Here is a 57671-nt window from a genome sequence, read left to right on the forward strand (position 1 = left end):
GTTACCTTTTCCCAGTTCAGCGCAGGAGATACATCTTGTTTCGCAATCAGCACGAATGGGGATCTTTACGCCTGGGGATGGAACGGGTACGGACGGCTAGGAGATGGCAGCAATGCTGAAGACAGAAGGACGCCCACTCTCATATCCCCGCCCGACGGGGCATCGGCAGGATTCACCTGGGCTCGAGTCATGGTAAGAGACGATCACGTCCTGGCCATTGGCTCGGACGGCAATCTCTACTCCTGGGGGCTTAACGAATACGGCCAACTAGGGATCAAAGATATAAACACCGACGGTTCGTACATCAGTAGACCGCACATTGTCGATCAATCAACTTCCTCAACTGCCCAAAAATTCACTTGGACTCAGATCAATGCAGGATGGAGAGAATCATCTGCATTAGGATCGGATGGAAACCTGTACACCTGGGGATGGAACAACGGCGGACAGCTAGGCGATCCAACCGTTCCTATAGGCACGGATAATAGCCAGGCAATGAGGCTGACACCAAGCTTGGCTGCTTTCCCGCTTTCGCCAGATGTTACTGCGGTCAAATTCGACCGAACACTGGGCCGCGATCTCAAAAGAGCAGGTACAAACTGGCAGGTGGCGACGCCAGCTCATAGGAAAGGTCAAATAAAAGCGGCCATTACCTGGAATCTCTATGGTCCGCAACCCGATGAGATCCTGGATTACACCTATGACCCGCCCATTTATGTCGTCACTTTCGACAAGGCCGACGGCAGCCAGCCCACCAGTCAGTCAGTCATCGAGGACCAGACGGCTTCCAGACCGGATCAAGACCCGACCCGACCGGGCTTTTTATTCGACGGCTGGTTCAACGGCGATGTAGCCTACGACTTTTCTTCCCCCGTCAAGGGTCCCACGAAACTGACAGCCCACTGGACGGCCGGCGCCGGGCAATGGACCATATCCCCCAACCAGGGCCCCGACAGCGGTCAGACCAAGGTGACCCTGGTTCCACCTGCAGCGCGAGGCATTAGGTTCAGTCAGGTCAGCGCCGGCGATGATCATTCATTGGCTCTGGGGTCGGATGGAAACGTCTATTCTTGGGGTGCCAACAAATACGGGCAGTTGGGCGATGGGACCGCAACGGACCGCTTGACCCCGGTTCAGATTCCCAAACCGACAGGCGTGAACCGATTCACACAGGTCAGCGCAGGAACAGGTTTCTCCTTGGCCTTGGATGGTCAGGGCCACGTCTGGGCTTGGGGACTCAACAGCTCCGGACAGCTGGGCAGCAATGCCGTTGCCACCAATGGCTCATCTGCATACAGCTCCAGCCCGATTCGTGTGCAAGCCCCGAGCGGGATGACGGCAACAAACTTCACTCTCACTGGCATCAGTGCAGGAATCACTCATGTCCTCGCCGTAGACGGGCAGGGCAGAGCCTGGGGCTGGGGGTCCAATGAGTTCGGCAAACTGGGCGTTCCTTCAAGCACTGTGGCGACGACAGGGATTACCACCAGACCCGTCCAGGTCGCAACCCCGCAAGGCGAAACGACGGGATTCCACTATGCACAGGTCAGTGCGGGCGGCTCACATTCCCTGGCGACTGACACCCAAGGCCGTGCCTGGGGCTGGGGATCGAACCAGAACGGTGCCCTGGGTAATACGAGTGATGTGGCGCTTAATGGCTACACCACCACACCTGTTCAAGCCAAGCCGGGCACCAATCCATCAGGCGGTTTCAATCCTGCGCAGATCATTGCAGGCAGCGGCCACTCCTTAGCCCTTGATGATCTGGGACGCATATGGTCCTGGGGCGGGAACAGCAATGGGGAGCTCGGCCTGGGCGACACCACCACGAGGACTGCTCCGTCCATGGTAGCCATGCCTGCAAATGTCAGCACGTTCACTCAGTTGACAGGCAGCAGGGTCAGCGGTAATTCACTGGCACTGGACCAGAACGGAAACATCTGGGGTTGGGGTCAAAACTCATCAGGCATGTTGGGGACCGGAGGCACAGGCAGTCTGAACAGGCCAACCAAGATGAGCAATCCATCAGGCATTGACCACTTCGTCAAGGTTTGCGCCGGCACTGGGCACACCTTGGCCGTAGCCTCCGACGGCAGCACATTGGGGTGGGGAGACAACAGCCAAGGAAGGCTGGGGAACAATGCGACAGAGACGGTCTATTCGCCTGTCAGCGTGCTCTTCCCCTTCAGGCTCGGCACCCCGTCCACAGTGCAATTCGGAGGCGTCAGCGGAACCAGCCTAAGCTCCACAGGTCAACAGGACGGCGCCTGGACCGTGCTGACGCCAAACCATCAGGCCGGTGACACGACTGTCAGCATCGTCTGGACTCTCAACGGGGCTCCACAACCCAACGATGAAACCAATACCTTCCGTTTCATCCATTATGGCGTCCTCCCTCTGACCGGAGAGGCAGGCATCTTAGCCACCATCATGGTCGGCTCACTAGCCACAGTCGGTGGCCTGGCAGCCAGACGGCAACGTCTTGAAACGCAAAGCATGCAAGGCGGAAAAGCAGCCGCTCGGCACAAGCACTGACGGTCACGTACGAGCAGGGCCCCGCCACCTATGTAGTGGCGGGGCCCTGTTGTGGTCTCTGTGCCTGATTTGCTCTATACACACCCTCAAACAGTCAGATCAATCTGACAACAGCGTGACTATTACCGGCACAGCTGAGCAATAATCCAGACGTATGCTGCTTGTGGATGGCTTGTGTTTGCCGAATCCTGCTAAAGCACAGCCTGAAGCACGAAGTCCAGAATGAAGAGAGCCGAAACCCCCCAGATGATGGGGTGGACCTCCTTGCCCTTGCGCTTGCAGACCATGGTCAGGCTGTAGGTGATGAAGCCGGCGGCCACACCGTAGGAGATCGAGTAGGCAAAGCCCATGAAGATAGCCGTGAAGAAGGCCGGAATGGCCTCAGACAGCTCGCCCCACTCAATCTCGGCGAAGGAGCTCATCATCATGCAGCCCACAATGACCAAAACAGGCGCAGTGGCCGCCGAGGGCACAGCGGAGATCAACGGAGCGAAGACGGCGCTAAGCGCGAAGCATATGGCGATGACCACCGAGGTCAGACCAGTCCGGCCACCAGCTGCGATGCCCGCTGCGGATTCCACATAAGTAGTGGTGTTGGAAGTGCCGAAGAGCGCTCCGATGGAGGTTGCCGTAGCGTCGGCGAACAGGGCCTTGTCCATCTTGGAACTGAAGCCGCGGCCGTTCTCCAGAGCCTGCTCATCCTCGGCGGAGAAGATGCCTGAACGCCGGCCGGTGCCCACAAAGGTGCCGATGGTGTCGAAGGTGTCCGACAGGGAGAAGGCGAAGATGGTCACCAGAACCACTGGCAGCTTGGCCGGATCGGAGAAGAGGGCAGGGAACCCATCCTGAGTGAAAATGGCCAGGAAAGTCTGCGGAAGCTGCGACCAGGCCTGGCCCAGATCGACCGACTTGGCCATGTTGGTGACCCCCATGGGGATACCCAGCAACGTAACCACGATGATGGCTATGACGAAGGCTCCCTTGTTGATGAAAGCCAAGTGGCCCTTGAACTTGAAGATCAAGAGGAAGATGGTCAGTAACAGACCGATGACGAAGAGGATGACACCGGGGGTGTTGAAGGTTGTCAGCCCAGGGTTGGCACCAGCCGCCGAGGTCTTGTCGGGAGCGAACTTGATGATGCCCACATTGAGCAGACCCACATAGGCGATGAAGACGCCGATGCCGCCGCCGATGGCATGCTGGAGCAGGGGCGGAATTGCCTGAATGATCATCTTGCGCAGCTTGGTGGCTGTGACCAGGATGTTGATCAGGCCGCACAGGAAGACCATGCACATGGTCTGTTGCCAGGTGAAGCCCAATCCCTTGACCACGGTGAAGGTGAAGAAGGCATTCAGCCCGACTCCTGGCGCCACGCCGTAGGGCACGTTGGCCACCAGCCCCATGATCAGGGTACCGATGATCGCAGCAATCAAAGTGGCGAGAAAGACGGCACCCCAGGGCATGCCCGCCGTGGAAAGCACCGAGGGATTGACCACGATGATGTAGGCCATGGCGAAGAAGGTGGTGATGCCTGCTACCACTTCCGTAGAGACTGTGGTATTATTATCCGAAAGCCGAAATAGCTTATGCATATTCGATTCCTTATTGTCTTATTTGGCGATGAGACAAGAGAAGAATATCACGAGCTCTCGGCTTTTTCTGTTACAAGTTCCCCTATTGAGCTCCAATACCGCTGCAGAACTTTCCGCTCACCTATAATCGGCATACCGGCACGGCCCTGAAGCCGTCCCACATGGGGATGAGTTCAAGGACAGGGCGTTTTCGAGGAGGGGTACATGGCCAGGAACAATCATTGGGACCAGGACGATCAGAAGCAGTATCAGCACGTCCATGACAGCGAAGTCGAGCGTGGACAGGATGAACGCGCTGCTGAGCGTATTGCAGCAGCCACAGTAAACAAGCAGCGCACCCGCGAGGGCCGCACCCTGCGCCAGGAGCAGGAGCGCAACGACCAGGACAAAGACAGTAAGAAGGACTGAATCCTCAGAGGCTGCCGAGCAGCAGGTGCGTCAAAACCATGAGCACGGCGCCAATCAGCGCAGTCAGGGCCAGGGTAAATCCCGCCAGACGGGCGTTGCCGAGAACCTTGTCGGTGAACATGGTGGCGAAAACCGCCGTCGGAGCCAGGCAGCACAGGGCAACCGCCTGACGGACCAGAGGCCCGAAGGGCAGCAGATACCAGGCTGCTGCGGCGAACAGGATGCCGAAAGGCAGTCGCCAGGCCAGAATCTGCAGTACGGCCTTGACATCATCATGACCGCCGGGCAACTCCATGAGCATGCCGACCATAAGCATGGAGCAGAAGGCATTGGCCACTGAAAAGGGTCTGGTTATCTGTGCTGACCATCCGGGCAGTGAGGCCCCGGTCAGCATGAAGACCACCATGACCATGTAGGTGTCGAAGGAGGGCGAGCTCAGAAAGCCCTTGGTTATGGAGATGGCTGTGGCCTTGCGATGGAGTTTGCGGGCATCGGGGTCATCCAACCTGACCGGCTCCCCCGCGTCAGGATCCAAGGACTGGCCCGGTCGAATATGCAGGAGCCCCTGGGTCATGACATTGGTTCCTGCGGAGACCATGACCGAGTTGCCGATGTCGAACATGGCTGCGGGCACCAGGGCCGCCGTGCCAAGCAGCGACTGGAGCATGGGGAAGCAAAAACATCCGATGTTGAAACCCGATCCGTTGAGCATAAGAAAAGCCCGCTGAGCCGTGGGACGATGCCTGCTGGTCAGGAAAATTGCCAGGGGCGGAATCAGCGAGGCCACAAAAGCAAAGGCCGAGACCAAAAGCATGCTGGGATCGTGGGGGTTGGTGGCGAAGGAATAAATTATGGCTCCGGGCAGTACCAGGTCGAACACAATGGTCTGCAGTACCCGGTAGTCCAAGGGACGGAAGAGGCCAAGGCGCTTGAACAGGTAACCCACCAGGATGATGCCCAAGAGGGTGGCCGGTTCCAGCAGTACTCCCATGCCGTCACTCCTTCCGCGGATACCGGAACCATGATACCTGACGGACGGGTGCGCAGACCGGTTCCGTCTCAGCCGAAGCGGCCGGAGATGTAGCGCTCAGTGTCCTGCTCATGCGGATTGGAGAAGATGGTGGTGGTGTCGTCCATCTCCACCAGGTGGCCAGGCTGACCCACGGCCTTGAGATTGAAGAACGCTGTATAGTCCGATACCCTGGCGGCCTGCTGCATGTTATGGGTGACGATGACGATGGTGTAGTCCCGCTTAAGCTCGTTGATCAGATCCTCCACAGCCAGGGTGGAAATGGGGTCCAGCGCCGAGCAGGGTTCGTCCATGAGCAGGACCTGGGGGTGCACGGCCACGGCACGGGCAATGCAGAGCCGCTGCTGCTGACCGCCTGAGAGCCCAATGCCCGGCTTGTCCAAGCGATCCTTGACCTCATTCCAAAGGTTGGCTCCGCGCAGGGCCCACTCCACCAGATCGTCGGCGTCCGACTTGGCGATATGCTTCTTGTTCAGTCGTATGCCAGCCAGGACGTTCTCCCGGATGGACATGGTCGGGAAGGGGTTGGCCCTCTGGAAGACCATGCCCACGTCCCGTCGCACCTCGACCGGATCCACATCCGGCCCGTAAAGGTCACGCCCCTCCAAGAGCACCTGCCCGCTCACATGCGCCCCCGGAGTGATCTCGTGCATGCGATCCAGGGTGCGTAGGACCGTGGACTTGCCACAACCGGAAGGGCCGATGAAGGCGGTGACCTTGTTGGCCTGGATGCGCATGTTCACGTCCTGGACGGCCAGGAAGTCGCCGTAGTAGACGTTGAGGTGGTTGATGTCTATGCGTTGGCCCATGTTCCGGCCTCCGTTTCTCTCATGGCGGCGATCAACGGGTCCGCCCAACTGCAAAGATGCGCGAGACCAGCCGTCCCAGCAGGTTGAGCAGCAGGACGATAAGGATCAGCACCAGGGCCGCAGCCCAGGCCCGCTGCATGTGGATGTCTGTCAGGCACCCCGGGTCAGCACCTGGCCCGCAGACGGCCAGCCCTTGGGAATACTCGTTGTAGACGAAGACCGGCAGGGTGGTCATCCTCCCCGAGAAGAGGTTGGGGTTGGTCGTTGCGATGAAGCCCGAGGCTATCAGCAGGGGTGCCGTCTCCCCGATCACCCGTGCCACAGCCAGGATGGTGCCCGAGACGATGCCAGGCAGGGCCGTGCGCAGAACGATGCTGGTGATGGTCCGTTGCTTGGTCACCCCCAGGGCATAGGCCGCCTCTCGTAGGTCGTTGGGAACCACGGCCAACATATCCTCGGAGGTCTTGACCACCGTGGGCAGCATGAGCAGGGAGAGGGCCACCGAACCGGCCAGACCGTTGACGGTGCCCGGTCCGACCACCAAGGCGAACATGGAGAATGCGAAGAGGCCGGCCACGATGGAGGGGATCCCGCTCATAACGTCCACCATGAGACTGATGGCCTTGGCCAGGCGGCCTCCATGGGCGTACTCGACCAGGTAGACCGCGCACATGACACCCAACGGAATGGATATGACCATGGATCCAAAGGTGATCTCCAGGGTTCCGATTACCGCATGCAGGATGCCGCCGTAGCCTCCGGTCGGTGTGGGGTTGCCCCCTACCACTCCGCTCATGTTGTGAGTGAGGAAGTCCGGTGTCAGCCGCTGCACCCCCTTGGACAGGCTGACCCAGAGCACCGAGACCAGCGGGATCAGGGCGACCAGGAAGGAGAGCCCGATCAGGACGGTCATCAGCAGGTCCTTGCGCTTGCGCGCCCGGATGGAAGATCTGGTTGGTCTGAAGCGATCGAAATCGATAACTGGACCGCGATCAGTTCGGCTTGCCATCATGCACCCGCCTTTGCTGTGATCCTGCGCGCCAGATAGTTGACAATAAAAGTGATGATGAAGAGGACCAGACCGGTGGCCACCAGGAGGGCCACGCCCTGGGAGTCCGCCTCGGGGAACTGGGCGGCGATGTTGGCGGCGATTGTTTGGCTTTTTGAAGCCTGCAGCAACCGCAGGGAGTAGCTGAAGCCTGGCGAGAGGATCATCAGCACCGCCATGGTCTCGCCCAGGGCGCGCCCCAGCCCCAGCATGGAGGCCGAGATAATGCCCGAGCGGCCGAAGGGCAGAACCGCAAGCCGAATCATCTCCCACTTGGTGGCGCCCAGAGCCAAGGCGGCCTCCTGCTGCAATCGAGGGGCCTGGATCAGGATGTCACGGGTGACCGAGGTGATGATTGGCAGAATCATGACCGCCAACACCAGGGCCACCGTGGCCACGGATCGGGCCGGGGCTGCAACGGGTCCGGAAAAGAGCGGAATCCAGCCCAAATGAACAGACAGCCAGCGCCAGAAGCCGGTGATGTTGGGAACCAGGACCAGAGCCCCCCAGAGGCCGTAGATCACCGAGGGCACGGCAGCCAGCAGGTCGATTACCGTGCTGAGCAGCGTGGACAGGCGGGCGGGGGCATAGTAGCCAATGAAGAGGGCGATGCCCAGGGATACGGGGAAGGCCAAGAGCAGGGCCAGGCCGGCAATCAGAATGGTGCCGAAAACCAGCGGTCCCACGTAGCCCAGGAAGTTGCTCGCCCGTCCGCCGCTCAGGGAGAGGATGGCCTGGGTTCGGGAATCCGGGTCCCCGGTGAAAGCCGGAAAGGCCCGCAGGATCAGAAAGAGGGTGACCGCAGCCAGGGCCAACAAGATCAGAATGCCCGCACCAGTGGCGCAGGCCTTGAAGATCCGATCCACCCGCTTGGCCTTGTTCAGAGTGGCGGTCTGGTCCGATTTGTCACTCATGACTTCCCTCCGATGGTCTCCACCGAAGCCATGGCCTGGCTACGCAGCCCCTCCCCCAACTCGGCGCTGCCCGCGTTGGCTGCAGCCATGCGTTGGCCCTGCTCGCTCAGCAGATAGGTCAGCCAGGCCTTGGCGAACCGGGCCTTGGATCCGTCCCGATCATCTCGGTAGGCGGTGCAGACCACGTCGTAGGAGACCAGGACGATGGGATAGGTGTGCTCCCGGCTGGTGCGGTGATCCACAGTCAGAACCACCCGGCCAGGCTGACTGGCCTGTGGATCCCGCTGGGCCGCATCCAGCAGGTTGGCCACGTTCTTGGCTGTAGGCGGCTGCCAGGTCTTCCCCACCTGGACGGCCACGGTGCCCAGCCCAGTGGTCTGGGCCGCGTCCGCATAGCCGAAGGTGCCCGTCGCCTGGTTCATGGTCATGACCACTCCGGCAGTGCCCTTGGCGCCCTGCCCCAGGTCATTGGGCCAATTTTCGCCCACTGGATAAGGCCAGGCGGATCCGGCCGTGTCGTGCAGATAGGAGAGGAAACTTTTCGTGGTGCCCGACTTGTCCGAACGATGAATCACGGTGATGTCCAGGTCGGGCAGATCGGCTTCCGGATTGAGGGCTGCGATGCGCGAATCCCGCCAGTTGGTGACCTTTCCGGAGAAGATCATGGCGATCAGAGCCGGGTCCATCCGCAGATGGCCGCTTGAACCCTTGGGCCACAGATCAGGCAGATTGTAGGCCACAGCAATCGGAGTGGCATAGACAGGCAAGTCAAAGGCTGTACCGGAACCGCAGACTTTGCGCGAGCGCTCAAGCTGGTCGGCGGTCAGCGGCGCATCGGTGCCGGCCCAGATGGTCGAACCAGACAGGAAAGCATTGACTCCAGCACCAGAACCTGCCGGATCATAGGAGATTCGCGCCCCTGGATGCTGCTTGCGAAAACCGGCTATCCAGGCCTCGTCGGCGCTCTGCTGGGAGGATGCGCCAGATCCGGCGAACTCGCCCTGGAATAGGGCCTGATCTGCAGTATTGCCTGTTCCGCCGCCATCGGCGGGGACATTGTCTCCGCAGGCCGCCAGGGAAATCATCATTGCCAGGGACATGAGGAGGGCCGTGAATCTTCCACGACCATGACCATGTGCGTGCATGCTACCTACCTTGACCGCCGTTTCATTTCAAACGTCCGTCCTTATCAGCCCGTGTTGGACCTTCCCGTATTCACATTAGCGAAGCCCGCCTCACACAGCATACTGGAAACGCTGACCGCCGGACAAGCTCCTCACATCCGCGTCAGCCATGTGGAAAAACCCGATCACAATCCACAGCCGGGTATATTATAAGGTCATTGTCAGACGCTTAGCTCTCTTGTTCTTTTCTTAGTGTCACCGGTATCGGTATGCCCTGATTTGCTTTCTAGGACGGCACCGCAGGGAGTGGTATGCGCAGCGAAAACCGAACTCAGAGGAAGTGGTGGTTGCATGAGGAAGCAGGAGCTCGCCAAGCAAGGGCGGACCCTCAGCAAGGATGGAGCCTTCGTCAACGGAAAGCTCACCCATGAAGCCTTCCTGTCGCTGGCCATCCTGACCGTCATCACTTTCCTGGGCAACTTCACCCAGCTACAGCTGGCTTCGGCCCTGCCCACCATAGTGGACGAGTTCCACATCACCCTGACCACCGGCCAGTGGCTGACCTCGGTATTCCAGCTGGTCATGGGCGTCATGGTGCCGCTGACCGGCTTTCTGACCAAGCGTTTCTCCACCAGGCAGATCGTCATCACCTCCATGGCCGTCTTCACCCTGGGTTCTCTGTTGAGCTGGCAGTCGCAGACCTTCGCCCTGGTCCTGCTGGGCCGCATCCTCGAGGCCATAGGCACGGGAACCATGTGGCCCGTCCTGCAAATCACCGTCTTCTCCATATACCCTCTTGCCAAGCGCGGCATGGCCATGGGCACCGTAGGTCTGGCCATGAGTGTGGCCCCGGCCATCGGCCCCACCCTGGGCGGCTGGCAGACCGACGCCAACGGCTGGCGTTCCATCTTCCTGACGCTGAGCATCTGCGGGGCTGTGGCGCTGCTCCTGTCCATCTTCGGCCTGCGCAACTTCGGCCAACGCGACACCAGTGTCAAGGCGGACTTCTTTTCGGTGGCCCTGTCCATCTTCGGGTTCGGCGGGCTCATGTTCGGCTTCACCAACATCGAGAACTTCCCCATCACCTCCATCATGACCTGGCCATTCATGCTGGTCGGACTGATCGGGATCATCTGGTTCGTTCTTCGCCAGCTTCACCATGACAAGCCCCTGCTGGACCTGCATGTGCTGCGGATCAGGAACTTCACTGTGGGCACCATCATCGCCTCCATGTCCTTCTTCGCCTTCAGCTCGGTCACCGTCATCCTGCCCATGTACATCCAGACGGATCGCGGCTTCTCGGCCACCATGAGCGGCCTGGTCATGCTGCCAGGAGCCATCGGCACCGCCATCGCCCAGTTCTTCGGAGGCAGGCTGCTGGACCGCTGGGGAGCCCGTCCTGTAGCCATGACCGGCTGCTCGGTCCTGCTGCTGGGCACCATCGCCATGAGCATGATCGGTGCCAACACCTGGATCGGCCTGGTCTCCATCTGTCAGTTCATCCGCCAGATCGGCATGGGCTTCACACTGATGCCCTTGACCACCTGGTCCCTGAACAACCTGGCTCCCAAGGATGTTTCCGCCGGTTCTGCCGTCACCAACACGGCCCGGCAGATCGCCGGCGCTGTCGGCGCACCCATCCTGGTCATCCTCATGGAGTCCATCACCGCCCTGCGCCACAACGCCTTGGGCGGAGGCCACTCCACCCAGATCGCAGCTAACATCTTCGGCGTGCAGTGGGCCCTGCGCATTTCGGCACTGATCTGCCTGGGCATGGTCCTGCTGGTCTACTTCGGCGTTCGCGGAAACGGCGCTGGCTCCGGCCGCCAGATGACCCGCATGCTTCTGCGCCACATGCACATCATCCACACCGACGCGCCTGCCGTCACCGCCTCCACTGCAGACTCCAAGACCCAGGACTGATGATCACCGGAGAGTCTTTCTCCGGTACCTGCTGGATTTGACCGGATTCATCGCAAGGTGCAGGATCGACAGACCGGTAAATACAAGACATCAATTGAAGGATGTCAGTTGTCAGTCAACGCTTTCGACGGAAGCGTCGATCTCCTGTAGGCTCGCAATCAGCGATCCTGTGGAAGGGGCTGGCCTGGGCAGGTATGCAGAACGGCCAGCATGGCCTGCTTTTCCGAACTGGTGACGCTCAGGGAGTACTTGTCCTTGACTCCTATCTGACGGGCCACATAGGAGCACTGATAGTCCTTGTTCTCGGGCAGCCAGTAGTCAGCCGAGGCACTCCCCTTGGCCTGGTTGGCGGGGCCGTCCACGGCGAGAAGATTGTAGGGGTCGTTGCCAAAGCGGTAGCGACGGGCCGTGTCCCACTCGCTGGCTCCTGACCGCCAGGCATTCTCCAGGGCGACCACATGGTCAATCTGTACGGCCGAGCTGGTCTTGGGGCCTCTGACGAATTCGATGGTCCGTCCGGTATATGGGTCCTGCAGACGGCCACTGGCCACCTTGCACCCGCCGGGGGTAGTGGTTCGCAGGTCGGTCAGGTCACGGGTCAGCACATCCTCGCGCACATTGCAGCCGTTGCCGTCCTCATCGGTCTCTTTGAAGCCGAAAGCATCGCGCCGGTACTGGCGGCCGGGGCGTGCGTGATCATCCACCGTCAGATTCTGCAGGGTCTGAGCCGCATCGCCGGTCGCCGTGTATCGGCCGGTCAGCCGTCCGACTCCACCATTGACCCTTGGCAATATCAGGCCGATGGTGATGCCCAGGACCACAGCCACTACCAGAAGGATCAGCACCCGTTCCGTGAGCGATTCGCGACGGAAGCGGGCCGGGGCGGGATTCCTCCATGCCGAACCATACCGGCTGCGGCCGCGATACCGATATCTTCTGCGTCTCGGACCGGTCATCTACCGCCGATACCTCCTATGTCGACTGCATGCATGAATCATCCATCATAGCGGTCAGGCGTAGGCATAGGTCATCGGATCGTGTCCTGCGCGCACCGGGGAGTCCATGGCATCGATGGCGGCATGCTCCTCAGCGGTCAGTGTGAAACCGAACAGGTCCAGGTTCTCCGCCTGCCTTTCCCGGTGGACAGACTTGGGGATGATGATGGTCCCGTTTTCAATGTGCCAGCGCAACACTACCTGGGCCGGCGTTACCCTGTGGGCCTGGGCGATTTGCTCCAGCCTTCCGCCACCGGCTGTCAGGTCTGCGCCACGTGCCAATGGCGAGTATGCCTCGACGGCTATGCCATGCTCCTTGCAGAAAGCTGTCACCGTGCGCTGCTGCCAGCTGGGGTGCAGCTCTATCTGATCCACTACAGGGTATTCCCCCGTCTCCCGGTGCAGCCGTTCCAGATGTTCTGGCAGGAAGTTGCAGACCCCAAGGGTTTTCACCACCCCCTCATCGCGCAACCGATGGAATGCTCGCCAAACCTGGTCGGCCCGCCAATCGAATGGAGTGGGCCAATGGATCATATACATGTCTACATAGTCAGTGCCCAGCAGGGCCAACTGGCGGTCGAAGGCCCGCAGAACGCTGTCATACCCCTGCTCGGAGTCACGCAGTTTGGTGGTCAGCCAAAGGTTGGCACGCTTAGAACCATCCTGGCAACCGAAGGCCTTGAGGCCACGGCCCACACCTCCTTCATTACGGTAGCCCGCCGCCGTATCGATGTGGCGATAACCCAGTTCCAGGGCAGAACGCACTACTCCAGCGGTTTGATCATCGTCGATCCTGAGCACACCCAGGCCAACCTGCGGAATGCGATTGCCGTCAGACAATAAGATGTCAGGAACTGCTGTCATGGTCCACACCTTCCCAGGATGCAGCCCAGCAGTCTGCCGGGCCATACTCGCTCCATTCTAGAGCCAGACAAAAGCCCGGTTACCACAGAACAGGCGCATGTGGTCAAACCCGCTCCCTTGTGCACGGGCTTAGAATTCGCTGATGCCGAAGAAGTACAACACGTGGGTATCGAACCAGCGGTAGCCAAGATCGAATACGGGCAGCAAGCTGATCCTCATCATCATGCCGACCGTGCCCCAGGCGAAGAAGAGGCCGAGTACAGCCAACAGCCACATAAGGGCGCTGCAGATTCGCCGCGTTCTGATCAACCGGCGGCGTCGAGTGGCTTCTGACCGGGTCTCCTGGTCATGGCTGACCATGATTGTGGCCAGCGGCTCGCCCATAGTCCCCGGTCCTGTCGCCCGAGACTCCAGATGCTCCATCTGCTCCAGTTCGTGACGGCAGTTGCGCCGGCGACGTGAGAGCAGGTACCAGCCCACTAGACAGATCAAAAACAGGGCCAGAAGCACCCAGACCATGTAAATGGGCGCCCCCTCAGGCTGGGTGGGTGGCACGTCATCGCCGATATAGTGCCCACGCACAATCAGGCGGTGGGAGTTGACTCCATAGGGATAGCAGGTCAGCAGGGTCACATAGTTGGAATTCTGGATTGGCTGCAGTGCGCTGACATCGGTAGGCAAGATGACCTTAATCTGGTCCACCTTGTAGCTCATATGCCGTTTGAGTACTCGAATCTGAAAGACATCACCCTTGCGCAGCTGGGTCAGATTGTCAAAAAGCATGTAGCCGACTTCGCCTGTGTGCCCGGTGATGACGGAGTGAATAGTCCGGTTGTCTGTAGGCACGTGGGTTGTGGCGATATGCCCTGTGCCGTCCTTGAGTACCTCATCGCTGGTACCGTGCCGGACGGGCAGCTTGACATGGATCTTGGGGATCTCCACATAGGCCATCATGCCCTTGCCATCTACATTGAGAATTTTGTAGTAGCGCCCCAGTGGTTCCTGGACTTCCTTGTACTTGAAGGGGTCCCTCAGTGTGGGCTTGCCCAATTCCTCATCGTACTTCTTGGCATCTCGCCACATGGCTCTGCGCTGTGCAGGCGAGAGTGCATCCACGATCTGATCGTAGTTGTCCACTGCGGCGGAATCCTTGGAATAGTTCACGTAGGCTGACAACAGCGGATAGAGGAAAATTGCCAGGCCTATCAGGAAGGCCAAGGTCTCTAGGAGCCCGAACCCTCGTCCCGACTTGCTGGCCTTGCCACCGTTCTTGGCCTGCTTGGATGCAGTCGCAGCTGCCTGACCAGCTTTGCCTTGTTGACTTTTATCCTGGAAATGATTTCCTGAAACTACAATTATCGGAGCTGACGTTGTAGCTTGGCCTGGAACAGACACTGAAGCTTCTATTGAATCTGAATCATCCGATTCTGAGCCTCCGCGATCCTTAGGTGTAGCCGAAGGCGGATAAGAAGGTGGTACATCGGAACTAGGAGCATAGGCAGGCGGCATTTCCTCTTGCTCAGTAGCCTTTTCCGACGAGGATGGCCCAGCAGTCATGTACGCATACGCAACATCATCGTTGCCGGTGGCTTGAGATGGTGTCATAGTAGCTGGGTCAGTGTCCTGGTCCATCTATAGCCCTCCTTGTGCTCCGCTTCAAATAGTCCAGTTATACGTCTTGGCATACAAAGGCCGGCGGCACCTGTACGATGCCGCCGGCCTTAATACACCTTCACAGATGCCTTTGACGCCAGTTGATGGCATCACACCGACATGGCTATGAGTATGCCTAGCGCTCATCTCTGTTCCAGGATCGCGCGACTACCGCCAAGTAGAGACCCATCATGACCAGAATCGTAAGCAAAATGACAGGCGCTACCATGGATACACCAGTAGCTGCAAGCTTTCCTGATCCTGGTCGCACGACTGGCACGACCTGAGACACATCCTGAGGCACGTCTTGAGGTACATCCACAAGCTTGGGACTTATAGTCACATCATAAAGCGGATGGACCTCACCCTGCTCACGGTAGAGCGGCAACTGCACGACCACAGGATCGGCTTTCACCTTTGCATTGTTGGGTGTGGCTACCATAGTGACCAGCCAGTATGAGGCGTTGAAGTAGTCGCCATCAAAAACAGCCGGACTTCCGCCTGTCAGGCTGGGTGCCTCTAAATCGAGGTGAGCTCCTGTAAGCCAAACACCTTGTGATTTGGCTTCTGATGAGTTGGTTATAGTGCCTTCTTGATCAGAGACACCATAGTATTCAGCGGGTTGCGTCTTGTCCTTGAAAGCATCTGGGTTGGCTGCCACCTCATTACTGATGGCCGCTTGTGCCTTATCAGCGCCAGGATTATGGTCTAATGCCTCCACCCGGCTCTTCAGAGTACCTGCATCCAATCTTAGGGCACGAAAGACGTACCCAGCCCCAGCCGATACAGGAGAACTCGGTAGGATGTCTTTCTGATCTCCTTGACCTGAAGGTCCTCTCTTGAGTTGCACCGTCAGGGTCGGGTTGACCGTCGCCGCCTCTGCCGCCGGCGTCATATCGAAAACGGAAAGGCCTAAGCAGGCCAAGACCGCAATCAGACAGGGCAAGACCCGGTGGGTGAGGCATTTCGGCAAGGCAATTCCCTTCATAAACCTTCCCTTCCAAGGCCGCCTTTCGACGACGTGGTTGCGTCGGATTCGCTAATCCAAATGAAACCGAACCAGTGTCCCGACATGTGCGAACCGAAGAATATCTCAACGATCCGTATGAAAATGGCGGACGATCCACGGAGGAACCGTCCGCCATCGGGTCACCTCACATGATTCTTGATGTGACCGTGATCATCAGGCCCGGGCGGCGTTATTGCGCCGATTGCGGGCATAGAGAGCACCACCCATGATCAGTGCGCCGACAACAAGCAGCAGCAGGATGCCACGACCACCGGTTAGAGGCAAGGCCAATGGTGAATCGCTGTCAGTTGTCTTATAGTGAGCCAAATACCTGACGACAGCATCGTGGTTGAATACCATCTTGTTGCCTTCCGGCATTTCACCCACAGGAGCTTCGAACTTACCAAAGTTCAACTGCTGATAATCTGGCGTAAGAGTTGCATTACGACCATACTTCTCAACAATCTGAGCCTCAGTTAAACCTGTATCCCCATAAGTAATCTTTTCGAAGGGGATACCAGGATTGCGCCAATCCGTCGGAGTCTTGGTCTCAACCAACATCCAGTTTACACTCTGTACAGTCTTATCAGCTGCTCTTCCTGCCCCAGTTCCAAAGATGGGCAGGGCCGCAAAGGATACCAGACCTTTCTTATTAGCCGTAGCCTTGTAAACCTGGACACCTGCTGGAGCGTCACCTTCAGCATAGAACTTACCATCCGAAGCCAGATACTTGTCGATAGAATCAGCGTTCTGAACCAGACGATACTCAGTGCCCGGCAATGCTGCATAATTGGTCTTCTTATTCTGAACAGAACCAAAAGCGATTACAGCATTAGTCACATTTGTATGATCTTGTTCAGGATCCTTCGGCGTACCATCGCTGTTCGTGTTCTCGCTGTAGTCTGATGCGGCATCGTTAACCACACCACCGGTACCTGTGGAATCACCGTTGCCAGTCACCAATGCATCATAGGTGACCTCCAGCTCCATAACCGATGTTCCGATACCCTGAGCTTTCGCAGCACCGGAAGCGGTAAAGAAGTCAAAATACCAGTAAGTCACGTCACTCGTGGGAGCATCCGCAAACATCTTCTGTGTAGGATCGTTCAGACGAGCGGGATTCTCATTAGTAGCAGTGACATTCTTAGTGAAATCATCACCAACGGCTAAATCCACCGCCTTTCCGGCACTAGGCCGAATAACAGCCTTGACGGTGTTTGGATCACCCTTCAGCGAGCTTGACATACGATCGGCGAGCCGTACATCCTTGCCCTCACCCTTCAGCTCCGAGACGTCGAGCTTACCATCATTCTTCTTGGGAGTGGCATCTTTGTAGAGCTTCTGAGACAGCTTGTAAGTAATCGTATCACCGGCAACCGCCGTTGTTTGAGTCTTAACGTTGCCGTCAGCGCCCTTTATGCTTTGCACAGTCTTAGCGAAAGATTGCGTATTGACATTCTTTGGATACAGGTGAAGGTGGTAGATAAAACCACGAGTCTGGTTTGAATCCGATCCATTAGTTGCATAGGGCAGACCAAAGAAAGAGTTTGCAGCAGTCTTGTACTTGTTCTGATCAATCCCATGCTTGTTATTGGTATCGAAAGCTGGTGAATTAGCGGTATTCTCGATCAGAACATAGTAATGGTTGGGACCTGCCGGGAAAGCTGCTTCCGTCGCAGTCGGCTTCCCGTTCTCATCGCTTTGGTACCACGTACTAATGACACCATGACCATCGGTGATACCGGCAAAATTCTTGCTGGAATCGGTGTACTTGGCATCCCAAGTGTTTGGGTCGTTTGCATCGATATCAGCTAGGTTCTTACCTGATTTCGGCACAACCTCTTTAACATTAAACAGGATGCCCTGGGCAGGAGTGAGATCATGGTTGCCGTTCAACGTGTCGGCATCTTTAGCTGAGCCGGTGGGCGCATACCCATCAGCCAGAGACAGATACTTGGTGACCGTTAACTGAGGCACCTTGGTAGCGTCCAGGGCACCGGGCACAAAGTTATCTTCACTAGTGAATCCATAGTTTTCATCGGCAGAAGCCTGGGTGGCTGGCAAAACGACCATGCCCGCCAGGAGCGTCGCTCCGGCAACCGCCAAGCCTAAAAGCTTAGGGAGCCTTATCCCTTCATTATCTCGTTGCATGTGCATGCACGCATTCCCTTCTTTGTTAATAGGCACAGGATGGCCAGGCACATCTTCGCCTCCCCAACCGATCACTTCCCCGACTCAGGGGGGTGGGCAATATGTCAACTTTGGGACATGCCACTGTTCCCATTGCCTAATCATCACTGTACCGACAAAGTAGGGACAACGCAAACCGACAAGCCGAACATGCAAAAGCCCCGCCACTTATACAGTGGCAGGGCCTTGTTATCTTTCCTGGAACAGGCGATCAGTGCCTGTTATCCAGCCGATGGTAGAGTTCGGCTGCACGCAGGTCGGCCTCGAAACGCCGAGGTTCGGTGTTCTCGTCTATGACGGCCAGTTCCACGCCAGCCATGCGGGCGAAGTCCTCCCAGGCCTCACGACCCACGGTGGTGGTCATGCAGGTATGGTGGGCCGCGCCGGCGCGCAACCAGCATTCAGCCGAGACCTTGAGCGATGGCCGGGGCTTCCAGAGAGCGCGTGCCACAGGCAGCTTGGCCAGGGACCCGCCGGGCTCGACCACATCCACCACATTCATGACCAGGCGGAAACGCTCGCGTACATCCGCCAGGGAGACGACCACAGCATCACTGCAGGGGGTGGCCGTGAAGACCAGACGCACCGGGTCCTCCCTGTCGCCGATGGACAGGGGGTGGATCTCCAGGCGGGGCCGTCCCTCGGTCAGCAGCGTGGGCGAGACCTCCAGCATGTGGGCGCCCATGATCTCCTCATGGCCTGGCACGAAGTTGTAGGAGTAGTCCTCCATGAGCGAGCAGCCGCCCTTGAGCCCATAGCCCATGACGTTGCCGATCCGGATCAGAACCGAGGTCTTCCAGTCACCCTCTGCCGAGAATCCGTACCCGTCAGCCATCAGCCGCTGGGCTCCCACGCCGGGCAGCTGACGCAGGCCTCCCAGATCCTGGAAGTTGTCAACGGCGGCAGTGGCGCCCACCTCTTCCATCATGGCCCGCATGCCGAGCTCCTCGCGGGCGGCCACCACAAGGGAGTCGTACCGGGAGTCCAGAAGTTCGGGAGCCACCTCATAGCTGCGCTTGTAGTCCTCTATCAGATCCTTGACCTGGTCGTCGGTGACGGCGTTCACATGGTCCACCAGTTCGTTGACCGGCCAGGTGTTGACGGAGACGCCGAAGACCCTCTCGGCCTCGGTCTTGTCGCCCTCGGTGACGGCGACGTCGCGCATGTTGTCGCCCCAGCGGCAGACCTTCATGTTGTTGGCGGCATCCCAACCGGCGCAGGCGCGCGCCCAGACGCCGATCTTGTCGGCAACCTCGGGGTCGGCGTAGTGGCCGACCACGATCTTGCGCGGGATTCCCAGCCTGGTCAGGATGTAGCCGAACTCACGGTCGCCATGGGCCGACTGGTTCAGGTTCATGAAGTCCATGTCGATGGTGTCCCAGGGGATCTCCACATGATGCTGGGTGTTCAGTTGCAGGAGAGGCTTGCGCAGCTTCTCCAGACCCCTGATCCACATCTTGGCCGGACTGAAGGTGTGCATCCAGGCCACCACGCCGATGCAGGCCGGGTTCGACGAGGCATCGACCATGAAGTTCAGGATGGAATCCGAATCCTTCAGCGTGGGCTTCAAGACCAGCTTGACCGGGATCCTACCCGAGTCGTTGAGCGACTGGGCGATGTCCGCCGCCTGGACGCCCACCTGGCGCAGGGTCTCCTCGCCGTAGAGGTCCTGCGAACCAACGGCGAACCAAAGCTCCTTGCCCTCGAAGGGATTTTTCATGCTCATACTTGCTCCTTTGCTTATGCTTTACGGCTCAGTGCTGGCCGTAGACGTGCTGGTACCGGTCGTTGAGCTTGGCTATATCGGCCGGATCAATGGGCTTGGGCGTACCAATCTGCTCAGCCGCCCAGACCGTGTGGGCCACCTCCTCGGTCATGGCCGCCGCCTTGACGGCAGCCTCGGCATCGGCCCCCACGGTGAAGGGCCCATGGTTGCGCATGAGCACGGCCGGGCAGCCCGGATGATCCTTTAAGGTATCGACCACGCCCTTGCCGATGGCCTCGGAGCCAATCAGCTCGAAGGGACCCACCGGCACGGGCCCGCCAAACTCGTCGCCCATCATGGTCAGCACGCAGGGAATGTCCCTGCCGGTGGCCGCCCAGGCGGTGGCATAGGTGGAGTGGGTGTGGACCACGCCATAGACCTCGGGCATGTGCCGGTAGATATAAGCGTGGGATAGTGTGTCCGAAGAGGGAGCCTCAGTACCATCCACCACATTGCCATCCAGATCGGTGACCACCATGGATCCCGGGGTCAGATGCTCATAGCGCACCCCCGAGGGCTTGATGACCATCAGATCAGCGGAGCGCAAACGCTGCGAGACGTTGCCCGCCGTCCAAACCACCAGATTCCACCTGGTCAGCTGCGCATGCAGGGTGGCCACCTGCTCGCGCACCAGTTTCACCTCATCGCGCACCTCGGGCGAATAATCAGCCAAGGACACCATCAGCAACTCCTTTTCCCGGCCCGATCACGCTGATCCGGCCGCTTGACGTTTTCAGCTCTCGTCCTCATCCCTGCAGGGGGATGGTCTTCACAGCCGCCTGCTCGATGGGCAGACCCTTGGTGAAGCGGTCGAAGAAGGTTCTGAAGCCCTTCACGTCGGCCGGGTCCGGCTGTTCTGTTGTAGACTGAACGCCCGCGAATACATTGGCATCCAGATAGTCGGCCAGGGTCTGGTCGGCATGACCCAGGTAGTCGGCCAGCACGGCCATCCCCCAGGCACCTCCTTCCACAGCGGTGGACATGACCTTGATGGGGGCATTGAAGGCGGCGGCCAGGATCCGCTGGGCCACCTTGGGGGTGGCGAAGATGCCGCCGTGGCCGACCATGGTATCCACCTGGACATGCTCCTGGCGGGTCATCACATCCATGCCGATAGTGACCGGCGAGAAGGCCGAGAAGAGCTGGGCGCGCATGAAGTTGGCCAGGGTCATCCGTCCCTCGGGGCCACGGGCGAAGACGGGCCGGCCCTCCTCCAGGCCAGCCAGGAACTCCCCGGAATAGAAGCAGTAGTTGATCAGCCCGCCTGCATCCTTGTCTCCAAGGAGCGCTTGGTTGAACAGGGTGGCGTAGAGCGCATCACCCTTGAGATCCAGACCGGCGGCCTTGGCGAAGTCCCCGAACAGCCCCACCCAGGCGTTCAGATCCGAGGTGAAGTTGTTGGCATGGCTCATGCCGGCCGGATCCCCAGCCGGTGTGGTGACCGGATCCACCTCGGGGTGGAAGTCACGCAGGGGATGCTCCAGAACCACCATGGCGAAGATGGACGTGCCTGCAGACACGTTGCCGGTGCGGGGACGAACCGCGTTGGTCGCCACCATGCCGGTTCCCGCGTCGCCCTCGGGCGGGGCCATGGGCACGCCCGGCTGCAGCCGACCACTGGGATCGAGCAGGGCGGCACCTTCTGCGGTCAGTGCCCCCGCATCGCTGCCGGCGGTCAATGGCTCGGGCAGCAGGTCGTGGATGTCCCAGGGCTGGGCCTGGACCCGGGGCAACCGGGAGAAGATGTCCAGCAGGCCCTGGTCGAACTCCTTGCGGGAGGAGTCGATGGGGAACATGCCCGAGGCATCGCCGATGCCGATGACCTTGCGGCCGGAAAGCCTCCAGTGCATGTAGCCTGCCAGGGTGGTGATGTAGGCCACCTTGCGCACATGCTCTTCGTCGTTCAGGATGGCCTGGTAGAGGTGGGCGATGGACCAGCGCTCGGGAATATTGATCTTGAAGACCCGCGAAAGCTCCTCGTGTGCCTGGCGGGTGTTGGTGTTGCGCCAGGTGCGGAAGGGCACCAGCAGCTGGCCATCCTTGTCGAAGGCCAGGTAGCCGTGCATCATGGCCGAGACCCCCATGGCGCCGATTTTGGTCAGCGTCACCCCGTACCGGCGACGGACGTCCTCGGCCATGGCCGCATAGGCCGCCTGCAGACCCTGGTGGATCTGGTCCATGGAGTAGGTCCAGAGGCCGTCCTCCAGCCGGTTCTCCCACTCGACGTCCCCGGTGGCCAGCGTCCGGTAGTCATGGTCGATCAGTACTGCCTTGATGCGGGTGGAGCCGAATTCGATGCCCAGACTGGTCGTGCCCTCCTTTAGTTCGCTTACGATGACGCCTTGTTCGCCAACAACCATGTCCGCTCCTTTGCCTGATATGTTAACGCTCACATAGTCTGGTTACGATTGTAACTGAGACCCGAGCATCAGGCAAGCCCGCGGGATGCGGGCCGACGGTGGTCAGAGGCGCTTGACTGCGTAGCCCAGGGACCGACGCTGAATCACATCCGCCTGGATCAGCCCCACACCGTGATGGGTGACCGGGAATTCCACCGGCTGCCCCTGGTGAAGAAGGGCCAGGACCTGCCGCATGGTAGCCACCCCCAGATCCTCAAAGCGGGGACGAACCGTGGCCAGCGGCGGAAACATGTTGTCTACCGTGGGAACGTCGTCGAAGCCCACCAGACTGATGTCACCGGGAATGCGGATGCCGTGCTCCTGCAGGGACCGGGCCACACCCACGGCCTGGTTGTCGTTGGCCGTGACCACGGCTGAGGGCAGGGAGGTGCCGCTCATCCCCCGCTGATCAATCAGGTGGTTCATCAGCGTGTAGGACTCCCCAGCCTCCCAGCTGCGGGCGTGGACCACAGCCGTTCGTATGCGGCAGCGGGCGCAGGCCACCTTCCAGGAAGCCAGTCGGGTGGCGGCGTCCCGCCATTGCGCAGGACCGGCCATATAGAGCACCCGTCTATGGCCCCGGGAGACCAGCAGCCGGGCCAGCCGCTGCACTGCACCCCACTGATCGATTCCGGTCAGGGCAATCCGGCCATCGCCACGGCGGCGGCTCAGGGCCTCTTCGACGCTGGTGATGCCATGCGTCGAGGTGACGATGACCCGGGGCTGGCTCACCTCAACCTGGCAGGCAGCCCGGAACATGGTGTCGGTGGGCGTCAGAAAGATGAAGGCATCCACATTCTGCTCCAAGAAGGTGCCGCAGAGCTCCTGGAATCCGGCAAGCGTGCAGGCTGACTCGTCCACCATCATGACCGACATGAACAGACCATGGGAACGGGCCACGGTCTCGATGGCCGTAATCGATGAGACAGGACCGAAGAGACTGACACCGCCAGCCACCAGCCCAATGGTCCGGCTGCGGCTGGATGCCAGGGCCCGCGCAGAGTTGCTGGGTCGATAACCCAGCTTCCTGATGGCCTGCTGGACCTTGATTCGGGTAGCGGGAGAAACGTCCTTGGAATTGTTGATGACCCTGGACACAGTCTGATGGGAGACCCCGGCCAGCCGGGCAACCTCGAACATGGAGGGGCGCTTGGAGCGTGACCTGCCCCCGTTGCCTGCGGGCATGTGACCTTCTTCCGATAGCCGTGTCGACCGTTCCGATATTAGCCCCTGCAGGGACCGGACGAGGGCAAATGCCAGCTGACCCGGTGCAGACGGCTGGGCCCCAGACGGCGAATGGCCTCCAGGTGTGCAGGTGACCCATAGCCCTTGTTGTGCTCCCACTGGTATGGGGCCAGGGCGGGATCGGAGGCGGCCAGGCGGACCATAAGCCGGTCACGGGTGACCTTTGCGATGACCGCTGCGCAGGCCACACTGGCACAGTGGGCATCGCCCTTGACCTGGGTGGACACCTTGGGCAGAACCGGAAGGTCGGGGGCGTCAAAACTGTCGGCTGCCGGGGTGATGTAGTCATTGGGGCCGTCAAGGATGGCAGCCAGGCGGCGGCCAGGCCCCAGGTTCATCCCATGCTCCAAATCGGCCAGCGCACGCAGGGCGGCAATGCCCAGGGCATGGACGATGCCCCACTGATCGATCTCATGATTGGAGCAGGCTCCCACCGCCCAGCCGGCAGCCCAGTCCTCCAGGTCACGATACATGGCCAGCCGACGCGCGGGGGTCAGCATCTTGGAATCCGCCACCCCGTCAGGGACTTTCAAATGGGGCAGGTCGGCCGACCTGACCGCCACCACGCCGACCATGGCCGGCCCCGCCAAGGCTCCCCTGCCGACCTCGTCCAGGCCCAGCACATACTCAGCTCCCTGGTCAGCCAAGGCAACCTCGGTGGCCAGGGTCGGCAGAATCCGTCTCACAGCCGGTTCAGTCCTGCGTCGGCTCGGGCACGGAGTCGAAGACCTTGTGCTGGTTGTTGAGCAGCTTCCAGCTGCCCACCGGGTAATAGGTCAGCAGTGCGGTGCCCTTGATGTTGTCCATGGGGACCAGGCCATTGTGACCGTCGTCCTTGTGCAGGCGGGAATCCGCGGAGTTGGAACGGTTGTCGCCCATGACGAAGACGTACCCAGGATCCACCTTGACCTTGAAGGCAAAGGAGCTGGGCTCCACTCCTGGGCGCAGGTAGGAGCTCTCGTCCAGGGCGACGCCGTTGACGGTGACCGGGGCGCCATGACCCTTGCAGGCCACCGTGTCGCCGGGCATGCCAATCAGGCGTTTGACCAGGTGATTGCCACGGAAGCTGGGCCCGGACTCTTCACCCAGCCAGTTGGCAGGGTCAGTGAAGACCACCACATCCCCTCGGCGGGGGGTCACCATGGATCTGGTCAGCCGGTGAGTGGTCAGGATTCTGTCCCCAATGCCAAGGGTGTTCTCCATGGAGCCGGAGGGGATGACATAGATGCTGAACAAAAATATGCGCAGGATGGCAACGAAGGCCAAGAGGGTAACCAGCTCGAACAGAAACTCGGGCAGGAAACCGCGTTCACCCAGCCGCGGGTGACTGCCCTTGGTGGAGCCGCGTCCATCGGGACGGTCCAAGGCATGACGGGGCGGCACTGGGGCTGAGGTGGCTCGTATGCCGTCGGGGTACGGGATTCCCGACGGGGTCGCTTCCTCATCCCGAAAGGCCATATCCACTCCTTGTCATCCACCGGAACCCGCACGCAAACAGGTTCCGCATGCCTCATAGCGTACACACCCAAGCATGGAAAAACCCGGGATAATTGCTTCCCGGGTGTTAGCGGCCAGGCCTGGGCTGGGTCGCCCTGGCCGAAACCTACTTGTTGGAATCGGCCTTGTTGTCGCGACGCTCGACAATGCGGGCGGCCTTGCCGTGCAGACCACGCAGGTAGTAGAGCTTGGCGCGGCGGACACGGCCGTGGCGCAGTACCTTGATGGAGTCAATCTGAGGAGAGTGCAGAGGGAAGCGACGCTCGACGCCCACGCCGAAGCTGACCTTGCGCACCAGGATGGTCTCGCGCACGCCGGAGCCCTGACGGGCGATCACCACGCCAGTGAAAGCCTGGATACGGGAATTGTTGCCCTCAGTGATGTTGACGTTGACCTCGACGGTATCGCCGGGGCGGAAGTCGGGGATCTGCTCCGCAGGCTTCATGTGACTTGCGTCAAATTCCTGAATCGCGTTCATGCTGTTCCTCCATGGCCGCCGCACATCGACCCATGACATGGATCGCAACCACCAAAGGAGGCGATCCTGGACGGAACCCGACGGTCTGCCGTCGGGGGTGCCGATCCGCCGGAGCATCCGGCTGGACCTGAAAGGAAGGGAGCCCATGCGGCAGCCGCCCTTCCGGCGAACAACTATTCAATAATATACCACGAGCCGGACCTGCAAGGGCCCGGCTGGATATCAGCGGCGGTGGGCCCTGTAGAAGGCAATCAGGGACTTTGTGGACTGATCCTGCTCAGCCAGCGCCTGATCGTCCCGGGAGATGGCTGGGGTGATCTCGCGAGCCAGCTTCTTGCCCAGCTCAACGCCCCACTGGTCGAAGGAATCAATGCCCCAGACAGTGCCCTCGGTCAGCGTAATGTGCTCGTAGAGGGCGATCAGCTCGCCCAGAGCGGCTGGAGTCAGCGCGTCACCGAAGATGGAGGTTGTGGGCCGGTTGCCGGTGAAGACACGGGCAGGGACGATGGCCTCCGGAGTGCCCTCGGCGCGGACCTCGTCGGCGGTCTTGCCAAAGGCCAACGCCTTGGTTTGGGCCAGGAAGTTGGCCAGGAAGAGTTCATGCACGTCCTGGTCGCCGTCCTTGGCAGGGTTGGGGGTGTTGGCGAAGGCTATGAAGTCGGCGGGGATCAGACGGGTGCCCTGGTGGATCAGCTGGTAGAATGCGTGCTGGCCGTTGGTGCCGGGCTCCCCCCAGAAGATTTCGCCGGTCAGGCTGGTCACTGGCGTGCCGTCCCAACGCACGGACTTGCCGTTGGACTCCATGGTCAGCTGCTGCAGGTAGGCCGGGAAACGGTGCAGATACTGGTCATAGGGCAGCACGGCGTGCGAGTGGGCGCCGAAGAAGTTGACATACCAGACGTTGAGCAGGCCCATCAGGGCCACCACGTTCCGATCCAGAGGAGTGGCGCGGAAGTAGCGATCAACGGTGTTGAAACCCTTGAGGAACTCCTCGAAGCGCTCGGGGCCGATGGTGATGGCCAGGGAGGTGCCCACGGCGGAATCCACCGAGTACCGGCCGCCGACCCAGTTCCAGAAGCCGAAGACGTTGTCCGGATCGATGCCGAAGTCGCGCACCTTGTCCAGGGCGGTCGAGACGGCGATGAAGTGCCGGCGGATGGCCTCGGCCGAAAGGTCCTCGCCGTCCTTGGACAGCAGGCCACGCTCGCCCAGGCTCTTGAGGAGCCAGGCGCGGGCCTGGCGGGCGTTGGTCAGGGTCTCCAGGGTGGTGAAGGTCTTGGAGACGATGATGAAGAGTGTGGTCTCCGGATCCAGATCGCGCGTCTTCTCGGCCAGGTCGTTGGGGTCGATGTTGGAGATGTAGCGGGCGCTGATGCCGGCATCCGCATAAGGCTTCAGGGCCTCATAGGCCATGACCGGGCCAAGGTCGGAGCCGCCGATGCCGATGTTGACCACAGTGGTGATCCGCTTGCCGGTCAGACCGGTCCAGCTGCCCGAACGGACCTGGTCGGCAAAGGCATAGATGCGCTTGAGTGTGTCGCGGACGTCGCCCACCACATCCTGGCCGTCCACCATCAGACGGCCGCGGTCCTCCTCGGGGCGGCGCAGCGCTGTGTGCAGGACGGCCCTGTCTTCGGTGTTGTTGATGTGCTCGCCGTTGAACATGGCCTCGATCCGCTCCTCAAGGCCGACCTCGCGGCCCAGCTGGGCCAGCAGGGACAGGGTCTCGGGCTGAATCAGGTTCTTGGACAGATCGATATAGAGATCGCCCAGCTCGAAGCTGAGCTTTTCGGTGCGCTGCGGGTCCTTGGCGAACCATGCGCGCAGATCGATCCCCTGGCGCTGTATGTCGTCGAAGTGCTGGTGCAAGGCCGCCCAGGCCTTGGTGCTGGTAGCGTCCACTGGAGGATTGATGGCCATGGTTGTTCGGGTCCTTTCATGAGGTGATGCCCGGTCTACCGAGCACCCGGTTCTGTACCCCAAACTACTCACAAAAGCAGACAGAAGACAACAAAATCAGTCAATCTTCTGAGCACAGCCGAATCACTCTCAGAGTATGTCGTCACAGCCGTACTGGGCCAGCTTGGCCACCATGTCCTTGACTTCCTGACTGCGGGCCCGGGGGGCCACCAGGAGCGCGTCGGGAGTGTCGACGACGATCATGTCATCCACACCGAGAAGGGCGACCGTGCGTTCGGAGCCTGGCACGACCATGTCTCCAGCGGAATCCAGATACATGACCCGGTCGGCATCCCCAAGAATCTTGATGTTGCGCCTGTTGGAGGACGGCAGCAGACCCGCCACTGAATTGAAGTCGCCGATGTCATCCCAATCGAAACCCCCGGGAACAACCGCCACGCCGCCAGCCGCCGATAGGGGCTCGGCCACGGCATAGTCGAAGGCGATCTTCTCGATGCCCGGCCAATGCTCCTCCATAGCCTGGCTACGAGCCTGCCCACCCTGATCCCAGACCTGGGCGATGGCCATGACGGCGGCGTGGAGCTCCGGCTTGTAACGACGCAGACAATCCAGAAGCACCTGCGCCTGCATGACGAACATGCCGGCATTCCAGCGATACTCTCCTGTTGACAGGTAGGCCTGTGCCGTAGAGGCATCCGGCTTCTCGACGAATTCGCTGACCAAGCGGGCATCAGGGGCCCCGGGAATGCGATCGGCCAGGGAGGGGCCTTGGTGGATGTAGCCGAAGGCGGTGGAGGGACGGGAGGCGGCGATGCCGATGGTGGTCACATAACCGGCTCGAGCAGCTGCCACCGCCTGCCCCACTGAGGCCGCAAACGCTTTGTCGTCTCGGATGACGTGATCGGCGGCGAAGGAGCCTACGATGATTTCCCCGCCGTGCCGCTGGGCCAGCACAGCAGTCGCCAGGGCAATGGCCGCCGTGGAATCGCGAGGAACCGGCTCGGCGAAGAGCGCGTCCTCAGCCAGATCAGGAAGCTGCTGACGCACCTGATCCACATGCCGCTGGCCAGTGGAGACGACCACATGATCGGTCCCGCAGATGCCAGCCAGCCGGTCAAAGGTGCCCTGGATCATTGTTCTGCCTGACCCCAACAGATCGTAGAGGAACTTGGGCCGGTCCTGGCGGCTCAATGGCCAGAGCCGGGTGCCCACGCCACCGGCCGGAATGACGGCATAGAAATCATTGAGATCCATGCCCTCCATTGTGTCAAGAAGCTTGTACACCCTTGGCCCGAAGTGCAAGGCGTTTTTATCGCGCGCATCCAGTATGATGTAGCATGTTGTCTTCTTCCGGCAGGTCCGGACGGGAGGCGAAGGCCACTTTAGCTCAGTTGGCAGAGCGTCTCACTCGTAATGAGAAGGTCGACAGTTCGATTCTGTCAAGTGGCTCTTTCACCAGCTGCCCTTTCAACGGCAGGGCATGTCGTACGCGCGAGTGGCGTAATGGTAGCCGCGCAGGATTTAGGTTCCTGTGTCTTCGGACGTGTGGGTTCGAGTCCCATCTCGCGCACAGGTATTAAGAACAGGGCCCGCAAGAACAGGCCCTGTCTGATGCTGCCGTGGTCAGTGCCGGCTTTCCTGCTTGTTTCTCAGACAGGCCACAAAGCCGACCAAGCCCAACGCCATAAGCGACAGGATCCTGAGCACCGAAAGCGGCCATCCACCGGTCAGAGGCAAAGCCGAGTTGGAAGGACGGAACTCCAGCTCATGCGACACCGGGGCCGACTGGTTCCCGCCCTGGAACCTGCCTTGGGCATCAGGGCCCTCGGCATCGTCGGAAAGTACCTGAGCTGTAAACTCACCCTGGTTGACACCCTCAGGCGGAGTCGCCTGCCATGAACCCTGATCCCCCACAATGACATCGGTGCTGTTGTTGCCATTTCCAGGCCAGGTTATCCGGACAGCGGTCCCCTTGGTCTCGGGAACCTTCCTGTCCCCGTCCACGTACTTGTAGGCTTTGCCAGCCACCTGGAAGACGTCGTACCGCTCCAAGACCAGTGTGGTGGACGTCATGTCGACCTTGCGCTCGATGGATGCCGGATTCGATCGGAGGTTCATCGGGTTGATCATCTCAACCTGGAAGGTATAGGTCTGCGTCTCGTCGCTGCCGTTGTAGCCAGCGAACTTGTCAGCAGGAATATCCAGCGACCAGGACCAGGTGGAAGCCGCCGTCTTGGTCAAGCCCAGCATAAGACCTGTCGCGGAATCCGCGACGGAAGACACAGTGCTGACCGCCGCATCCCTCTGGAAGGTGTTGGCCGAGGTGGTCACCAGGGGCGTCCAGTCCGAGTCAGCATTCTGCTTCATGGAAACAGCCATCCTGGAATCCGTCATCCCCAGCCCTCCCGAGGACCAGGCCGTATACACAGGCGACACCTCACCCTTGAATGTGACCACCGAATCCGCCGGGAGACTCCCGTTTACCGTGTGGGGCACGGTGACCGAGAACTTGCTCGTATCCGGGACGTTCTCGCCTGAGACGAAATAAGCCGTGCCGATATTCGAGAAGAAGGAGGTCAGGCCGAACCCGGAGATAGACTCAGTTACCCAGGCATGGTACCGTCGGTAGCCGCTGTACTTGTTGCCCGGATCCGGGGACGGATACAGCTTGTTCGTGTCCTGTATCCGCCAGGAACCCCCCTGCTTGCTACCGGTGTCGACCTCACACACGGTCTCGCCCAGCCTGAATCCCCATGTATCCGAGCCTTTGACCAGGTCATCGCCATTCGTGCCCTGCCCCTCCACAATCGGATTGGTGGGATCCTCGCCGTAGAGAACGACCTTGTTGGGACGCGCAGGATCCTTGGAAGGCATGCACTCGCCGCTGATTACCGGATCAAGCTTGGTCGTATACACGCTCCCAGAAGCATCCAAGTCGGCATCCGCATCATTCTCGATCTTGGTGATTGTCGGATCATCAGGACGAGGCACATCATACTTATAAAAGGCACTGTTAATCGTCCAGCCCGCAGAGATATTCGTATCCTTCTCCACGGTGGACATACCATCGTTTATCCCGACAAGACCAGCGCTCTTGGGGTTGTACACTTCAGGACTGACGGTACAAGCGCTGCCGTCCCGATTGGTGGTGACAGGCCAGGTGACCATCTTGAAGTAACCGTCAAGATCCTGCTTCTCCTTGGCCTCCTTGAAATCAATCCCGCCATCATCCTTCTGAGCAGGCATAGGATTGCCATCCTTGTCAGTTGCAAAAAGCACGTTGGGGTTGTCGAGATATTGAGGATCCTTCGGACTCACGTTGAAAGCGGAATACTTACTGACTTGGGCCGCCTTGCTGGTCGTGGTAGTCGCCGTATTGGGAGACGGCTGCTGGCCTGTCACCAGGACCGGCTCAGGGGTCAGCTCATCAACAGGCACCCACTCGCTATCCTTCAGAGCCACCCACTGGTAATAATACGAATTGGTCTCAGAACATATGCCATCAGGATTGTCATTTGTACTGCCACGCGGATTCAGCCAGTACACAAAGAACGACCGTGCCGGAGCTGTGCCCGGAGCAGTGCCGGCGATTGGCCCAGTAGCATTGCTCTTATAGTCAGGAAAACCGTAGTCGGTTACCATGCCCCAATTAGCCTGATTGTTTTGGTAGAGATTTGGATTGTAGTCCCAACCGACCCAGGAATACGGGCCACTGCACTTCATATCCTCTTTGCTGTCCAAGCAGTAACCCATATACACTTTCATCTGTTTATCCTGGGACATGCTCGCTGTGATATTTGAATATCTATCCTGAGCCTGTAAATCACTCATGGAAGCCGGATCAAAATTTTTGCAGTTATCGGTAGTCCAGGACCAGGAAGAATTGCCGCAAGACAGGGCGGCATTCTGGTCACCAACGATGGCAAAGACATTCAAGGGCTCAGGGTGACCGCCAACCGCAAATTTTGCGGGATCTGGAGACTTATCCTTAATGTTCATATCACCCTCAATGGATATGGTCAGGTAGTCATACAAACCAGAATTGATGATCTTGTGAACGGTGAAGAACTCATCCTGATTCCTGGCCCAGGCTAGGGCGCCATCATAAGCGTTGGCATTTTTATTGCTGTCTACGTAATCATCCGGGGTAATAGTGTTCATATACCGCACGCGTCTGTAATAGTCAGGATTTTCAGAACCAACAAACTGATATATGAAAGACAAATTGCATTGTGACGGATTTTTGGTATCAGTCCCACCAACACCGACGCAATCCGGCTTAAATTCATTGTGCTTCACGCGCAGGATGAAGTCCATGCGCAGCTCATCCTGGTAGGCATCGATCCTGTCGTTGAAGGCCATCATCCTATAGAGCAGGGGTTTTCTGCTGGCCGTTTCGTCCTGTTTATCGACGGCATTGGCCCGATTGGCCGAAAGGGCGCTCAGCCCCAACGGAACAACCATGGCCAGAGTCGCCAGAAGGGTTACCAGAACGGCGATGATCGGACGGCTCGCATGCTGCGAACCCTTGGCGATCCGTTCTTGCAAACGCTTCAATACAATACCCCCAAATCAAGTTACAATTATGCTTAAGAGCGGCTAAACTTTGCTCTTTTAATCTGTCCCCAATTGCTTCGACTCTATCATAGAGATAAAAAAATAGCATCTTCGCTTTTTCCATACATGCTCCACGAGCACTGGAATTGCAACCATTAGCCGGGATTCCGATAGGGTGTGTCACGACCGGTATTGCGCAACAGTTTATGGTCTTCATCTGGCTGGTCTGGGTTGGAGGTGGAGGCCACTTTGTCATGGAAAGGTCGACAGTTCGTTTCTGTCAAGCGACTCTTCCACCAGTGGGCTTCAGACGTATGGGCACGAGTCCAATCTCATTCACAGGAAACACAAGCAGGGCCTGCCCTCACCCCCAAATTCCTTGGAGATGAGCACAGACCCTGCCTTATGCCCGACGGAGAATCAGTATCGGCTCTCCTGCCTGTTCCTCAGGCAGGCCACAAAGCCGGCCAGACCCAGTATCAGCATCAACAGGATCTTGAGCACGGAAAGCGGCCATCCTCCAGCGAAGGGTAGGGCAGAATTAGACGGCCGGAATTCCAGTGCGTGTGACACCGCTGCTGACTCGTTCCCTCCCTTGAAGTTGCCACTTTGAGGATCAGTGCTTTCGGCATCATCGGAGGCAACCTGAGCAGTGAATGGCCCCTGGTTGATGCCCTCAGGAGGAACCGCCTGCCATGAACCCTGATCCCCCACGACAACATCGGTACTGCTATTGCCGGGCCAGGTTATATGGACCAGGGTGCCCCTGGTCTCAGGAACCCTCGTGTTGCCATCCACATACTTATACGCTTTACCCGCCACCTGGAAGACGTCATACCGCTCCAAAGCCAACGTAGTCGGCGTCATATCGACCTTCCGTTCGATGGACGCCGGATCCGAGGGGACATTCAGAGGGTTGATCATCCTGACCCGGAAGGCATAGGTCTGCGTCTCGTCGCTGCCGTTGTAGCCGGTGAACCTACCGGCAGGTATGGTCAAGGTCCAGGACCAGGTGGAAGCCGCCGTCTTGACGACCTTGAGCACAGAGCCCGATGTGGGGTCAGTGACGGAAGGCGACGTGGTATTGACCGCCGCATCCCTCTGGAAGGTGTTGGCCGGAGTGGTCACCAGACTGGTCCAGTCCGAGGCGGCATTCTGCTTCATGGAAATGGCCATCCTGGAATCAGTCATCCCCAGCCCTCCCGAGGACCAGGCCGTATATATAGGTGAAACCGAGCCCTGGAAGGTGACGACCGAGTTTGCCGGTAGAATCCCGTTTTTCGTATGGGGGACTGTGACAGAGAGCTTGCCGTCCGGAGCATTTTCGTTGGAGACGAAATAGGCTGTGCCTATATTCGAGAAGAAGGAGGTCAAGCCGAACCCGGAGGCGGACTCAGTCACCCAGGCATGATAGCGCCTGTAACCGTTGTACTTGTTGCCGGGATCCGGCGACGGATACTGTTTATTGGTGTCCTGTATCTGCCAGGAGCCTCCCTGCTTGCTCTTGGGATCGACCTTGCATACGGTCTCTCCCAGCTTGAACCCCCAGGAGTCCGAGCTTTTCACCAGATCGTCACTGCTCTTGCTCTGCCCCTCTTTGAAGGGATTGCCGGGATCCTCTCCGAACAAGGTAACCGTGTTGGGATGTGTGTCATCTTTGGAGGGAGTGCACTCACCGCTGACCACCGGATCAAGCTTGCCGGTATAGACGCTTCCCGAGGCATTCAAGGAGCCATCAGCATTATTCTGGATATTGGTGATGGTCGGATCGTCGGGACGAGGCACATCATACTTATAGAATGCAGTATCGATAGTCCAGCCTGCATCCAGATTCGTATTTTTCTGGGCTGTAGACATATCGTCTGTTATCCCAACAAGACTATCCTGTTGCGGGTCGTATATTTTAGTGGTGACTTCGGGAGTGCTTGCCGTCGGCTTGCACTGGGTGCCATCGTCATTAGTAGTGACAGGCCAAGTAACTAGTTTGAAATAACCGTCGAGCTGCTGATACTCCTGAGCTTTCTTGAAATCGATTGAACCGTCAGGTAGCTGGGCGGGCATGCGGCTTCCATTCTTATCAGTTGCAAATAATTCGTTCGAATTGCCCGGACTTGTCGGCAGATTGTAAGCCGTATTGTCATTGACCTGATATTGAAGACCCCAGGAACTGGTCAAGCCGTTTACTGCTGGCTTCTGACCAGTTACTAGCACCGGTTTAGGCGTCAGCGCATCGACAGGCACCCATTGGCTATTCTTCTGCGCCACCCATTGGTAGTAATAGGAGTTGGTCGTGGAACATATTCCACCAGCGCTGTTATTTCCACGCAAATTGAACCAGTATACAAAGAAGGACTTGGGGGGCGCCACTCCTGGAACCGGCTTATCTCCTATGGGGAATCCATAATCCGTCACCATGCCCCAATTGGCCTGGTGACCGCCATAAAGAGGGGGATTACCGTCCCAGCCAACCCACGAGCCGGGTCCGCTGCACTTAGGATGGGGACTATCACCTAGGCAGGTGCCCATATACAGCTTGATGCCCTTGCCCTGGTCTGCAGTGATATTTGCAACCCTGTCTTGGACGTTACTGCTGATAGTGCTGGGATCGAAGGTGCAGTCATTCGTAGTGTAGTCCCATGGAGAAGTCCATGGAGAACTTCCACACGACAGCGTATTGTTTTGCTGACCAACGATTGCGTAGACGTTCAAAGGTTCCGGATAACCGCCGGTGACATAATATTTCGGATCCTTGGAAGTATCCATATAGGACAAATCACCCTCTATGGATACAGCGAGGAAGTCATATAAACCAGAGTTGATTACTTTATGAACCGTAAAGAACTCGGCCTCGTTTTCCGCCCATTGCTCAGCACCGCCAGTAGGGTCGTTAGGGTTTGTCGAAATAGTATTCAGATACCGTATCCTGCGATAGTGAGACGGATTTTGCGCTCCTTCAAACTGATATGCGAAAGACAAATTGCAGTTTACTGAATCATAAGGAGAAGTATCACGCATCGGTACGCATTGCGGATTGAAATCGTTGTGTCTCACGCGCAGGATAAAGTCCATCCGCAGCTCATCCTGGTATGAATCAATCTTGTCATTGTAGGCCAACATCTTATAGAGCAGAGGCTTCCTGCTGGCCGTCCCGCCCTGCCCATCGATGGCATTGGCCTGATTGGCCGAAAGCGCACTCAGCCCTAGCGGAACAACCATGGCCAGCGTCGCCAAAAGGGTTATCAAAACAGCCACTATAGGGCGATCCACATGCCGTGGACCCTTATTGCCCCGTTCTTGCAATCGGTTCAACACGTTACCCCCCACACCTCAATGCAACCATCTCCAGAATCAGATGGACTGCACGCTTGATTGGTCCCCGGTGCAGGCCACGAACCCCTGGAGCACAAGTGCTACATCCTCATTTACGGCATCTTCCTTTCCCCTTACATGCTTTAAGAGTACCGAGGCTGAAAGCGTGATCTGGGATTCAGATAGGGCGTTTCGCGGCCGTCCACCATCTTGACTAAGGACTGTCTGCATGGGTAATGAGGTCGGTTGGGCAACGGCAGGACTCCACCCATCCTCTCAACTTCGTGGGGTGGGGGTCCTGTCTTATGTCCTGGCTCAGTGCCGGCTTTCCTGCCTGTTTCTCAGGCAGGCCACGAAGCCGACCAGGCCCAACGCCATCAGCAGCATCATCTTGAGCACCGAAAGCGGCCATCCACCGGTCAGAGGCAAAGCCGAGTTGGAAGGACGGAACTCCAGCTCATGCGACACCGAGGCCGACTGGTTCCCGCCCTGGAACCGGCCCTGCGCATCAGGACCCTCGGCATCATCCGAAAGCACCTGAGCAGAGAACTCACCCTGATTGATGCCCTCAGGCGGGGTCGCCTGCCACGAACCTTCGTCCCCCACAACGACATCCGTGCCGCTGCCGCCGGGCCAGGTTATATGGACCAGGGTGCCTTTGGTCTCGGGAACCTTCCTGTCCCCGTCCACATACTTATAGGCTTTGCCTGCCACCTGGAAGACGTCGTACCGTTCCAGGACCAGCGTGGTGGGCGTCATGTCGACCTTCCGCTCGATGGACGCCGGGGCCGAACGGATGTTCACCGGATTGACCATTTCAACGCGGAAATCATACATCTGTGTCTCGTCACTGCCGTTGTAACTGCTGAATTTGTCAGCAGGGATGTTCAGCGTCCAGGACCAGGTGGAAGCTGCTATCTTGGTCAGGCCCAGCGTGAGGCCCGTCGCGGAATCTTTGACGGAAGACGCGGTGCCGGCCGCTACGTCCCGTAGGAAGGTGTTGGCCGGAGTAGTAGCCAAGGGCGTCCAGTCCGAGACGGTCTTCTGCTTCATCGAAACAGTCATCCTTGAATCCGTCATCCCTAGTGCTCCCGAGGACCAGGCCGTATATACAGGAGACGCTTCACCCTTGAACACGACGACCGAGTCCGCCGGCAGACTCCCGTTGACCGTATGGGGCACCGTCACCGAGAACTTGCTCGCATCCGGGACGTTCTCCCCCGAGACGAAATAAGCCGTGCCGATATTCGAGAAGTAGGAGGTCAGGCCGAATCCGGAGATAGACTCAATCACCCAGGCATGGTACCGCCTGTAGCCGCTGTACTTGTTGCCGGGGTCCGGCGACGGATATTGCTTGTTGGTGTCCTGTATCTGCCAGGAACCCCCCTGCTTGCTCTTGGGATCGACCTTGCACTCAACTTCACCCAACCAGAACCCCCACGTGTCCGCGGCTTTCACCAGGTCATCGCCATTCGCGCCCTGCCCCTCCGCAATCGGATTGGCAGGATCCTCCCCGTAGAGAACAACCTTGTTGGGGCGCGCAGGATCCTTGGAAGGCGTGCACTCGCCACTGACCACCGGATCAAGCTTCGACGTATACACACTGCCCGAAGCATCCAAAGCGCTGTCGGCGTCATTTTCGATCTTCGTAATCGTTGGATCATCGGGGCGAGGCACATCATACTTATAGAAGGCACTGTTGATCGTCCAGCCCGCTGAAATATTTCGTTCTATATCTGAGCTGTTCATGCCGTCACGTATTCCGACGAGGCCCTTCTGATCAGGGTTGTACACTTCAGGACTTACGGTGCAAGCGCTGCCATCCCGGTTCGTGGTGACAGGCCAGGTGACCATCTTGAAATAGCCATCAAGATCCTGCTTTGCCTTGGCCTCCTTGAAATCAATCCCGCCGTCAGCCTTCTGGGCAGGCATGGGATTGCCATCCTTGTCAGTGGCAAACATCTCATTGGGATTATCCGGCTGTTTAGGCAAGTTGAAGGCGGAATACTTACTGACTTGGGCCGCCTTGCTGGTCGTGGTAGTCGCCGTATTGGGAGACGGCTGCTGGCCTGTCACCAGAACCGGCTCAGGGGTCAGCTCATCAACTGGCACCCACTCGCTATCCTTCAGAGCCACCCACTGGTAATAATACGAATTGGTCTCAGAACAGATGCCATCGGGATTAGCTCTAGTACTGCCGCGCACATTGAGCCAGTACACGAAGAACGACCGTGCCGGAGCTGTGCCCGGAGCAGTGCCGGCGATGGCCCCAGTAGCAGTGCTCTTGTAGTCAGGAAAACCGTAGTCGGTCACCATGCCCCAGTTGGCCTGATTGCCTCCATAGAGATTTGGGTTGCTGTTCCAACCAACCCAGGAATACGGGCCGCTGCACTGAAGATCAGCACCCGTGCCCAGGCATTCTTGCATATACAGGGTGAAGTTTTTGCCGTTGGCCGTTAAGGCTGAGGTAATGTTGGATACCCTGTCCGGCGCATTGATCATGGTGTCAGGGTTAAAATTGCGACAATTATCGATTCCGGTGCTCCAGCTCCATGGACTACCGGGACGAAGGCAGGATAGTGCGTCGTCCTGTTTGCCAACAACCGCGTAGATATTCACCGGCTCGCTGGCCCCACCAGGTTGGTAATATGACGCATCGGCAGAATTCTTAAGAGCCAGATCACCTTCAATGGAAACGGTCAGATAATCATATAAACCAGAATTGATTATCGTGTGCACGGTGAAATACTCATCTTTATTTTGCGCCCACTTGTAGGCTCCGGACCAGGGCTGATCCGAGGATGATGCTGAGGCTATGGTGTTCAGATACTTTATTCTGCGATAAAAGGAAGTGTCATCTGACCCCTTGTACTGATAGACAAAGGCCAGATTGCAATTGCCCTTGGTATCGGCACCAGAAGTGGCGTCGGCACAAGAAGGGTCAAACTCGTTGTGTTTTACCCGCAGGATGAAGTCCATGCGCAGCTCATCCTGATAGGAATCAAGCTTGTTGTTGTAACCCAACATCCTATAGAGTTTGGGCTTTCTGCTGGCCGTTTCGTCCTGCCCATCAATGGCGTTGGCCTGATTGGCCGAAAGTGCGCTCAGCCCCAACGGAACAACCATGGCCAGCGTCGCCAGAAGGGTTACCAGAACGGCAATTATCGGACGGTTCACACCTTGTGAACCCTTAGCGCCCCGTTCTTGCAAACGCTTCAATACAATACCCCCAAACCACAATGAAATCATGCTCCAGAACAAATCAAGTCTGCTTTTGACCTACCCCCAATTAAGGCAACTGCACATAGAGCACAACAATGCATATAAATTGTTCTTTGCCTTTTCAAGGCTACAGAAATGAAGGGCAAAATCTGGGATTCAAATCGGGTGTTTTGCGGCGGTTCAAGTTCTCGACCATGCAGGACCAGCACCCAGCTGGTAAGAAGCAATATGTTGTCTTCTTCGGGTCGTTCCGGATTGGGGGCGAATACTGCCTTGGCAGCAGCAGCACAGGAAAGAAAAACAGGGCCTGTCTTCATCTGCCAAATTGCTTGCAGATGGGCACGGGCCCTGTCGTATGCTGGGGGGGTCAGTGCCGGCTTTCCTGCCTGTTCCTCAGACAGGCCACAAAGCCGACCAGACCCAATGCCATCAGCAGCAGGATCTTGAGCACCGAAAGCGGCCAGCCGCCGGTCAGCGGCAAAGCCGAGTTGGAAGGACGGAACTCCAACGCATGCGACACCGAAGCCGACTGATTGCCGCCCTGGAACCCGCCCTTGGGGTCAGCACCCTCGGCATCATCGGAAAGCACCTGAGCAGTGAACTCCCCCTGATTGACGCCCTCTGGAGGAACCGCCTGCCACAAGCCCTGATCACCAACAGTCACATCCGTGCCAGTATTGTCAGGCCAGATCACATGCACCACGGTCCCCTTGGTCTCTGGAACCTTCGTGTCACCGTTTACATACTTGTATGCCTTGCCCGCTACTTGGAAGACATCGTACCGCTCCAAGGTCAGCGTGGTCGGTGTGATGTCGACCTTCCGCTCGATGGACGCCGGGCCCGAACCAATGTTCATCGGGTTGATCATCTCAACCTGAAAGTCATACATCTGAGTCTCATCGCCGCCGTTGTAACCGCTGAATTTGTCGGCAGGGATGTTCAGCGACCACGACCAATTGGAATCCGCCGTCTTGGTCAAGCTAAGCGTGAGGCCCGTCGTGGAATCCGTGACAGCTGACGGAGTATTGACCGCCGCATCCCTCTGGAAGGTGTTGGCCGGAGTAGTCAGCAGGCTGGTCCAGTCCGAGGCAGTGTTCTGCTTCATAGAAATAGCCATCTTCGAATCAGTCATCCCCAGCTTCCCCGACGACCAGGCCGTATACACAGGAGATGCCACACCCTTGAACGTGACCGCCGAACCCGCCGGCAGACTCCCGTTGACCGTATGAGGCACCGTCACCGAGAACTTGCTCGCATCCGGCACGTTCTCCCCCGAGACGAAATAAGCCGTGCCGATATTCGAGAAGAACGAGGTCAAGCCGAAACCAGACGTGGACTCGATCTCCCAGGCGTGATAGCGCCTGTACCCGTCATACTTGTTGCCTGGGTCCGGCGATGGGTATTGCTTGTTGGTGTCCTGTATCTGCCAGGACCCTCCCTGCCTGCTCTTGGGATCGACCTTGCACTCAACTTCACCAAGCTTGAACCCCCACGTGTCCGCGGTCTTCACCAAGTCCCCGCCGTTCTGGCTCTGCTCGTCACTGATTGGATTGGCGTGATCCTCCCCGTAGAGAACAACCTTGTTGGGATGCGCGGCATCCTTGGAAGGCGTGCACTCGCCACTGACCACCGGATCAAGCTTCGATGTATACACGCTCCCCGAAGCATCCAAGCTACCATCTGCATCATTCTGGATGTTGGTGATTGTCGGATCCTTAGGGCGAGGCACATCATACTTGTAAAAAGCACTGTTAATCGTCCAACCAGCAGACAGGTTTCGTTCTATATCCGAGCTGTTCATGCCGTCACGTATTCCGACAAGACCTTTCCGCTCAGGGTTGTACACCTCAGGGCTGACGGTACAAGCGCTGCCATCCCGGTTCGTGGTGACAGGCCAGGTGACCATCTTGAAATAGCCGTCAAGACCCTGCTTTGCCTTTGCCTCCTTGAAATTAATGGAGCCATCAGCCTTCTGGGCAGGCATAGGCTGGCCGTTCTTGTCAGTGGCAAACATCTCATTGGGATTATCCGGCTGTTTGGGCAAGTTGAAAGCCGAATACCTACTAGCTTGGACTTCCGCGCCTACCGTGGTAGTCAACGAATTGGGAGACGGCTGCTGGCCTGTCACCAGTACCGGCTCGGGAGTCAGCTCATCAACAGGCACCCACTCGCTATCCTTCAGAGCCACCCACTGGTAATAATACGAATTGGTCTCAGAACAGATGCCATCAGGGTTATAGATAGTGCTGCCACGCACATTCAGCCAGTACGCGAAGAAAGAGCGGGGCGGAGCTACGCCCGGATCAGAACCCGGCATTTTCCCAAGAGTAAGGCTATTGTAATCAGGAAAACCGTAGTCGGTCACCATGCCCCAGTTGGCCTGATTGTTTCCGTAGAGATTCGGATTGCTGTCCCAACCAACCCAGGAATACGGGCCGCTGCACTGAAGATCAGCACCCGTGCCCTGGCATGTCTGCATATACAGGGTGAAGTTCTTGCCGTTGGCCGTTAAAGTTGAGGTAATGTTGGATACCCTATCCGGCGCATTAATCATGGTGTCAGGGTTAAAAGTGGCACAGTCATTGATTCCTGCGACCCAATTCCATGAACTACCAGGAACAAGGCAGGATAGTGCCCCTTTCTGCTGTCCAACAACCGCGTAGATATTCACCGGCTCATTGGCCCCACCAGGCTTATAATATGACGCATCGGCAGAATTCTTAAGAGCCAGATCACCCTCAATTGAAATGGTCAGATAATCATATAAACCGGAATTGATTATCGTGTGCACAGTGAAGTACTCATCTCGATTTTGTGCCCATTTGTAGGCTCCGGACCAGGGCTGATCCGAGGATGACGCTGAAGCTATGGTGTTCAGATACTTTATCCTGCGATAATATGCTGGATATTCTGAGCCCTTGTACTGATAGGCAAAGGCCAGATTGCAACTGCCCCTGGTATCGGCACCACCGGTGCTATTGGCGCAGGAAGGGTCGAACTCGTTGTGTTTTACCCGCAGGATGAAGTCCATGCGCAGCTCATCCTGGTAGGCATCAATCTTGTTGTTGTATCCCAACATCCTATAGAGCAGCGGCTTCCTGCTGGCCGTCTCGTCCTGCCCATCAATGGCATTGGCCTGACCAGCCGAAAGCGCGCTCAGCCCAAGCGGAACAACCATAGCCAACGTCGCCAAAAGGGTTACCAGAACGACAATGATCGAACGGCTTACGTGCTGGAAACCCTTGTTGTTCTGTTCTTGCAAACGCCTCAATACAATACCCCCCAAACCACAATGAAATCATGCTCCAGAACAGATAGAACAGATCAACCCCGCTTTTGACTTATCCCCAATTAAGACAACTGCACATAGAGCACAACAATGCGTCTTCATTTTTTCATTACGGCTTTAAAGAGTACAGAGATAGAAGGCACAATCTGGGATTCAGATAGGGTGTTTTGCGGCTGTCCAAGGTCTTGACCCCGACAGGCCCAGCAACCAGTTGGCGAGAAGCAATAAGTCGCCTTCTACGGAGGGCACGCAGCCGGCGCGAATGACGTAACTGCAGCGACACAGCAATAAAGAAGACAGGGCCCGCGCTCATCTTCATGGAATTGGAAAGATGAGTGCGGGCCCTGTCTTATGCCGCGAGGCTCAGTGCCGGCTTTCCTGCCTGTTCCTCAGACAGGCCACAAAGCCGACCAGACCCAATGCCATCAGCAGCAGGATCTTGAGCACCGAAAGCGGCCAGCCGCCGGTCAGAGGCAAAGCCGAATTGGAAGGACGGAACTCCAGCGCATGCGACACCGGAGCCGACTGGTTCCCGCCCTGGAACCCGCCCTGCGCGTCAGCACCCTCGGCATCGTCGGAGAGCACCTGAGCAGAGAACTCCCCCTGGTTGATCCCCTCAGGAGGAACCGCCTGCCACAGGCCATGGTCCCCCACAACGACATCGGTGCTGCTATTGCCCTTGCCGGGCCAGGTTATATGCACCACGGTCCCCTTGGTCTCGGGAACCTTCGTATCCCCATCCACATACTTGTAGGCTTTGCCCGCCACCTGGAAGACGTCGTACCGCTCCAAGGTCAGCGTGGTCGGTGTGATGTCGACCTTCCGCTCGATGGAAGCCGGATCCGAATGAATGTTCATCGGGTTGACCATCTCAACCTGGAAGGTATAGGTCTGCGTCTCGTCACTGCCGTTGTAGCCGGTGAACCTGCCGGCAGGTATGTTCAGCGTCCAGGACCAGGTGGAAGCCCCCGTCTTGGTCAGGCCCAGCGTGAGACCCGTCGCGGAATCCGTGACGGAAGACGTGGTGCCAACCGCCGCATCCCTCTGGAAAGTGTTGGCCGGAGTAGTTACCAAGCTGGTCCAGTCCGAGGCAGTGTTCTGCTTCATGGAAATGGCCATCTTGGAATCAGTCATCCCCAGCTTCCCCGACGACCAGGCCGTATACACAGGCGACACCTCACCCTTGAACGTGACCACCGAGCCTGCCGGCAGGCTCCCGTTGACCGTATGGGGCACCGCCACCGAGAACTTGGCCGCATCCGGCACGTTCTCGCCCGAGACGAAATAAGCCGTGCCAACATTCGAGAAGTAGGAGGTCAGGCCGAACCCTGACGTGGACTCAACCACCCAGGCGTGATAGCGCCTGTAGCTGTTGTACTTATTGCCGGGATCCGGCGACGGATACTGCTTATTGGTGTCCTGTATGCGCCAGGACCCTCCCTGCTTGCTGCCAGTGTCGGTCTCGCAAACAGCTTCCCCCAGCCTGAACCCCCACGTGTCCGAGCTTTTCACCAGGTCATCGCCATTTGTGCCCTGACCATCCGCAATCGGATTGGTGGGATCCTCTCCATACAGGACAACCGTATTAGGATGCTTGTCATCCTTGGAAGGCGTGCACTCACCGCTGATTACCGGGTCAAGCTTGGTCGTATACACGCTTCCAGAAGCATCCAAGCCGGCATCCGCATCATTCTCGATCTTCGTGATCGTCGGATCATCAGGACGCGGCACATTATACTTATAAAAAGCAGTATCAATCGTCCAACCCGCAGAGAGATTCGTATCCTTTTGCGCGGCGGACATGTTATCGTCAATCCCCACAAGACCAGCGCTCTTGGGGCTGTACACCTCAGGGCTGACGGCTGTACATTCCGTGCCATCGGAATTCCTGGTGTCAGGCCAGGTCACCAGCTTGAAATAGCCGTCAAGACCCTGCTTCTCCTTGGCCTCCTTGAAATCAATCCCGCCATCAGCCTTCTGAGCAGGCATAGGATTGCCATCCTTATCAGTCGCAAAAAGCACATTGGTGGTATTCGCATACTTTGGGTCGGTCGGATTAACGTTATAAGCGCCATTGGTATTGACCATGCCCTGCAGTCCGTAGGTGGTAGTCAAAGTGTTGGGACTCGGCTGCTGGCCTGTCACCAGGACCGGCTCAGGAGTCAGTTCCTTAACAGGCACCCACTGGCTGTCCTTAAGAGCCACCCACTGATAGTAATAGGAACTGGTCTCAGAACATATGCCATTGGTTTTGTTGCCTGGACCACGCAAGTTCATCCAATACACGAAGAAAGACCGTGCCGGGGCCGTGCCCGGGGCTGTGGCATTTATATTTCCAACCGTACCATCGCTATAAGCCGGAAAACCATAATCGGTCACCATACCCCAATTAGCCTGATGGTTTCGATAGAGATATGGGTTGCTGTCCCACCCAACCCAGGAATATGGGCCGCTGCATTGCAGGTCGTCTCCTCCGCTACCCAAGCAGTCACCCATATACACTTTCATCTGTTTATCCTTCGATAAACTCGCGGTGATATTTGAATATCTATCCTGCAAGTTGCTCATGGAGGCTGGATCGAAAGTTGAGCAGGTTTCGGTACCCCATGCCCACGAAGAACTACCGCAAGACAGGATGGTATTCTGATCACCAACGATAGCAAAGACATTCAAGGGCTCAGGGTGACCACCAGCCACGAACTTTGCGGGATCTTTAGACTTATCCGCAATGTTCATGTCGCCTTCGATGGATATGGTCAAGTAGTCGTATAAACCCGAATTGATTATCTTATGAACAGTAAAGCGCTGCAGATGATTATCAGCCCACGCTGTAGCTCCATCATATGCATACCCAGTTTTGTTATTTTCAAGATAATCATCTGGAGTTATAGTGTTTATATACTTTACACGATGATAATCTGCAGGGTTATCAGAACCAACATACTGATATACAAAAGATAAATTGCACTTTGACTTACCACCGGTGTCTGCCTTACCAAGGTCGACACAATCCGGCTTGAACTCGTTGTGTTTCACGCGCAGGATGAAGTCCATGCGCAGCTCATCCTGATAGGTATCGATCCTGTCGTTGAAGGCCATCATTCTATAGAGCAGAGGCTTCCTGCTCGCCGTCTCGTCCTGTCCATCAACGGCATTGGCCTGGCTGGCCGACAGAGCACTCAGCCCAAGCGGAACAACCATGGCTAGTGTCGCCAGAAGGGTTACCAAAACGGCGATGATCGAACGGTTCACGTGCAGCGATCCCTTATTGTTCCGTTCTTGCAATCGCTTCAATACGAAACCCCCAAATCCCGATGGAATCATCTGCTAGAACAGATCAGCTCTGTTTTTAAGTTGTCCCCAATACCGCCGACTGTATCATAGAGATAAAAAAATCGCACCTTCGCGTTTCCTTGCATACTTCAAGTGTAACCGGTGCTCAGAGCATAATTGTCGACGCTTCACGACCATTCGCCGTACGGAATCTATAAGGATTTATCAGCCTTTAATGTGACCGTCGCCCAGCACCCAGCTGACGAGAATCGGCATGATGGACGCCAAGGCCTTGCCCCTGTGCGAAATGGCATTCTTTTCATCCGAGGTCATTTCCGCCGAGGTCAGCGGATGCCGGTCGCTAGCACGCCGAGGCTGATCACGGGGCACGAAGATCGGGTCGTAGCCGAACCCATTGTCCCCTCGTGCCTGGCGGATGATGCTTCCAGGCATCTCGCCGACCCTGGTCACTTGACGTCCCCGGACGGCGTACCCCGGCACATCCGGAACTACCAGGGCGGCAGCACAGACAAACCGCCCTCCTCTGTGGTCGTCGGGAATGTCGTTCAGCTGGTTCAGCAAGAGCTCCAAGTTGGCCTGGTCGTCGCCATGGCGGCCACTCCACCGTGCCGAAAGGATTCCCGGGGCAGCGCCCATCACATCAACGACCAGCCCCGAGTCGTCCGCCAGCGCGGGCAGACCTGACTCCCGAGCGGCCTGCCCAGCCTTGAGAAGTGCATTCTCCTGAAAAGTGGTGCCCGTCTCTACCGGATCGGACAGACCCAGTTGCCCCGCCGAAACCAGCTCGATCCTCTGACCCTCATCGGCCAGGAAACCGTCGAGTATGCGACGAAGCTCACCTAGTTTGCCCTCGTTGTGCGTGGCCACAACCACCTTTCTGGCCTGCCCCATACCGGTCCTCCTCGCTGAAATACCTGTTCCGGACGTCAGTCGGATGCCAGAGCCTTGCGCTGAGCGGCCTGAAGCTCCTTGTTCCCCTTGGTTGCCAGGTCCAGCAAGATGCCAAGCTCCTGACGATTGAAGGGACGATGCTCCGCCGTTCCCTGTATCTCTATGAAATCGCCGGAGCCGGTCATGGACACGTTCATATCGGTCATGGCCCTGCTGTCCTCCAGATAGGGAAGGTCAAGCATGGGCTTGCCATCAATGATGCCCACCGAGACGGCCGAGACGCAATCCTTGGTCACCTTGTCGGCGCTACGGATGTGATGGTGGTCCTGGGCCCATCTGAGGGCATCGACCATGGCAACGTAAGCACCGGTGACCGAGGCTGTACGGGTGCCACCATCGGCCTGAAGCACATCGCAGTCAAGCTGAATCTGATTCTCACCCAGGGCCTTCATATCCACCACACCACGCAGGCAACGGCCTATCAGCCGACTGATCTCCTGGGTGCGGCCACCGACCTTTCCCCGGACCGATTCACGTGCAGTCCTGTCACTGGTGGCCCTGGGAAGCATGGCGTACTCAGCCGTGACCCAGCCCAGCCCGGAGTCCTTGCGCCACCGAGGCAGTGTCGGCGTGAAGGAGGCCGTGCACATGACCCGGGTCTTGCCGCACTCGATCAGCACCGATCCCTCGGGAGCCTCCGTCCAATGCCTGGTGATGACGACCGGCCGCAACTCATCAGCCGCCCTGCCGTCAGGCCGCAGCACGGCACCCTCCTGGAGCATGTCCTTGATAGCAACCATCAGTGATGATCCTTTCCCGTTCCGCCCAGGCTCCCCTGGTCTGGTCCCCATTATTCCGTCAGCCGTCTACCGATCAATGGTCAGCGGTGTCTTGGCCGGCAGGATGCGATCGATCAGGAAGATCACCAGTGACAGGGCGAAGAAGACGACCAGGTACTCAGCCAGGTTGACCGTCAGCTGGGCCCATCCCAGGTGTCCGAGGTCCAAGAAGGCATAGGGGTAGGGATTACCGCCCGGCTCCGGTCCCGAATGGGGCCAGATGGCGGCCCTGATCAGCACGAAAGCTACGTAGAAGGGGAAATAGATCAGCCAGGTCAGCACGTTGTGCCAGCGGAAACGACGATGAGGGTCGAACAGGAGGAAGTCCACCGATGCCAGGATGGGGCTGATGACGTGAATCATCCATGTGGTCCTGATGCCCAGGACCAGCTTGTAGTCAGTGCTGTTCAGCCCCAGAACCAGGATGGCCACCAGCCCGGTGATGACGATGTAAAGCGTCAGACAGCCTTTGAGCCAGGCGGGAGGCTGAATGCCCTTGAGCAGGGTGGCGGCTCCGGCCCAGAGCATGACCAGACCCAGGGCGATATTGGTCTGGAAGGTAAAATAGACCCACTTGTTGCCGATTCCCAGCAGCCAGGCCTCGTAGGTGCCGCCCAGGCAGAAAAAGGCGATCAGCAATCGGTAGATGCCCACGACGAATCTCATGCGGACCAGCTTAGCCCGACCTTGGGAGGGCAGGGCGAGCCAAGTGCTCAGAGGATTAGACTGGGTGCCAACCAAGGGCCTTTCCACCCACAAAGGGGAAGATATGAACGCTGAAAACAATAGTAAGGACACCGGAACCTCCACGGCTCTGATGACCGATATGTATGAATACACCATGCTGGATGCCGCCCTGCAGGACGGCACGGCCGGACGCCAATCCGTCTTCGAGGTCTACACCCGGCACCTGCCGGCAGGGCGCCGCTACGGAGTTGTAGCAGGCACCGGACGGATTCTGGACGCGCTGGCGGATTTCCACCCCAGCGAGGACGAGCTGCGCTTTCTGTCCGACCGTCACATTGTCAGCCAGACCACCATCGACTGGCTGGAGCACTTCCGCTTCACCGGAACCATCCGCGGCTACGGGGAGGGCGAGATATTCTTCCCCGACTCCCCCATTCTGCAGGTCGAAGGCAGTTTCGGCGAGTGCACACTGCTGGAGACCCTGATCCTGTCCATACTCAACTACGACTCGGCTGTGGCCTCGGCCGCCTCCCGAATGGTCACCGCAGCCAAGGGCCGGCCCTGCATGGACATGGGCGCGCGCCGAGCCAACGAATATGCGGCCGTGGCAGCGGCCAGAGCGGCCATAGTCGGCGGATTCCAGGGGACCTCGAACCTGCTGGCGGCCAAGCGATACGGCTTCAAGGCCATCGGAACCGCAGCCCACTCATTCACCCTCCTGCATGACAATGAACGCGAGGCTTTCCAAGGTCAGATTCAGGCACTGGGCAAGGGGACCACCCTGCTGACCGACACCTACTCCATCGAGGAGGCCGTCAGGACAGCAGTCGAGGTGGCCGGACCGGAGCTGGGCGGGGTTCGCATCGACTCCGGAGACCTGGGCTCGCTGGCACAGCAGGTCCGCGCCCAGCTGGACTCCCTGGGAGCCACCAAGGCCACCATCACCGTCACCAATGATCTGGACGAGTACGCCATCGCCTCCCTGCAGGATGCCCCGGTGGACTCCTATGGGGTGGGCACCATGCTGGTCACCGGTTCGGGAGCCCCCACCTGCGCCATGGTCTACAAGCTGACCGAGCGCGAGAACTCCGACGGGGTCATGCAGGCTGTGGCCAAAAAGTCGGTGGGCAAGGCCTCGGTGCCGGGACGCAAGTTGGCCTACCGCTCCTACCACAACGGGGTGGCTGATGCCGAGCACGTCGTCTCTGGAGCCGAACAGGCTCTGGCAGCCTATACGCCTGAGGAGGGCTGGCGGGATCTGCTGGTCACCTATGTGGACCATGGCCAAAGCAGGCCAGAGTTCCAGGGTGGGCAGGCGGTCCTTGATGCCCGGGAGCATCGGGCCAAGGCCCTTGAGGAGATGCCCATCAACGCCCTGAGCCTGATGAAGGGCGAGCCGGTCCTGCCTACCCTGGTCAGGAGCATCTGATGAGCGCGAAAGGCGAAACCTACCAGCCCGACCCGAGCCGGTACGATTCCACGACCTACCGGCCCTGCGGCGACAGCGGCCTGAAACTGCCACCCATCTGCCTGGGCTGCTGGCACAACTTCGGTGACACCACGCCCCTGGATCGTATGCAGGAGCTATGCACGACGGCCTTCGACCACGGCATAACCCACTTTGACCTGGCCGACAACTACGGCCCTGAACCGGGCGCCGCCGAGCGCAACATGGGGATCATCCTGCGGCGGTGCTTCAGCCACCACCGCCAGGAGCTGGTCATCTCCACCAAGGCCGGATATGAAATGTGGCCTGGCCCTTACGGAAACCTCGGCTCACGCAAGCATCTGCTGTCCGGACTGGACCAGAGCCTGAAACGGCTGGGACTTGACTATGTGGACATCTTCTACCACCACCGCCCCGACCCGGACACGCCTCTTGAAGAGACCATGGGCGCCATGGCACAGGCGGTCACCAGCGGCAAGGCCCTCTACCTGGGACTGTCCAACTATGACGGGCCGACCATGGCACGGGCCTCGGCCATCCTGACCGAGATGCACGTCCCCTTCGTCATCAACCAGAACCGCTATTCCATCTTCGACAGAACCATCGAGGACAACGGTCTCAAACAGGCAGTGATGAAAGAAAGAAAGGGACTGATCACCTTCAGCCCGCTGGCCCAGGGGCTGCTGACCGATCGCTACCTGCACGGGATTCCCGAGGACAGTCGGATTCGTGCCGACGGTCGCTTCCTCAAGGAGTCCGCCCTGACCCCACAGCGGCTGAAGCAGATCCAGGCTCTGAACGACCTGGCCCACCAACGCGGCCAGAGTCTGGCAGAGATGGCACTGGCCTGGCTGCTCAGGGATCCTACTGTCACCTCGGTGCTCATCGGCGCCTCCAAGCCCGAGCAGATCCTGGACAATCTCCAAGCCGTCCAGTCGGCCGATTTCAGCCAGGAAGAACTGGAGATGATCGACCGAATCGCCTTGGACAAGCAGTCCTGAAGCAGCCTGGACCGTTCAGTAGCGCTCAGTGGCTGCCGCCGGTCATCTGCTCGTAGATGCGCTTGCAGTCCGGGCAGACCGGATACTGGGAGGGGTCATGCTTGGGCACCCAGACCTTGCCGCAGAGGGCCACGACCGGTCGGCCGGTCAGCTTGGACTCGGCGATGCGCTCACGGGAGACGTAGTGGGCGAACCGGTCGGCATCGCCCTGATCGTTCAGCCGGGTTTTCTCGGCGGTCTCGGTGTCCGGGCGGTCCAGCACGGCCGTGCCAGTGCCCTGGTCGGGGTTCTGCTCCCGCTCCGGATCCTCCATGCGAATGCTCTTGCTTGCAGTCATGACACCATGGTACGGCGGCGAGCTACACGTTCGCTCCCTATGACGCGCTACGCTGAGAATCATGACTATCGCTGTATGCCCTGGCTCATACGATCCGGTCACCTCCGGCCACATGGATGTGATCGAACGTTGCGCCTGCTTCTTCGAGACGGTCCACGTGGTTGTGGCCGTCAACGCCGCCAAGACCCCCATGTTCAGCGAACAGAAGCGGGTGGCCATGATCCGCCAAGCCCTGGACGAGGACGGATACCCGAACATCACCGTAGCCTCCACAGATGGCCTGATCACCGACTACTGCAGTAAGGTGGGCGCCTCGGTCATCGTCAAGGGGCTGCGGCAGAACGGGGATTATGAGGCCGAGCTGGGCATGGCCCTGGTCAATCGCAAGCTGTCCGGGGTGGAAACACTCTTCCTGCCAGCCGATCCGGTGAGGGAGCACATCTCCAGCACCATCGTCAAGGACGTGGCCAGACACGGAGGGGACATCACCGGCATGGTCCCCAACAGCGTCGTGGACGCACTGATGGGCACACTGCACAGGGACACACCGCACACGGAAAAGAGCCAATGATGAACGAGCAGACCCAGGAAAGGGACGATGGCGAGCCTATCGACGACTCGACCAAAGCGAGCGCTCCCAGGTCCGCAGTCGACATGAAGGACCTGCCCGACCTGCAGGAGGATAGAAGCGAGAACGGGAATCCTCGATCGGAATTCACCACCGTCTATGACATCATCGATCGGATCCAGGCCATGCTGGATGAGGCCAAGGCCCCCATTTTCAGTCCGGGACTGGTCAAGGTGGACCGAGACGAGCTGGCCGACGACCTCAACGAGCTCAAGAAAATGCTGCCAGTGCAGCTGGAGCGGGCCTCGGCGCTCATGAGGGAGGCGGAACGTCGGCTGAATACGGCTCAGACCCAGGCCAACGCCACCATATCCGACGCCCAGAGTCGGGCCGCAGATATCGTGAAGGAGGCCGGCGAGCAGGCACGCTTCCTGGCCGGCCAGGAGAATGTAGTAGCCATAGCCCGACAGAAGGCCCAGACCATCATCGACACAGCCCAGTCCCAGGCGGACCGTCTCGTCCAAGGGGCCGATGGATATGCCGCCCAGGTCATGGGCGAGCTTGACACCCAGCTGGGCAAGATGAGTCAGGATGTCCGCGCCGGCCTGGAGGTTCTCCACCAGCGTGAGCAGGAGGCGGCGCGTAGCATGAACGCGTCAGTCTCAGACCAGGGAAAGGACACACAGGGATGAGCAGACCGGAAGATTCCCCCTGGGGGGTTTCAGTGGCCCAGGTGTCGACGCGGGCAGGGCAGAGCACCCGGGTGGACCGTGATTTTCCAGCCCCGGAGGGCATCGGCGACCAGGTGGTGGGCATCCCGGCAGGAACATCCGTGCATGTGGAGGGCGACATCGACTCCCTGGTGGATGGACTCTTATTGCAGGCCCACATCAGCGTACCCCTGAAAACCGAATGCACCCGCTGCCTGAGGCCCGTCAATACCATCATCCAGGACGATCCGGTGGCCTTCTTCCCCTACAAGGATCCCGAACCGGAGCCGACCCATGGCAAGGAGGAGATCCTGGCGGAACAGGAGGAGGGCAGCGGCCAGACTTATCCTCTGGTCAGCGGCGGCGCCTTCATGGATCTGGAGGCCCTGCTGCGTGACACACTTGTTGAGGCCCTCCCCCTGCAGCCCCTGTGCCGACCCGACTGCCGGGGCCTATGCCCCCAGTGCGGCATGGATCTGAACGACCATCCCGATCACCACCACGAGATAATGGACGACCGGTGGGCGGCCCTGGAGGGACTCAAGCAGCGTCTGGAGCAGGAGGAGAACCCCGGCAACGACGGCCAGACTGGCGAATGACCGGAGGTTGCGGTAAACTGCTCTACGCTTAAGCTCGAAGTATTCGATCGAAACAGAGGACAATATGGCACTGCCAAAGTACAAGACCTCGCGCGCCAACACCCATTCCCGGCGCGCCAACTGGAAGACCCAGGCCGCCGCTACGGTTACCTGCCCCAACTGCGGAGCTCCCGCGCTGCCGCATATGGCATGCCCCAGCTGCGGCATGTACCGCGGGCGAGTCTACCGCGACGCCATTCGCTCGCAGTTCAGCAAGTGAGCCGATCGGCGATCAGTACACAATGAAAGAACCCCGGCCATCGACGGGTGGCAGGGGTTTTTCCATATCATCAGATGAAAAGGCCAAGGAAGCGAGAATGGCCATGCAGGCAGGGCACTCCAGGAAGGATCAGGAAGACCATATGCAGCAGGAGGAACAGGAGCAGGTAGATCCCGACAACCAGGCGGCTGAGGAGCTCTTCCAGGCCCTGGGCGGCAGAATCAGCCCGGGGCTGTTGGTACACGCACTGACCCATCGCTCCTTCGCCCATGAGCACCCAGGCATGCCCAACAACGAACGGCTGGAGTTCCTGGGCGATGCGGTTCTGGAGCTGGTGGCCACCGAGACCCTATACAAGGTTCATCCGGACATGACCGAGGGCCAGCTGGCCAAAATGCGGGCCAAGGCGGTCTCCGAGGAGGCCCTGTCGACCATCGCCCGGGAGAAGCTGCACCTGGGGCAATATATTCTTCTGGGCCGGGGAGAGAGCGAGAACGGCGGAGCCGACAAGGACTCCATACTCTGCGACACCGTCGAATCACTGATCGGGTCGGTCTTCGTGGAGCACGGCATCGAGGGGGCCAGGACCACAGTCCACACCCTTCTTGACGACACCCTGGCCGAGGTGGCCACCGAGGGACCAGCACTGGATTGGAAGACCTCGATTACCGTCAAGGCCCACAAGTTGGGTTTGGGTGAGCCCCGGTACACCATGGCGGTCTCCGGGCCGGAATACGCCCAGGTCTTCACAGCCGAGCTGCGATTGGAAGACGGCGGGACCGTGATCGGCAAGGGCCGGGCCAGCAGCAAGCGGAAGGCCCAGCTGGCTGCGGCCGCCCAGGGGTGGAAGCGGCTGGACGACCAGGATCTGCTTAAGACCCTTCGCACCGAGCAATCATCATGAGTCTCCAGCCGGAATTCCGGCATACGGTACTGCCGCCACACCCCGACCAGACCCCTGTTTAGACTATGGGCATAACCCGGAGGCACGCCGTCACGAGCAGCAAAGGTGCCTCCTCCTGATCGGGATTCGTCCGCCCACCCCGCCGACGCTCCGACAGGTTCGTATTTCGACATGCACGGCCGCAGGTCGGCGCGCAGTCTGGAGGTCGAGAGGAAACATGAGTCTGCCGACACCTCTGCAAGCGTTCAGCTCGGTACCCAAGAACTGGGACCATGACGACAAGGATGTCCCCGCCCAGGGCGAGCCCATGACGGGAGCCCAAGCGCTGATTCGGTCCCTGGAGGATCTGGGGGTCACCCAGGTATTCGGCGTTCCAGGAGGGGCCATTCTGCCTACCTACGATGCCATTGACGAAAAGGCGCGCTTTAACTTCACCTTGGTTCGCCACGAACAGGCCGCCGGACACGCCGCCGAGGGCTACGCCGTCTCCACAGGCAAGGTGGGAGTCTGCCTGGTGACTTCTGGACCCGGAGCCACCAATATGGTCACCCCCATAGCCGACGCCATGATGGACTCGGTTCCCCTGGTGGTGGTGACCGGCCAGGTGGGCGTGGACTCCATCGGCACCGACGCCTTCCAGGAGGCTGACATCGTGGGCATCACCTACCCGGTGGCCAAGCACTCCTATCTGGTGACCAAGGCCCAGGACATCCCCCGGGTCATGACCGAGGCCTACCACATCGCCCGCTCGGGAAGGCCCGGCCCGGTAGTAGTGGATCTGAGCAAGACGGCTCAGAATGGCAAAATGCTCTACTCCTGGCCCCAGGAGATGATCCTGCCCGGCTATAACCCGGTGACGCGGGCCCATGGGCACGTCCTGGACGATGCCGCCCGACTCCTGGTCCAGTCACACAGACCTGTCCTCTATGTGGGTGGCGGCGCAGTCCGGTCAGACGCCCGTCGGCAGGTCCAGGAGCTCGTTCGAGCTACGGGTGCCCCCATGGTCACCACCCTGCCCGCGCGAGGCATCGTGCCCGACTCCGACCCAGCAGTTCTGGGAATGCCCGGAATGCACGGCACGGTGGCCGCCAATGGAGCTATCCAGCACTCTGATCTGCTGGTGGCTGTGGGCACACGCTTCGACGACCGGGTGACCGGCAGCCTGGAGGACTTCGCCCCGGTGGCCAGGGTCATTCATATAGACATAGACCCGGCCGAGATCGGCAAGAACCGGCAGGCGGATGTACCCATCGTCGGGGATGTGGGCCAGGTACTGGACGATCTGATCCCGGCACTCAAAGCGGCCCAACGCACCTGGGGCAAGCCCGATCTCAAACCTTGGTGGCGGCTGATCGACGGATGGCGGCACGACTACCCCACCACCTTTGAGCCCAGCCCGGACGGCACCCTGGCCCCCCAGTGGGTGGTTCAGACCCTGAGCAACAAGGCCGATCCGAATACCATCTGGGTATCGGGCGTAGGCCAGCACCAGATGTGGGCCAGCCAGTTCATCGACTTCGAACGCACCCGCTCCTGGGTCTCCTCCTGCGGATTGGGGACCATGGGCTATGGTCTGCCCGCCGCCATCGGCACGGCAATCGGCACCAGGGAACAGGAAGATCCACGGCCCGTCTGGCTGATCGACGGGGATGGCTCCTTCCAGATGACCTCCGAGGAGCTGGCCACGGCCGGGCAGACGGGGCTGCCCATTCGCATCGCCATACTCAACAACTCGGTCTACGGCATGGTCCGTCAGTGGCAGACCCTCTTCTACGGCAGCCACTACTCCCAGACCAACCTGGAGGACGGCGGCGCAAAGCCCACAGACGGCAACGGCATCCCCGACTTCGTCAAGCTCGCCGAGGCCTATGGCTGCCTGGGACTGCGGGCCTTTACCCAGGAGCAAGCCCTGGAGGCCATCGATAAGGCCAACGCAGTGACTGATCGACCGGTTCTGATCGACTTCCGCGTCTGGAAGGATGCCATGGTATGGCCCATGGTCCCGGCAGGCGCCTCCAATGACACCATCATCTATAAGCCTGGCGTGCAACCTCTGGCCGGCATCCGTCCGGAGCAGGAGCAGACCGAGCCGCATGAGCAGACCGGAGCCGATCGAGCAGCCATGGCCAGCGACGCCGCTGGTCGTATAAACAAGTAGGAAAGGGGCACCACATGGCCAATTATCCAGCATCCAAGCCCGGTTCCGAACGGCACACCCTTTCCGTCCTGGTCGAAAACCGCCCCGGCGTCCTGGCCAGGGTGGCCGGCCTGTTCGCCCGGCGCGCTTTCAACATCAACTCACTGTCAGTCTCGTCCACTGAACGGGACGACATCTCCCGGATCACGGTCACAGCAGACGTGGAGGCCGTCCCCCTGGAGCAGATCATCAAGCAGCTCAACAAGCTCCTGCATGTGCTCAAGATCGTCGAGCTCAAAGGCGATGAGGCCGTGGAACGCGAACTGGTCATGATCAAGGTCAAAGCCAACGAGCGCAACCGTTCCGACGTGTTGGAGATTGTCAAGCTCTTCCGCGTACGAGTGGTCGACGTCCACCCCGAGTCCCTGACCATCGAGGCCACCGGGGCCGAGGGCAAATTGGAAGCCCTTTTGCGGCTGCTGCGACCCTTCGGCATCATTGAGCTGGTCCGTTCGGGCGCTGTAGCCGTAACCCGGGGACCCCGGGCCCTAAGCGAGAAGGTGCTGGGCTCCCAGATCACCGGCCGCTGATTGGTCCTGTAATCCTGGAAGGTGGTGCGCGTGACTGACGATGAAACGGCGGGAATGAGCCGGGCCGGCCGGGCCGAATGGGAACGGATGGTATCCGGTCAGGTCTACCAGGACACCCATCCCGACATCGATCGCCAAAGGGAACGGGCGGAAAACCTCTTTCTGGCATACAACAGGACCGGCCCCGGGCAGAAGCAGGAACGCCGACGGATTCTGGAAAACCTGCTCGGCCAGGTGGGGCAGGATGTCGTCATCAACCCGGACTTCAGATGCGAGGTCGGCTGCAACATACGAATCGGCAGCCAGACTCTGATCAATTACGGAGCCGTCATGCTGGACAACGCTCCGATCACCATAGGTAGGAACGTGTGGATAGGCCCCGGCGCGGGACTCTTTTGCACCAACCATGCCTTGGACTATGAGGAACGGAAGGCTGGCGCCTGCCAGGCCCGACCCATCGAAATCTGTCAGGGTGCCTGGCTGGGAGGTCACGTGGTCGTCCTAGGCGGCGTGCGGATTGGCCGTGGAGCCGTCATCGGGGCAGGGTCTGTCGTCACCCATGACATACCTGATCAGGTAGTTGCAGTCGGCAACCCATGCACTGTTCTACGGCCTATCACCGATGCGGACAACACCGGTTACCTGGACAGAATTCATCAGCGTGACCAGGAGAACGCCCAGGACCAATAACTTCCCCCCCCCCTGAAAAGCCCACAGCTCATTCCATCCAAGGCTGGCGGTAGATTGGGGAATCATGCCCATCTATGATCTCGGTCTGGAACACGTCGCTCTGTCATTCGCCACCAAAACCGTCTTTACGGATGTGACTCAGGGCATCTTCGAGGGTGATCGGATCGGCATCGTGGGCCGAAACGGCGACGGCAAGTCCACCCTGCTGCACCTGCTGAAAGGCACCCAGGAACCGGATCAGGGCCGGGTGACCATGCGCAATGGACTCACCTTCGGCATGCTGGACCAGCGCGATCCCCTGAAGGACGAAGACACGGTCCGCAAGGCGGCCTTGGAGAATCGACAAGACTATGAATGGGCTGCCGACCCCAGATCCCGCGAGATCGTCGAGTCCCTTCTGGGCGGCATGGAACTGGAGGCCACGGTGGGCACCCTGTCAGGCGGTCAGCGCCGCAGGGTGGATCTGGCACGGCTGCTGCTCCGGGATTGGGACATCCTGGCCCTGGATGAGCCGACCAACCATCTGGACCTGCTCACCATCCACTGGCTGGCCGAGCACCTGAAGAACCGCTGGGCCAAGAATTCCGGAGCACTCCTGCTGGTCACCCACGACCGCTGGTTCCTGGACGAGGTCTGCACCTCCATGTGGGAGGTGCATGACGGAACCATCGACCCCTTCGAAGGCGGCTACAGCGCCTACATGCTCCAGCGCGTCGAGCGCGAGCGCCAGGCGGATCTGGCCGAGACCAAGCGCCGGAACCTGGCCCGCAAGGAACTGGCCTGGCTGACCCGAGGCGCCCGGGCCCGCTCGACCAAGCAGAAGTTCCATGTCAAGGCCGCGCAGGAGCTGATCGCCGACGTGCCACCCATGCGCAACAGCCTGGAACTCAAGCGAATGGCCACCTCCCGCCTGGGCAAACAGGTGGTGGACCTGGTCGACGTG

General features: G+C 59.0%; 43 protein-coding genes, 2 tRNA genes and 1 pseudogene (2 of these 46 cut by a window edge). 17 read left to right on the forward strand and 29 right to left on the reverse strand.

The features are described from left to right. Both ACUIAF_RS04515 and ACUIAF_RS04520 read left to right on the forward strand, forming a co-directional pair. Window positions 1–492 (forward strand): annotated as a pseudogene (locus ACUIAF_RS04515) (RCC1 domain-containing protein) (its annotated part extends 903 nt beyond the left edge of the window); the annotation flags it as partial. A gap of 114 nt (window positions 493–606) precedes the next feature. Beyond that, window positions 607–2535: an RCC1 domain-containing protein gene (locus tag ACUIAF_RS04520; protein WP_445339160.1), complete on the forward strand. Its 1929-nt coding sequence runs from the start codon at window positions 607–609 to the stop codon at window positions 2533–2535. Between the two features lie 191 nt (window positions 2536–2726). Here ACUIAF_RS04520 and ACUIAF_RS04525 read toward each other — a convergent pair whose 3' ends face one another. Then, window positions 2727–4127 (reverse strand): NCS2 family permease, encoded by a 1401-nt coding sequence (locus tag ACUIAF_RS04525; protein WP_198203683.1) that lies wholly within the window; start codon window positions 4125–4127, stop codon window positions 2727–2729. 204 nt (window positions 4128–4331) lie between these two features. Between ACUIAF_RS04525 and ACUIAF_RS04530 the strand changes: the two genes are divergently transcribed. Continuing rightward, window positions 4332–4535, forward strand: a complete 204-nt coding sequence (locus tag ACUIAF_RS04530) for a hypothetical protein (protein ID WP_445337861.1) — start codon at window positions 4332–4334, stop codon at window positions 4533–4535. Window positions 4536–4539: 4 nt separating this feature from the next. Here the strand turns inward: ACUIAF_RS04530 and ACUIAF_RS04535 are convergent, their stop codons facing one another. From ACUIAF_RS04535 to ACUIAF_RS04555, 5 genes are all read right to left on the reverse strand, one after another. Continuing rightward, the gene (locus ACUIAF_RS04535) at window positions 4540–5526 is read right to left on the reverse strand and encodes an AEC family transporter (RefSeq protein ID WP_015021412.1); all 987 of its coding nucleotides are present in this window, start codon (window positions 5524–5526) and stop codon (window positions 4540–4542) included. Window positions 5527–5594: 68 nt separating this feature from the next. Further along, a complete protein-coding gene (gene pstB, locus ACUIAF_RS04540; RefSeq protein ID WP_015021411.1) occupies window positions 5595–6374 on the reverse strand; it encodes a phosphate ABC transporter ATP-binding protein PstB in 780 nt (259 codons plus the stop codon). A 31-nt stretch (window positions 6375–6405) separates the two neighbouring features. Further along, window positions 6406–7386: a phosphate ABC transporter permease PstA gene (pstA, locus tag ACUIAF_RS04545; protein ID WP_445337864.1), complete on the reverse strand. Its 981-nt coding sequence runs from the start codon at window positions 7384–7386 to the stop codon at window positions 6406–6408. Further along, on the reverse strand, window positions 7383–8336 hold the full coding sequence (gene pstC / locus ACUIAF_RS04550; protein WP_015021409.1) for a phosphate ABC transporter permease subunit PstC: 954 nt from the start codon (window positions 8334–8336) through the stop codon (window positions 7383–7385). Before pstC ends, pstA begins: the two co-directional genes overlap by 4 nt. Continuing rightward, window positions 8333–9481, reverse strand: a complete 1149-nt coding sequence (locus tag ACUIAF_RS04555) for a phosphate ABC transporter substrate-binding protein PstS (protein ID WP_445337865.1) — start codon at window positions 9479–9481, stop codon at window positions 8333–8335. Before ACUIAF_RS04555 ends, pstC begins: the two co-directional genes overlap by 4 nt. A gap of 330 nt (window positions 9482–9811) precedes the next feature. Here ACUIAF_RS04555 and ACUIAF_RS04560 point away from each other — a divergent pair, with 330 nt between their 5' ends. Then, window positions 9812–11383 (forward strand): MDR family MFS transporter, encoded by a 1572-nt coding sequence (locus tag ACUIAF_RS04560; protein WP_015021407.1) that lies wholly within the window; start codon window positions 9812–9814, stop codon window positions 11381–11383. A 158-nt stretch (window positions 11384–11541) separates the two neighbouring features. Here ACUIAF_RS04560 and ACUIAF_RS04565 read toward each other — a convergent pair whose 3' ends face one another. The 14 genes from ACUIAF_RS04565 to ACUIAF_RS04630 all read right to left on the reverse strand — a co-directional run bounded on the left by ACUIAF_RS04565 (window position 11542) and on the right by ACUIAF_RS04630 (window position 28652). Next, window positions 11542–12339: an HNH endonuclease family protein gene (locus ACUIAF_RS04565; RefSeq protein ID WP_232348486.1), complete on the reverse strand. Its 798-nt coding sequence runs from the start codon at window positions 12337–12339 to the stop codon at window positions 11542–11544. A gap of 54 nt (window positions 12340–12393) precedes the next feature. Beyond that, window positions 12394–13242 carry an aldo/keto reductase gene (locus tag ACUIAF_RS04570; RefSeq protein ID WP_445337868.1) on the reverse strand — a complete coding sequence of 283 codons (849 nt, stop codon included), beginning with the start codon at window positions 13240–13242 and terminating at the stop codon, window positions 12394–12396. Between the two features lie 129 nt (window positions 13243–13371). Continuing rightward, window positions 13372–14637, reverse strand: a complete 1266-nt coding sequence (locus ACUIAF_RS04575; protein ID WP_445337870.1) for a class C sortase — start codon at window positions 14635–14637, stop codon at window positions 13372–13374. 394 nt (window positions 14638–15031) lie between these two features. Continuing rightward, the gene (locus ACUIAF_RS04580) at window positions 15032–15883 is read right to left on the reverse strand and encodes a hypothetical protein (protein WP_445337872.1); all 852 of its coding nucleotides are present in this window, start codon (window positions 15881–15883) and stop codon (window positions 15032–15034) included. Between the two features lie 195 nt (window positions 15884–16078). Then, window positions 16079–18061 carry a pilin N-terminal domain-containing protein gene (locus ACUIAF_RS04585; RefSeq protein ID WP_445337874.1) on the reverse strand — a complete coding sequence of 661 codons (1983 nt, stop codon included), beginning with the start codon at window positions 18059–18061 and terminating at the stop codon, window positions 16079–16081. Between the two features lie 244 nt (window positions 18062–18305). Then, window positions 18306–19820: an L-arabinose isomerase gene (araA, locus tag ACUIAF_RS04590; protein ID WP_198203674.1), complete on the reverse strand. Its 1515-nt coding sequence runs from the start codon at window positions 19818–19820 to the stop codon at window positions 18306–18308. A gap of 28 nt (window positions 19821–19848) precedes the next feature. Beyond that, entirely contained in the window at window positions 19849–20541 is a 693-nt protein-coding gene (locus ACUIAF_RS04595; protein WP_015021401.1) for an L-ribulose-5-phosphate 4-epimerase, read from the reverse strand. A gap of 64 nt (window positions 20542–20605) precedes the next feature. Further along, window positions 20606–22219 (reverse strand): xylulokinase, encoded by a 1614-nt coding sequence (locus ACUIAF_RS04600; RefSeq protein WP_445337876.1) that lies wholly within the window; start codon window positions 22217–22219, stop codon window positions 20606–20608. Window positions 22220–22321: 102 nt separating this feature from the next. Then, window positions 22322–23443, reverse strand: a complete 1122-nt coding sequence (locus tag ACUIAF_RS04605) for a LacI family DNA-binding transcriptional regulator (protein WP_015021398.1) — start codon at window positions 23441–23443, stop codon at window positions 22322–22324. A gap of 38 nt (window positions 23444–23481) precedes the next feature. Further along, on the reverse strand, window positions 23482–24189 hold the full coding sequence (locus ACUIAF_RS04610) for a ribonuclease HII (RefSeq protein ID WP_445337879.1): 708 nt from the start codon (window positions 24187–24189) through the stop codon (window positions 23482–23484). 7 nt (window positions 24190–24196) lie between these two features. After that, window positions 24197–24961 carry a signal peptidase I gene (gene lepB, locus ACUIAF_RS04615; RefSeq protein WP_445337880.1) on the reverse strand — a complete coding sequence of 255 codons (765 nt, stop codon included), beginning with the start codon at window positions 24959–24961 and terminating at the stop codon, window positions 24197–24199. Between the two features lie 145 nt (window positions 24962–25106). Continuing rightward, entirely contained in the window at window positions 25107–25478 is a 372-nt protein-coding gene (rplS, locus tag ACUIAF_RS04620; RefSeq protein WP_015021395.1) for a 50S ribosomal protein L19, read from the reverse strand. A gap of 222 nt (window positions 25479–25700) precedes the next feature. Beyond that, window positions 25701–27398 carry a glucose-6-phosphate isomerase gene (pgi, locus tag ACUIAF_RS04625; RefSeq protein WP_445337882.1) on the reverse strand — a complete coding sequence of 566 codons (1698 nt, stop codon included), beginning with the start codon at window positions 27396–27398 and terminating at the stop codon, window positions 25701–25703. Window positions 27399–27527: 129 nt separating this feature from the next. Then, window positions 27528–28652 carry a mannose-1-phosphate guanylyltransferase gene (locus ACUIAF_RS04630; protein WP_015021393.1) on the reverse strand — a complete coding sequence of 375 codons (1125 nt, stop codon included), beginning with the start codon at window positions 28650–28652 and terminating at the stop codon, window positions 27528–27530. A 122-nt stretch (window positions 28653–28774) separates the two neighbouring features. On the opposite strand from ACUIAF_RS04630, the gene ACUIAF_RS04635 reads away from it, so the two are divergent. Together ACUIAF_RS04635 and ACUIAF_RS04640 are read left to right on the forward strand one after the other, a co-directional pair. Further along, a tRNA-Thr gene (locus ACUIAF_RS04635) sits at window positions 28775–28847 on the forward strand. 40 nt (window positions 28848–28887) lie between these two features. Continuing rightward, window positions 28888–28968, forward strand: a tRNA-Leu gene (locus ACUIAF_RS04640). Between the two features lie 53 nt (window positions 28969–29021). Here the strand turns inward: ACUIAF_RS04640 and ACUIAF_RS04645 are convergent. The 8 genes from ACUIAF_RS04645 to ACUIAF_RS04680 form a co-directional block, all read right to left on the reverse strand. Continuing rightward, window positions 29022–31955: a hypothetical protein gene (locus tag ACUIAF_RS04645; RefSeq protein WP_445337884.1), complete on the reverse strand. Its 2934-nt coding sequence runs from the start codon at window positions 31953–31955 to the stop codon at window positions 29022–29024. A 420-nt stretch (window positions 31956–32375) separates the two neighbouring features. Continuing rightward, complete coding sequence (locus ACUIAF_RS04650; protein ID WP_445337886.1) at window positions 32376–35207, reverse strand: hypothetical protein; 2832 nt, start codon at window positions 35205–35207, stop codon at window positions 32376–32378. Between the two features lie 372 nt (window positions 35208–35579). Further along, window positions 35580–38513 (reverse strand): hypothetical protein, encoded by a 2934-nt coding sequence (locus tag ACUIAF_RS04655; protein WP_445337888.1) that lies wholly within the window; start codon window positions 38511–38513, stop codon window positions 35580–35582. A gap of 340 nt (window positions 38514–38853) precedes the next feature. Then, window positions 38854–41664, reverse strand: a complete 2811-nt coding sequence (locus ACUIAF_RS04660) for a hypothetical protein (RefSeq protein ID WP_445339161.1) — start codon at window positions 41662–41664, stop codon at window positions 38854–38856. 474 nt (window positions 41665–42138) lie between these two features. Continuing rightward, on the reverse strand, window positions 42139–45099 hold the full coding sequence (locus ACUIAF_RS04665; RefSeq protein WP_445337890.1) for a hypothetical protein: 2961 nt from the start codon (window positions 45097–45099) through the stop codon (window positions 42139–42141). Window positions 45100–45273: 174 nt separating this feature from the next. Next, entirely contained in the window at window positions 45274–45960 is a 687-nt protein-coding gene (rdgB, locus tag ACUIAF_RS04670; protein WP_445337891.1) for an RdgB/HAM1 family non-canonical purine NTP pyrophosphatase, read from the reverse strand. Window positions 45961–45995: 35 nt separating this feature from the next. Next, window positions 45996–46760 (reverse strand): ribonuclease PH, encoded by a 765-nt coding sequence (gene rph / locus ACUIAF_RS04675; RefSeq protein WP_015021386.1) that lies wholly within the window; start codon window positions 46758–46760, stop codon window positions 45996–45998. A gap of 66 nt (window positions 46761–46826) precedes the next feature. Beyond that, the gene (locus tag ACUIAF_RS04680; protein ID WP_445337894.1) at window positions 46827–47465 is read right to left on the reverse strand and encodes a Pr6Pr family membrane protein; all 639 of its coding nucleotides are present in this window, start codon (window positions 47463–47465) and stop codon (window positions 46827–46829) included. Between the two features lie 103 nt (window positions 47466–47568). On the opposite strand from ACUIAF_RS04680, the gene ACUIAF_RS04685 reads away from it, so the two are divergent. Continuing rightward, window positions 47569–48915, forward strand: a complete 1347-nt coding sequence (locus tag ACUIAF_RS04685; protein WP_445337896.1) for a nicotinate phosphoribosyltransferase — start codon at window positions 47569–47571, stop codon at window positions 48913–48915. Next, window positions 48915–49934 (forward strand): aldo/keto reductase, encoded by a 1020-nt coding sequence (locus ACUIAF_RS04690; RefSeq protein ID WP_445337898.1) that lies wholly within the window; start codon window positions 48915–48917, stop codon window positions 49932–49934. Before ACUIAF_RS04685 ends, ACUIAF_RS04690 begins: the two co-directional genes overlap by 1 nt. Before the next feature lie 25 nt (window positions 49935–49959). Here ACUIAF_RS04690 and ACUIAF_RS04695 read toward each other — a convergent pair whose 3' ends face one another. Then, window positions 49960–50271, reverse strand: a complete 312-nt coding sequence (locus ACUIAF_RS04695; RefSeq protein WP_024627652.1) for a DUF3039 domain-containing protein — start codon at window positions 50269–50271, stop codon at window positions 49960–49962. Window positions 50272–50332: 61 nt separating this feature from the next. Between ACUIAF_RS04695 and coaD the strand changes: the two genes are divergently transcribed. The 9 genes from coaD to ACUIAF_RS04740 form a co-directional block, all read left to right on the forward strand. Further along, window positions 50333–50842 (forward strand): pantetheine-phosphate adenylyltransferase, encoded by a 510-nt coding sequence (gene coaD / locus ACUIAF_RS04700; RefSeq protein WP_110416841.1) that lies wholly within the window; start codon window positions 50333–50335, stop codon window positions 50840–50842. Continuing rightward, on the forward strand, window positions 50839–51531 hold the full coding sequence (locus tag ACUIAF_RS04705; protein WP_445337900.1) for a cell division protein: 693 nt from the start codon (window positions 50839–50841) through the stop codon (window positions 51529–51531). The genes coaD and ACUIAF_RS04705 overlap by 4 nt, the downstream gene beginning before the upstream one ends. Next, window positions 51528–52148: a YceD family protein gene (locus tag ACUIAF_RS04710; protein WP_198203663.1), complete on the forward strand. Its 621-nt coding sequence runs from the start codon at window positions 51528–51530 to the stop codon at window positions 52146–52148. The genes ACUIAF_RS04705 and ACUIAF_RS04710 overlap by 4 nt, the downstream gene beginning before the upstream one ends. A 64-nt stretch (window positions 52149–52212) precedes the next feature. Continuing rightward, window positions 52213–52407, forward strand: a complete 195-nt coding sequence (gene rpmF / locus ACUIAF_RS04715) for a 50S ribosomal protein L32 (RefSeq protein WP_015021378.1) — start codon at window positions 52213–52215, stop codon at window positions 52405–52407. A 142-nt stretch (window positions 52408–52549) separates the two neighbouring features. Continuing rightward, complete coding sequence (gene rnc / locus ACUIAF_RS04720; RefSeq protein WP_033511234.1) at window positions 52550–53311, forward strand: ribonuclease III; 762 nt, start codon at window positions 52550–52552, stop codon at window positions 53309–53311. Between the two features lie 217 nt (window positions 53312–53528). Then, entirely contained in the window at window positions 53529–55469 is a 1941-nt protein-coding gene (locus tag ACUIAF_RS04725) for an acetolactate synthase large subunit (protein WP_445337902.1), read from the forward strand. 14 nt (window positions 55470–55483) lie between these two features. Then, window positions 55484–56038 (forward strand): acetolactate synthase small subunit, encoded by a 555-nt coding sequence (gene ilvN / locus ACUIAF_RS04730; protein WP_015021375.1) that lies wholly within the window; start codon window positions 55484–55486, stop codon window positions 56036–56038. A gap of 30 nt (window positions 56039–56068) precedes the next feature. Then, window positions 56069–56728, forward strand: coding sequence for a sugar O-acetyltransferase (locus ACUIAF_RS04735; protein ID WP_445337903.1), 660 nt, complete (start codon window positions 56069–56071; stop codon window positions 56726–56728). Between the two features lie 64 nt (window positions 56729–56792). Beyond that, window positions 56793–57671 carry the start of an ATP-binding cassette domain-containing protein gene (locus tag ACUIAF_RS04740; RefSeq protein ID WP_445337904.1) on the forward strand. The gene runs 1086 nt beyond the window's last position, so the window shows 879 of its 1965 coding nt (coding positions 1–879); its start codon is at window positions 56793–56795; its stop codon lies beyond the right edge, outside the window.

The sequence above is a fragment of the Bifidobacterium sp. ESL0822 genome (assembly GCF_052606675.1).

What these genes read in the sequence shown, in the direction of transcription:
- ACUIAF_RS04555 (WP_445337865.1), bottom strand. Translation starts at nt 9,481, where the DNA reads ATGCACGCACATGGTCATGGTCGTGGAAGATTCACGGCCCTCCTCATG.
- pstC (WP_015021409.1), bottom strand. Translation starts at nt 8,336, where the DNA reads ATGAGTGACAAATCGGACCAGACCGCCACTCTGAACAAGGCCAAGCGG.
- ACUIAF_RS04565 (WP_232348486.1), bottom strand. Translation starts at nt 12,339, where the DNA reads ATGACCGGTCCGAGACGCAGAAGATATCGGTATCGCGGCCGCAGCCGG.
- pstA (WP_445337864.1), bottom strand. Translation starts at nt 7,386, where the DNA reads ATGATGGCAAGCCGAACTGATCGCGGTCCAGTTATCGATTTCGATCGC.
- ilvN (WP_015021375.1), top strand. Translation starts at nt 55,484, where the DNA reads ATGGCCAATTATCCAGCATCCAAGCCCGGTTCCGAACGGCACACCCTT.
- ACUIAF_RS04585 (WP_445337874.1), bottom strand. Translation starts at nt 18,061, where the DNA reads ATGCACATGCAACGAGATAATGAAGGGATAAGGCTCCCTAAGCTTTTA.
- araA (WP_198203674.1), bottom strand. Translation starts at nt 19,820, where the DNA reads ATGAGCATGAAAAATCCCTTCGAGGGCAAGGAGCTTTGGTTCGCCGTT.
- ACUIAF_RS04665 (WP_445337890.1), bottom strand. Translation starts at nt 45,099, where the DNA reads ATGATTCCATCGGGATTTGGGGGTTTCGTATTGAAGCGATTGCAAGAA.
- ACUIAF_RS04655 (WP_445337888.1), bottom strand. Translation starts at nt 38,513, where the DNA reads ATGATTTCATTGTGGTTTGGGGGTATTGTATTGAAGCGTTTGCAAGAA.
- coaD (WP_110416841.1), top strand. Translation starts at nt 50,333, where the DNA reads ATGACTATCGCTGTATGCCCTGGCTCATACGATCCGGTCACCTCCGGC.
- ACUIAF_RS04710 (WP_198203663.1), top strand. Translation starts at nt 51,528, where the DNA reads ATGAGCAGACCGGAAGATTCCCCCTGGGGGGTTTCAGTGGCCCAGGTG.
- pstB (WP_015021411.1), bottom strand. Translation starts at nt 6,374, where the DNA reads ATGGGCCAACGCATAGACATCAACCACCTCAACGTCTACTACGGCGAC.
- ACUIAF_RS04535 (WP_015021412.1), bottom strand. Translation starts at nt 5,526, where the DNA reads ATGGGAGTACTGCTGGAACCGGCCACCCTCTTGGGCATCATCCTGGTG.
- ACUIAF_RS04530 (WP_445337861.1), top strand. Translation starts at nt 4,332, where the DNA reads ATGGCCAGGAACAATCATTGGGACCAGGACGATCAGAAGCAGTATCAG.
- ACUIAF_RS04605 (WP_015021398.1), bottom strand. Translation starts at nt 23,443, where the DNA reads ATGCCCGCAGGCAACGGGGGCAGGTCACGCTCCAAGCGCCCCTCCATG.
- ACUIAF_RS04725 (WP_445337902.1), top strand. Translation starts at nt 53,529, where the DNA reads ATGAGTCTGCCGACACCTCTGCAAGCGTTCAGCTCGGTACCCAAGAAC.
- ACUIAF_RS04570 (WP_445337868.1), bottom strand. Translation starts at nt 13,242, where the DNA reads ATGACAGCAGTTCCTGACATCTTATTGTCTGACGGCAATCGCATTCCG.
- ACUIAF_RS04580 (WP_445337872.1), bottom strand. Translation starts at nt 15,883, where the DNA reads ATGAAGGGAATTGCCTTGCCGAAATGCCTCACCCACCGGGTCTTGCCC.
- ACUIAF_RS04525 (WP_198203683.1), bottom strand. Translation starts at nt 4,127, where the DNA reads ATGCATAAGCTATTTCGGCTTTCGGATAATAATACCACAGTCTCTACG.
- ACUIAF_RS04560 (WP_015021407.1), top strand. Translation starts at nt 9,812, where the DNA reads ATGAGGAAGCAGGAGCTCGCCAAGCAAGGGCGGACCCTCAGCAAGGAT.
- ACUIAF_RS04685 (WP_445337896.1), top strand. Translation starts at nt 47,569, where the DNA reads ATGAACGCTGAAAACAATAGTAAGGACACCGGAACCTCCACGGCTCTG.
- ACUIAF_RS04705 (WP_445337900.1), top strand. Translation starts at nt 50,839, where the DNA reads ATGATGAACGAGCAGACCCAGGAAAGGGACGATGGCGAGCCTATCGAC.
- ACUIAF_RS04600 (WP_445337876.1), bottom strand. Translation starts at nt 22,219, where the DNA reads ATGGTTGTTGGCGAACAAGGCGTCATCGTAAGCGAACTAAAGGAGGGC.
- ACUIAF_RS04660 (WP_445339161.1), bottom strand. Translation starts at nt 41,664, where the DNA reads ATGGTTGTTCCGCTTGGGCTGAGCGCGCTTTCGGCTGGTCAGGCCAAT.
- ACUIAF_RS04690 (WP_445337898.1), top strand. Translation starts at nt 48,915, where the DNA reads ATGAGCGCGAAAGGCGAAACCTACCAGCCCGACCCGAGCCGGTACGAT.
- rplS (WP_015021395.1), bottom strand. Translation starts at nt 25,478, where the DNA reads ATGAACGCGATTCAGGAATTTGACGCAAGTCACATGAAGCCTGCGGAG.
- pgi (WP_445337882.1), bottom strand. Translation starts at nt 27,398, where the DNA reads ATGGCCATCAATCCTCCAGTGGACGCTACCAGCACCAAGGCCTGGGCG.
- lepB (WP_445337880.1), bottom strand. Translation starts at nt 24,961, where the DNA reads ATGGCCTTTCGGGATGAGGAAGCGACCCCGTCGGGAATCCCGTACCCC.
- rnc (WP_033511234.1), top strand. Translation starts at nt 52,550, where the DNA reads ATGCAGCAGGAGGAACAGGAGCAGGTAGATCCCGACAACCAGGCGGCT.
- ACUIAF_RS04630 (WP_015021393.1), bottom strand. Translation starts at nt 28,652, where the DNA reads ATGGATCTCAATGATTTCTATGCCGTCATTCCGGCCGGTGGCGTGGGC.
- ACUIAF_RS04680 (WP_445337894.1), bottom strand. Translation starts at nt 47,465, where the DNA reads ATGAGATTCGTCGTGGGCATCTACCGATTGCTGATCGCCTTTTTCTGC.
- ACUIAF_RS04695 (WP_024627652.1), bottom strand. Translation starts at nt 50,271, where the DNA reads ATGACTGCAAGCAAGAGCATTCGCATGGAGGATCCGGAGCGGGAGCAG.
- rpmF (WP_015021378.1), top strand. Translation starts at nt 52,213, where the DNA reads ATGGCACTGCCAAAGTACAAGACCTCGCGCGCCAACACCCATTCCCGG.
- rdgB (WP_445337891.1), bottom strand. Translation starts at nt 45,960, where the DNA reads ATGGGGCAGGCCAGAAAGGTGGTTGTGGCCACGCACAACGAGGGCAAA.
- rph (WP_015021386.1), bottom strand. Translation starts at nt 46,760, where the DNA reads ATGGTTGCTATCAAGGACATGCTCCAGGAGGGTGCCGTGCTGCGGCCT.
- ACUIAF_RS04595 (WP_015021401.1), bottom strand. Translation starts at nt 20,541, where the DNA reads ATGGTGTCCTTGGCTGATTATTCGCCCGAGGTGCGCGATGAGGTGAAA.